The 57,671-nt window shown below is 71.0% G+C and carries 49 protein-coding genes and 1 pseudogene (2 of these 50 cut by a window edge); 26 read left to right on the forward strand and 24 right to left on the reverse strand.

Annotated elements, in window-relative coordinates; translation table 11 throughout:
* From ACFCXS_RS05490 to ACFCXS_RS05510, 5 genes are all read left to right on the forward strand, one after another.
* Positions 1–444: the 3' end of an ABC transporter transmembrane domain-containing protein gene (locus ACFCXS_RS05490; RefSeq protein ID WP_376641764.1), read on the forward strand. It extends 1,314 nt beyond the left edge of the window; 444 of the gene's 1,758 nt are visible here — the last part of the coding sequence; its start codon lies off the left edge, out of view; the stop codon is at positions 442–444.
* Between the two features lie 8 nt (positions 445–452).
* Positions 453–2,225, forward strand: coding sequence for an ABC transporter ATP-binding protein (locus tag ACFCXS_RS05495; RefSeq protein WP_376641765.1), 1,773 nt, complete (start codon positions 453–455; stop codon positions 2,223–2,225).
* Positions 2,226–2,516: 291 nt separating this feature from the next.
* The gene (locus tag ACFCXS_RS05500) at positions 2,517–4,568 is read left to right on the forward strand and encodes a M4 family metallopeptidase (protein WP_376641766.1); all 2,052 of its coding nucleotides are present in this window, start codon (positions 2,517–2,519) and stop codon (positions 4,566–4,568) included.
* Positions 4,569–4,817: 249 nt separating this feature from the next.
* Positions 4,818–6,464, forward strand: a complete 1,647-nt coding sequence (locus ACFCXS_RS05505; RefSeq protein WP_376641767.1) for a M4 family metallopeptidase — start codon at positions 4,818–4,820, stop codon at positions 6,462–6,464.
* Between the two features lie 59 nt (positions 6,465–6,523).
* Positions 6,524–7,063 carry a DUF1990 family protein gene (locus ACFCXS_RS05510; RefSeq protein ID WP_376641768.1) on the forward strand — a complete coding sequence of 180 codons (540 nt, stop codon included), beginning with the start codon at positions 6,524–6,526 and terminating at the stop codon, positions 7,061–7,063.
* A gap of 75 nt (positions 7,064–7,138) precedes the next feature.
* On the opposite strand, the gene ACFCXS_RS05515 is transcribed toward ACFCXS_RS05510, so the two are convergent.
* Entirely contained in the window at positions 7,139–9,757 is a 2,619-nt protein-coding gene (locus ACFCXS_RS05515; protein WP_376641769.1) for a glycosyltransferase family 1 protein, read from the reverse strand.
* A gap of 276 nt (positions 9,758–10,033) precedes the next feature.
* Here ACFCXS_RS05515 and ACFCXS_RS05520 point away from each other — a divergent pair, with 276 nt between their 5' ends.
* The 5 genes from ACFCXS_RS05520 (at position 10,034) to glgB (ending at position 19,840) form a co-directional block, all read left to right on the forward strand.
* On the forward strand, positions 10,034–11,236 hold the full coding sequence (locus ACFCXS_RS05520; RefSeq protein ID WP_376641770.1) for a S8 family peptidase: 1,203 nt from the start codon (positions 10,034–10,036) through the stop codon (positions 11,234–11,236).
* Positions 11,237–11,450: 214 nt separating this feature from the next.
* Positions 11,451–13,574: an alpha-1,4-glucan--maltose-1-phosphate maltosyltransferase gene (locus ACFCXS_RS05525; RefSeq protein WP_376641771.1), complete on the forward strand. Its 2,124-nt coding sequence runs from the start codon at positions 11,451–11,453 to the stop codon at positions 13,572–13,574.
* Positions 13,571–15,289: a maltose alpha-D-glucosyltransferase gene (gene treS, locus ACFCXS_RS05530; protein WP_376641772.1), complete on the forward strand. Its 1,719-nt coding sequence runs from the start codon at positions 13,571–13,573 to the stop codon at positions 15,287–15,289. The genes ACFCXS_RS05525 and treS overlap by 4 nt, the downstream gene beginning before the upstream one ends.
* Positions 15,290–15,480: 191 nt before the next feature.
* Positions 15,481–16,923 carry a maltokinase gene (locus ACFCXS_RS05535; protein ID WP_376641773.1) on the forward strand — a complete coding sequence of 481 codons (1,443 nt, stop codon included), beginning with the start codon at positions 15,481–15,483 and terminating at the stop codon, positions 16,921–16,923.
* Between the two features lie 28 nt (positions 16,924–16,951).
* A complete protein-coding gene (glgB, locus tag ACFCXS_RS05540) occupies positions 16,952–19,840 on the forward strand; it encodes a 1,4-alpha-glucan branching enzyme (RefSeq protein WP_376641774.1) in 2,889 nt (962 codons plus the stop codon).
* Positions 19,841–20,013: 173 nt separating this feature from the next.
* On the opposite strand, the gene ACFCXS_RS05545 is transcribed toward glgB, so the two are convergent.
* On the reverse strand, positions 20,014–20,247 hold the full coding sequence (locus tag ACFCXS_RS05545; RefSeq protein ID WP_376641775.1) for a hypothetical protein: 234 nt from the start codon (positions 20,245–20,247) through the stop codon (positions 20,014–20,016).
* Between ACFCXS_RS05545 and ACFCXS_RS05550 the strand changes: the two genes are divergently transcribed.
* Entirely contained in the window at positions 20,248–20,658 is a 411-nt protein-coding gene (locus tag ACFCXS_RS05550) for a hypothetical protein (RefSeq protein WP_376641776.1), read from the forward strand.
* A 37-nt stretch (positions 20,659–20,695) separates the two neighbouring features.
* On the opposite strand, the gene ACFCXS_RS05555 is transcribed toward ACFCXS_RS05550, so the two are convergent.
* The 4 genes from ACFCXS_RS05555 to ACFCXS_RS05570 all read right to left on the reverse strand — a co-directional run bounded on the left by ACFCXS_RS05555 (position 20,696) and on the right by ACFCXS_RS05570 (position 24,406).
* Complete coding sequence (locus tag ACFCXS_RS05555; protein WP_376641777.1) at positions 20,696–22,927, reverse strand: HelD family protein; 2,232 nt, start codon at positions 22,925–22,927, stop codon at positions 20,696–20,698.
* A 173-nt stretch (positions 22,928–23,100) separates the two neighbouring features.
* On the reverse strand, positions 23,101–23,415 hold the full coding sequence (locus tag ACFCXS_RS05560) for a thioredoxin family protein (protein ID WP_376641992.1): 315 nt from the start codon (positions 23,413–23,415) through the stop codon (positions 23,101–23,103).
* Between the two features lie 23 nt (positions 23,416–23,438).
* The gene (locus ACFCXS_RS05565; protein ID WP_376641778.1) at positions 23,439–23,867 is read right to left on the reverse strand and encodes a MerR family transcriptional regulator; all 429 of its coding nucleotides are present in this window, start codon (positions 23,865–23,867) and stop codon (positions 23,439–23,441) included.
* A gap of 29 nt (positions 23,868–23,896) precedes the next feature.
* Positions 23,897–24,406, reverse strand: a complete 510-nt coding sequence (locus ACFCXS_RS05570; protein ID WP_376641779.1) for an Lrp/AsnC family transcriptional regulator — start codon at positions 24,404–24,406, stop codon at positions 23,897–23,899.
* Between the two features lie 45 nt (positions 24,407–24,451).
* Between ACFCXS_RS05570 and ACFCXS_RS05575 the strand changes: the two genes are divergently transcribed.
* The gene (locus tag ACFCXS_RS05575; protein WP_376641780.1) at positions 24,452–25,363 is read left to right on the forward strand and encodes an NAD-dependent epimerase/dehydratase family protein; all 912 of its coding nucleotides are present in this window, start codon (positions 24,452–24,454) and stop codon (positions 25,361–25,363) included.
* Position 25,364: 1 nt separating this feature from the next.
* Positions 25,365–25,793, forward strand: a pseudogene (locus ACFCXS_RS05580) (aldo/keto reductase); the annotation flags it as partial.
* Between the two features lie 86 nt (positions 25,794–25,879).
* Here the strand turns inward: ACFCXS_RS05580 and ACFCXS_RS05585 are convergent.
* The gene (locus ACFCXS_RS05585) at positions 25,880–27,553 is read right to left on the reverse strand and encodes a DHA2 family efflux MFS transporter permease subunit (RefSeq protein WP_376641781.1); all 1,674 of its coding nucleotides are present in this window, start codon (positions 27,551–27,553) and stop codon (positions 25,880–25,882) included.
* A gap of 111 nt (positions 27,554–27,664) precedes the next feature.
* Here ACFCXS_RS05585 and ACFCXS_RS05590 point away from each other — a divergent pair, with 111 nt between their 5' ends.
* Positions 27,665–28,279 carry a TetR/AcrR family transcriptional regulator gene (locus tag ACFCXS_RS05590; RefSeq protein WP_376641782.1) on the forward strand — a complete coding sequence of 205 codons (615 nt, stop codon included), beginning with the start codon at positions 27,665–27,667 and terminating at the stop codon, positions 28,277–28,279.
* Positions 28,280–28,442: 163 nt separating this feature from the next.
* Here the strand turns inward: ACFCXS_RS05590 and ACFCXS_RS05595 are convergent, their stop codons facing one another.
* Positions 28,443–29,840 (reverse strand): cation:dicarboxylate symporter family transporter, encoded by a 1,398-nt coding sequence (locus ACFCXS_RS05595; RefSeq protein WP_376641783.1) that lies wholly within the window; start codon positions 29,838–29,840, stop codon positions 28,443–28,445.
* A gap of 198 nt (positions 29,841–30,038) precedes the next feature.
* Here ACFCXS_RS05595 and ACFCXS_RS05600 point away from each other — a divergent pair, with 198 nt between their 5' ends.
* Both ACFCXS_RS05600 and ACFCXS_RS05605 read left to right on the forward strand, forming a co-directional pair.
* Positions 30,039–31,712 carry an ATP-binding protein gene (locus ACFCXS_RS05600; RefSeq protein WP_376641784.1) on the forward strand — a complete coding sequence of 558 codons (1,674 nt, stop codon included), beginning with the start codon at positions 30,039–30,041 and terminating at the stop codon, positions 31,710–31,712.
* Entirely contained in the window at positions 31,709–32,398 is a 690-nt protein-coding gene (locus ACFCXS_RS05605; RefSeq protein WP_376641785.1) for a response regulator, read from the forward strand. Before ACFCXS_RS05600 ends, ACFCXS_RS05605 begins: the two co-directional genes overlap by 4 nt.
* 121 nt (positions 32,399–32,519) lie before the next feature.
* Here ACFCXS_RS05605 and ACFCXS_RS05610 read toward each other — a convergent pair whose 3' ends face one another.
* From ACFCXS_RS05610 to ACFCXS_RS05620, 3 genes are all read right to left on the reverse strand, one after another.
* Positions 32,520–33,866, reverse strand: a complete 1,347-nt coding sequence (locus ACFCXS_RS05610; protein WP_376641786.1) for an enolase C-terminal domain-like protein — start codon at positions 33,864–33,866, stop codon at positions 32,520–32,522.
* 57 nt (positions 33,867–33,923) lie between these two features.
* Positions 33,924–35,261 carry a gluconate:H+ symporter gene (locus ACFCXS_RS05615; protein ID WP_376641787.1) on the reverse strand — a complete coding sequence of 446 codons (1,338 nt, stop codon included), beginning with the start codon at positions 35,259–35,261 and terminating at the stop codon, positions 33,924–33,926.
* A gap of 240 nt (positions 35,262–35,501) precedes the next feature.
* Positions 35,502–35,951, reverse strand: a complete 450-nt coding sequence (locus ACFCXS_RS05620; RefSeq protein WP_376641788.1) for a PPOX class F420-dependent oxidoreductase — start codon at positions 35,949–35,951, stop codon at positions 35,502–35,504.
* Between the two features lie 178 nt (positions 35,952–36,129).
* Between ACFCXS_RS05620 and ACFCXS_RS05625 the strand changes: the two genes are divergently transcribed.
* Positions 36,130–36,891 carry a helix-turn-helix domain-containing protein gene (locus ACFCXS_RS05625; RefSeq protein ID WP_376641789.1) on the forward strand — a complete coding sequence of 254 codons (762 nt, stop codon included), beginning with the start codon at positions 36,130–36,132 and terminating at the stop codon, positions 36,889–36,891.
* A gap of 172 nt (positions 36,892–37,063) precedes the next feature.
* On the opposite strand, the gene ACFCXS_RS05630 is transcribed toward ACFCXS_RS05625, so the two are convergent.
* On the reverse strand, positions 37,064–38,089 hold the full coding sequence (locus tag ACFCXS_RS05630) for an ATP-dependent 6-phosphofructokinase (RefSeq protein WP_376641790.1): 1,026 nt from the start codon (positions 38,087–38,089) through the stop codon (positions 37,064–37,066).
* Positions 38,090–38,310: 221 nt separating this feature from the next.
* Here ACFCXS_RS05630 and pta point away from each other — a divergent pair, with 221 nt between their 5' ends.
* The 3 genes from pta (at position 38,311) to pyk (ending at position 43,129) form a co-directional block, all read left to right on the forward strand.
* The gene (gene pta, locus ACFCXS_RS05635; RefSeq protein WP_376641791.1) at positions 38,311–40,413 is read left to right on the forward strand and encodes a phosphate acetyltransferase; all 2,103 of its coding nucleotides are present in this window, start codon (positions 38,311–38,313) and stop codon (positions 40,411–40,413) included.
* Positions 40,410–41,627: an acetate kinase gene (locus tag ACFCXS_RS05640; protein ID WP_376641792.1), complete on the forward strand. Its 1,218-nt coding sequence runs from the start codon at positions 40,410–40,412 to the stop codon at positions 41,625–41,627. Before pta ends, ACFCXS_RS05640 begins: the two co-directional genes overlap by 4 nt.
* A 74-nt stretch (positions 41,628–41,701) precedes the next feature.
* Positions 41,702–43,129, forward strand: a complete 1,428-nt coding sequence (gene pyk / locus ACFCXS_RS05645; RefSeq protein WP_376641793.1) for a pyruvate kinase — start codon at positions 41,702–41,704, stop codon at positions 43,127–43,129.
* 99 nt (positions 43,130–43,228) lie between these two features.
* Here the strand turns inward: pyk and ACFCXS_RS05650 are convergent, their stop codons facing one another.
* From ACFCXS_RS05650 to ACFCXS_RS05670, 5 genes are all read right to left on the reverse strand, one after another.
* Positions 43,229–43,606, reverse strand: coding sequence for a hypothetical protein (locus ACFCXS_RS05650; protein ID WP_376641794.1), 378 nt, complete (start codon positions 43,604–43,606; stop codon positions 43,229–43,231).
* 125 nt (positions 43,607–43,731) lie between these two features.
* Complete coding sequence (locus ACFCXS_RS05655; RefSeq protein ID WP_376641795.1) at positions 43,732–45,108, reverse strand: hypothetical protein; 1,377 nt, start codon at positions 45,106–45,108, stop codon at positions 43,732–43,734.
* A complete protein-coding gene (locus ACFCXS_RS05660) occupies positions 45,098–45,661 on the reverse strand; it encodes a DUF6114 domain-containing protein (RefSeq protein ID WP_376641796.1) in 564 nt (187 codons plus the stop codon). Before ACFCXS_RS05660 ends, ACFCXS_RS05655 begins: the two co-directional genes overlap by 11 nt.
* Positions 45,662–45,779: 118 nt before the next feature.
* A complete protein-coding gene (locus ACFCXS_RS05665; RefSeq protein WP_376641797.1) occupies positions 45,780–46,412 on the reverse strand; it encodes a DUF6230 family protein in 633 nt (210 codons plus the stop codon).
* Positions 46,413–47,033: 621 nt separating this feature from the next.
* Entirely contained in the window at positions 47,034–48,008 is a 975-nt protein-coding gene (locus tag ACFCXS_RS05670; RefSeq protein WP_376641798.1) for a tetratricopeptide repeat protein, read from the reverse strand.
* Positions 48,009–48,244: 236 nt separating this feature from the next.
* Here ACFCXS_RS05670 and ACFCXS_RS05675 point away from each other — a divergent pair, with 236 nt between their 5' ends.
* Positions 48,245–48,856, forward strand: coding sequence for a TetR/AcrR family transcriptional regulator (locus ACFCXS_RS05675; protein ID WP_376641799.1), 612 nt, complete (start codon positions 48,245–48,247; stop codon positions 48,854–48,856).
* A 4-nt stretch (positions 48,857–48,860) separates the two neighbouring features.
* On the opposite strand, the gene ACFCXS_RS05680 is transcribed toward ACFCXS_RS05675, so the two are convergent.
* The 5 genes from ACFCXS_RS05680 to ACFCXS_RS05700 form a co-directional block, all read right to left on the reverse strand.
* Positions 48,861–50,561 carry a methylmalonyl-CoA mutase gene (locus ACFCXS_RS05680; RefSeq protein WP_376641800.1) on the reverse strand — a complete coding sequence of 567 codons (1,701 nt, stop codon included), beginning with the start codon at positions 50,559–50,561 and terminating at the stop codon, positions 48,861–48,863.
* A gap of 115 nt (positions 50,562–50,676) precedes the next feature.
* On the reverse strand, positions 50,677–51,015 hold the full coding sequence (locus ACFCXS_RS05685; protein ID WP_376641801.1) for a DUF3817 domain-containing protein: 339 nt from the start codon (positions 51,013–51,015) through the stop codon (positions 50,677–50,679).
* A 43-nt stretch (positions 51,016–51,058) separates the two neighbouring features.
* A complete protein-coding gene (locus tag ACFCXS_RS05690; protein ID WP_376641802.1) occupies positions 51,059–51,568 on the reverse strand; it encodes a MarR family winged helix-turn-helix transcriptional regulator in 510 nt (169 codons plus the stop codon).
* A gap of 162 nt (positions 51,569–51,730) precedes the next feature.
* The gene (locus ACFCXS_RS05695) at positions 51,731–52,024 is read right to left on the reverse strand and encodes an MTH1187 family thiamine-binding protein (RefSeq protein ID WP_376641803.1); all 294 of its coding nucleotides are present in this window, start codon (positions 52,022–52,024) and stop codon (positions 51,731–51,733) included.
* Entirely contained in the window at positions 52,021–52,365 is a 345-nt protein-coding gene (locus tag ACFCXS_RS05700; RefSeq protein ID WP_376641804.1) for a DUF3817 domain-containing protein, read from the reverse strand. The genes ACFCXS_RS05695 and ACFCXS_RS05700 overlap by 4 nt, the downstream gene beginning before the upstream one ends.
* Positions 52,366–52,595: 230 nt before the next feature.
* On the opposite strand from ACFCXS_RS05700, the gene ACFCXS_RS05705 reads away from it, so the two are divergent.
* The 4 genes from ACFCXS_RS05705 (at position 52,596) to ACFCXS_RS05720 (ending at position 55,271) form a co-directional block, all read left to right on the forward strand.
* Positions 52,596–53,228: an AIM24 family protein gene (locus ACFCXS_RS05705; RefSeq protein WP_102911820.1), complete on the forward strand. Its 633-nt coding sequence runs from the start codon at positions 52,596–52,598 to the stop codon at positions 53,226–53,228.
* A gap of 1 nt (position 53,229) precedes the next feature.
* Positions 53,230–53,880 carry an AIM24 family protein gene (locus ACFCXS_RS05710; protein WP_104788723.1) on the forward strand — a complete coding sequence of 217 codons (651 nt, stop codon included), beginning with the start codon at positions 53,230–53,232 and terminating at the stop codon, positions 53,878–53,880.
* The gene (locus tag ACFCXS_RS05715) at positions 53,877–54,677 is read left to right on the forward strand and encodes an AIM24 family protein (RefSeq protein ID WP_376641805.1); all 801 of its coding nucleotides are present in this window, start codon (positions 53,877–53,879) and stop codon (positions 54,675–54,677) included. Before ACFCXS_RS05710 ends, ACFCXS_RS05715 begins: the two co-directional genes overlap by 4 nt.
* Positions 54,678–54,794: 117 nt before the next feature.
* Entirely contained in the window at positions 54,795–55,271 is a 477-nt protein-coding gene (locus ACFCXS_RS05720; protein WP_376641806.1) for a MarR family winged helix-turn-helix transcriptional regulator, read from the forward strand.
* A 19-nt stretch (positions 55,272–55,290) separates the two neighbouring features.
* Here the strand turns inward: ACFCXS_RS05720 and ACFCXS_RS05725 are convergent, their stop codons facing one another.
* Positions 55,291–56,697: a sensor histidine kinase gene (locus ACFCXS_RS05725; protein WP_376641807.1), complete on the reverse strand. Its 1,407-nt coding sequence runs from the start codon at positions 56,695–56,697 to the stop codon at positions 55,291–55,293.
* A complete protein-coding gene (locus tag ACFCXS_RS05730; RefSeq protein WP_104788713.1) occupies positions 56,694–57,362 on the reverse strand; it encodes a response regulator transcription factor in 669 nt (222 codons plus the stop codon). The genes ACFCXS_RS05725 and ACFCXS_RS05730 overlap by 4 nt, the downstream gene beginning before the upstream one ends.
* A gap of 116 nt (positions 57,363–57,478) precedes the next feature.
* Here ACFCXS_RS05730 and ACFCXS_RS05735 point away from each other — a divergent pair, with 116 nt between their 5' ends.
* A protein-coding gene (locus ACFCXS_RS05735) for a PepSY domain-containing protein (RefSeq protein ID WP_376641808.1) crosses the window boundary here: on the forward strand, positions 57,479–57,671 show its 5' end (the start). 452 nt of this gene lie beyond the right edge of the window; only the first 193 of its 645 coding nucleotides appear in the window; it begins with the start codon at positions 57,479–57,481; its stop codon lies beyond the right edge, outside the window.

Below are 57,671 nucleotides of genomic sequence, written 5' to 3' on the forward strand. Positions count from 1 at the left end.
CCCGCGGACGCCACACCGCGGCACCCGGCAACCCGGAGGGCGCTGCACGCCGCAGCGGCCGAGGACATCGTCCAGGCCCTCCCCGACGGCCTGAACTCCCCGATGACCGCCCAGGCCCGCAACCTCAGCGGCGGCCAGCGCCAGCGCATCCGCCTGGCCAGAGCCCTCCTGGCCGACCCGGAGATCCTCCTCGCCGTCGAGCCCACCTCGGCCCTGGACGCCCACACGGAGGCCACGGTCGCGGACCGGCTCGGCGCGGCACGGCACGGCCGCACCACGGTCGTGACCACCACCTCCCCCCTGGTCCTCGACCACGCGGACACCGTCCTCTTCCTGAAGGACGGCAAGGTCGCAGCCGACGGCGTCCACCACGAACTCCTGGAATCCACCCGCGACTACCGAGCCGTCGTCGCAAGGGACACCGGGACACGGGACACCGAGTAGGCCCTGGGATGACCCGCACACATCTTCCCGTCGCCGCACGGCAGGACGTCCGGCACGCGATGCTGGACCTCGTGCGGGCGGACACCCGGGCCTTCTGCACGGTCCTCGCTCTCAACGCCCTTGCCGCCCTGGCCGGTCTCGCGGGGCCATGGATGCTCGGACGGATGATCGACGACGTACGGGCGGGCCGCGGCGTCGGGGCCGTGGACCGGCTCGCCCTCGCCCTGCTCCTGTGCGCCCTCGTCCAGTTGCTCCTGGCCCGCTGGGCCCGCTACGTGGGCCACCGCTTCGGCGAACGGACCCTGGCCCGCGTGCGGGAGCGGTTCGTGGACCGCGCCCTCGCCCTGCCCGCCTCGGTGGTCGAGCGAGCCGGCACCGGAGACCTCACCGCCCGCGGCACCTCCGACGTCACCACTGTCGGCAACACCCTGCGCGACGCCGGACCGGAGCTGCTCGTCAACCTCGTCCAGTGCCTGTTCCTGGTCGGCGCGATCTTCCTCCTGGACCCCCTGCTCGGCGCCCTCGGGGTGCTCGGGCTCACGCCCATCTGGCTGGCGTTGCGCTGGTACCTGCGCCGGGCCCGGGACGGCTACCTCGCCGAGGGGGCGGCCACCTCGGACGTCGCGGAGATCCTCGCGGCGACCGCCTCCGGCGCCCGTACGGTCGAGGCGTTCCGCCTGGAGAGGCAGCGCACGGCCGCGAGCCGGGACGCCCTGGAGACGTCCCGCCGCACCCGCCTCCACACCCTCTACCTGCGCAGCATGTTCTTCCCGGCGGTGGAGGTGTCGTACGTCCTGCCCGTGGCCGGTGTGCTGGTGGTCGGCGGCGTGCTGCACTCCTCGGGCGCGATGAGTCTCGGGGCGGTGGTGGCGGCGGCCCTGTATCTGCACCAGCTGAGCAACCCGCTGGACGAGATCCTGGTCCGGGTCGAGCAACTGCAGAGCAGCGGCGCCTCGTTCGCCCGGGTGGAAGGGCTCGCCCGGGCACCGCACGCCGGCGGGGAGGGCGACTGCCCGGATCCCGACGGTGACCGGATCGACGTCGCCGGGGTGCGCTACGCCTACGACGGGGGCGTCGAGGTGCTGCGCGGTGTCGATCTGACGGTGCGGCCCGGGGAGCGGCTCGCCATGGTCGGGCCGTCCGGCGCCGGCAAGACCACGCTGAGCCGGCTGATGGCGGGCATCGACGCCCCGACCGCGGGCTCGGTGACGGTCGGCGGTGTGCCCGTCGTCGGGCTGGGGCCGGAGCGGCTGCGCCGCCAGGTCGTCCTGGTCACTCAGGAGCACCACGTGTTCCTCGGCTCGGTCCGCGACAACCTGCGGATCGCCGAACCGTCCGCGGACGACGAGCGGTTGTGGGATGCGCTGGCCGTGGTCGGCGCCGACACGTGGGTGCGGGAGCTGCCGCAGGGGCTGGACACCCCGCTGGGCCAGGGCGGTCGCCGCACCGACGGCTCGCAGGCGCAGCAACTCGCCCTGGCCCGCGTGGTGCTGGCCGACCCGCACACGCTGATCCTCGACGAGGCGACCGCGCTGCTCGACCCGACGACCGCCCGGCACACCGAGCGGGCCCTGGCCGCCGTCCTGGAAGGGCGCACCGTCATCGCCGTCGCGCACCGGCTGCACACCGCGCACGACGCCGACCGGGTGGCGGTGATGGAGGACGGCCGGCTGACCGAACTGGGCACGCACGACGAGCTGGTGGCGGCCGGGGGTGCCTACGCGGCGCTGTGGCACTCCTGGCACGGGGATCTGCCCGGGGCCGGCGCAGCGTCCCCGTAGCGGTTCCGGCCGAGGCCGGCGCAGCGTCCCCGTGGCGGTTCCGGCCGAGGACAGCGCGTCGCCCGCACAGCCGAACCACCTGGGGACGGCTGAGCGTCCGAATAGCGACCTGTCCGTATATCGAACATGAACTTCCGGACAACGAACCGTTTCCGGCCATACTTTTGACGCGGTCCTGACAGAAAGCGCACTCCCCTGCCACGCTTCCCACGACTGCTCCACAGGAACCCCACAGCAACACCTCCACCTCCCCAGGCCGGGCGACCCCCGGTCCCGCAGAAGGAGTCAGTGTTGAGAAGCAGTTCCTCGCGTAGAGGCACCTCCCACAGACGCACTCCCCACACCACCGCGGCCGTTGCCCTCGCCGGCGTCGCCGCGCTGATCGCCGCCGCCGTCCAGAGCGGCACCGCCGTCGCGGCCCCGGAACAGGCACCGGCGGCCGCGAGCAAGGCGACACCCGGCTCGGAGTCGGTCAAGCTCAGCCCCGCCCAGCGCGCCGCGCTGATCCGCAAGGCCGAGGCCCGCAAGGCCCGGACGGCCCGGGAGCTGGGTCTCGGCGCCAAGGAGAAGCTGGTCGTCCGTGACGTCGTGAAGGACGCCGACGGCACGGTCCACACCCGCTACGAGCGCACCTACGACGGCCTGCCCGTGCTCGGCGGCGACCTCGTCGTCAAGGCCGCCGGGTCCGGCGCGACCAAGTCGGTCGTCAAGGCGACTCGCGCCGCCATCAAGCCGGCCACCACCACCGCGGCCGTCCCGACCGCCAAGGCCAAGAAGCAGGCACTGGCCGCCGCGAAGGCGGACGACACCAGGAGCGCCGACGTCGACAAGGCGCCGCGCAAGGTGATCTGGGCGGCGAACGGCAAGCCGGTCCTCGCCTACGAGACCGTCGTCGGCGGCCTCCAGAAGGACGGCACCCCGAACGAGCTGCACGTCGTCACCGACGCGGCCACGGGCGCCAAGCTCTACGAGTACCAGGGCATCGAGACCGGCACCGGCAACACGATGTACAGCGGCACGGTGACGCTCGGCACCACGCAGTCGGGGTCGACGTACAACCTCACCGACGGCGCGCGCGGCGGCCACAAGACGTACAACCTCAACCGCGGCACCTCCGGCACCGGCACGCTGTTCTCCGGCCCCGACGACGTGTGGGGCAACGGCAGCGCGTCCAACGCAGAGACCGCGGGCGCGGACGCGCACTACGGCGCCGCCCTGACGTGGGACTACTACAAGAACGTGCACGGGCGTTCGGGCATCAAGGGCGACGGGGTCGGCGCCTACTCCCGGGTCCACTACGGCAACAACTACGTCAACGCCTTCTGGTCCGACAGCTGCTTCTGCATGACCTACGGCGACGGCTCGGGCAACACGCACCCGCTCACGGCCATCGACGTGGCCGGTCACGAGATGACCCACGGCGTCACCTCCAACACCGCGGGCCTCGTCTACAGCGGTGAGTCCGGCGGCCTCAACGAGGCGACCAGCGACATCTTCGGCTCGACCGTCGAGTTCTACGCCAACAACTCCTCCGACGTGGGTGACTACCTCATCGGCGAGGAGATCGACATCAACGGCGACGGCACCCCGCTGCGCTACATGGACAAGCCCAGCAAGGACGGCGCGTCCAAGGACAGCTGGTACTCGGGCATCGGCTCGGTCGACGTGCACTACTCGTCGGGCCCCGCGAACCACTTCTTCTACCTGCTCTCCGAGGGCAGCGGCACCAAGACCATCAACGGTGTCACGTACAACTCGGCCACCTCGGACGGCCTTCCGGTCACGGGCATCGGCCGGGACAAGGCGGAGAAGATCTGGTTCCGCGCGCTGACCACGAAGTTCACCTCGAACACCAACTACGCGGGGGCCCGCACCGGCACCCTCGCGGCCACCGGTGAGCTCTACGGCGCGGACAGCGCCGAGTACAAGGCGGTCCAGGACGCGTGGGCGGGCGTCAACGTCGGCACCCGCTCCGGCGGCGGCGGGGGCGGCGGCACGTCCTTCGAGAACACCGCCGACGTGGCGATCCCGGACCGGGGCGCGGCGGTCAACTCGCCGGTCACCGTCTCCGGCCGGACCGGCAACGCGCCGTCCAACCTCCAGGTCTCGGTGGACATCGTCCACACCTACATCGGTGACCTCAAGGTGGACCTGGTCGCCCCCGACGGCACGGTCTACGCGCTCAAGGGGTACGGCACCGGCGGAAGCGCCGACAACATCAACACCACCTACACGGTGAACGCCTCCTCCGAGGTGGCCAACGGCGTCTGGAACCTGCGAGTCCAGGACAACGCGGCCATCGACACCGGCTACATCAACAGCTGGAAGCTGACCTTCCCGTAGGTCCGCAGGCCGGCAGGCCCATAGGCCTTGAGGACGCAGGCCCATAGGCCCCCGAAGTCAGGGCGCCGCCCCGGTGGGTTCGAATCCCCCGGGGCGGCGTCCGTTTCACGTGTCCTCGCGTACATCTGGCCGTCGACTTCCGGCCAACATCACACCGACTCCTGACATGTACGCGTCTTGAGTGCCACTCTTCCCCCACCCGCACAGCACCACCGCAGCACAGCACTTCCCCCACATAGAGGAGCTTGTGTGTCCACCCTTTTCTACGCGCGTCAAAAGCGCGCCACGCTCGCCATCGCCACCGCCGTCGCCGCAGGTGCCCTGCTCACCACCGGCCTGAGCTCCGGCAGCAGCGTCGCCGCGGACTCCGCGAGCAAGCCGGCCCTCGCCGCCGCCCCCGTCCTGCTCTCCGCGCAGGCCCGCACCGCGCTCGTCCAGGACCAGCAGGCGGACGCCCCGCGGACCGCCGACGCGATAGGCCTCGGCTCCCAGGAGAAGCTGGTCGTCAGGGACGTCGTGAAGGACGCCGACGGCTCGGTCCACACCCGCTACGAGCGCACCTACGCGGGCCTGCCGGTCCTCGGCGGCGACCTCGTGGTGCACCAGTCGAAGTCCGGCACGACCAAGGGCGTCACCAGAGCCACCGGGGCGACCCTGAAGGTCGCCTCGCTCAAGCCCGCGGTCACCGCCGCCAAGGCCGAGAAGCAGGCCATGACCCTCGCCAAGGCGGCCGGCTCGGAGAAGACCGAGGCGAACTCCGCGCCCCGCAAGGTGATCTGGGCTGCGGACGGCAAGCCCACCCTCGCCTACGAGACCGTCGTCGGCGGCCTCCAGGAGGACGGCACGCCGAACGAGCTGCACGTCATCACCGACGCCGCCACCGGCAAGAAGCTCTACGAGTACCAGGCCATCGAGACCGGCACCGGCAACACGACCTACAGCGGCCAGGTCACCCTGAGCACCACCAAGTCCGGTTCGACGTACAACCTGACGGACAGCACCCGCGGCGGCCACAAGACGTACAACCTCAACCGCGGCACCTCCGGCACCGGCACCCTCTTCTCCGGCTCCGACGACGTCTGGGGCACCGGCAACCCGTCCAACGCCGAGACCGCCGCGGCCGACGCCCACTACGGCGCCCAGGTGACGTGGGACTTCTACAAGAGCGCCTTCGGCCGCAACGGCATCCGGGGCGACGGCAAGGCCGCCTACTCGCGCGTCCACTACGGCAACAGCTACGTCAACGCCTTCTGGTCCGACAGCTGCTTCTGCATGACCTACGGCGACGGCTCGGGCAACAGCAACCCTCTGACCTCGCTGGACGTGGCGGCTCACGAGATGAGCCACGGCCTGACGTCGGTCACGGCGGGCCTGAACTACAGCGGTGAGTCGGGCGGCCTGAACGAGGCCACCAGCGACATCTTCGGCGCGGGCGCCGAGTTCTTCGCCAACAACTCCTCCGACAAGGGTGACTACCTCATCGGCGAGGAGATCGACATCAACGGCGACGGCACCCCGCTGCGCTACATGGACAAGCCCAGCAAGGACGGCGCGTCCAAGGACAGCTGGTCCTCCAGCCTCGGCAGCGTGGACGTCCACTACTCCTCCGGTCCCGCCAACCACTTCTTCTACCTGCTGTCCGAGGGCAGCGGCTCGAAGACGATCAACGGCGTGACCTACAACTCGCCCACCTCCAACGGCTCCACGGTCACCGGCATCGGCCGGGCCAAGGCGCTGCAGATCTGGTACAAGGCGCTGACGACGTACATGACGTCGACGACCAAGTACGCGCAGGCCCGCACCGCGACCCTGAACGCCGCCTCGGCCCTGTACGGCGCGTCCAGCACCGAGTACAAGGCGGTCGCGTCCGCCTGGTCGGCCGTGAACGTCGGCTGACCGAAGCACGGCCACGGGCGGTACCCGGACCCGAAGCGGGTCCGGGTACCGCCCTACTCTTGGGGACCGTGTCTTCTACGGATCCGCAGGACTTCACCTATGCCGATGTCGGCGCCACCCGTGACCAGGGTTTCTGCCCGCCGGGCTTCCGCCCCATGAACGTACGCACCCGTCTCGGAGAGGGCGAGGAGGTCTTCCGCCGGGCCTCGGAGGCCGTCCTCACCTGGGAGATGCACCGGTCGATGGGCGTCGGCCTGGACGCGAGCGCGGACCGGGCCGCCCCCGGCGTCGATGTCACCGTCACCCTCGCCGGCATGATCAAGGCTCCCTGCCGCGTGGTCTGGACGGTCGAGGAACCCCGCCGGGCGGGCTGGGCCTACGGCACGCTGCCCGGCCACCCGGAGACCGGCGAGGAGTCCTTCGTGGTCGACCGCACGGGGGACGGCACGGTGTGGCTGACGGTGAACGCGTTCAGCCGCGCGGCGAAGTGGTACGCAAAGGCGGGCGGCCCGGCGACGAGGGGTTTCCAGCACGCGTACGCCCGCAGGTGCGGCACCGTTCTGCGGAACCTGGCGACGCAGGGGGACGAGTCACCCTGAGGGGCGCGGGGCTGTGTCGATCCGCGGCTCCGCCGCGTGGGCGCGCTCAGCCCCACGCACCCGCGGACGGCAAACTCACCGCATGAGCAGCCCCGCGGCCGCCACCAGCTCCTCCGACGGCCCGGCCACGAGCCCCAACTCCGCGCTGGACGCCAACAGCCGATGCGCGGGCAGGATCCGCACCGTGTACCCGAAAGGCCCGGTGCGATCCAGCGACAAGGGCCCTTCGTACACCCAGCGCCCGTCCTGGTCGGGAGACCCCACCGGTTTCAGGGGAACAACCGTCGCGTCCCCGATCCGGTCCTCCTCGTCCACCCGCCCGGACACGACCTGCACCTCCACGTCGTCCGGCCCGAGTCCACCGAGCCCGGCCCGCACCCGGAGCCCCAGCGTCGTACCGAGCTCCGCCAGCGCCTCCGACGCCGGCGTCTCCACATGGTCGACGGTGACGCCCGGCCACGCCGCCCGCACCCTCGTCTTCCACTCGGCGAGATCACGCGCCGCGTCCGGCCCCACGGCCCGGTGGGAGAGCGCAGCCGGCGCGTAGAGCCGCTCCACGTACTCGCGGACCATCCGCCCCGCCAGCACCTTCGGCCCGAGCAGGCTCAGCGTGTGCCGGACCATCTCGATCCACCGGTCGGGCAGCCCGCTGCGCCCCCGCTCGTAGAAGCGGGGCGTCACCCGCTGCTCCAGCAGGTCGTACAGCGCCGCGGCCTCTATGTCGTCCCGGTGGTCCTGGTCGGTGCCGACGCCGTCCGCCGTGGGGATGGCCCAGCCGAAGTCGGGCTGGAACCACTCGTCCCACCAGCCGTCGAGGACCGACAGATTGAGGCAGCCGTTGAGCGCGGCCTTCATACCGGACGTGCCGCAGGCCTCCAGCGGCCGCAGCGGGTTGTTCAGCCAGATGTCGCAGCCGGGGTACAGCTTCTGCGCCATCGCCATGCCGTAGTCGGGCAGGAAGACGATCCGGTGCCGTACCCGCGGGTCGTCCGAGAACCGCACCAGCTCCTGCACCAGCCGCTTCCCGCCGTCGTCCGCGGGGTGCGCCTTGCCCGCGACGACGATCTGGACCGGCCGCTCGGGGTGCAGCAGCAGATCCATCAGCCGGTCCCGGTCGCGCAGCATCAGCGTCAGGCGCTTGTACGAGGGCACGCGCCGGGCGAAGCCGATCGTCAGGACGTCCGGGTCGAGCACGTCGTCGATCCAGCCCAGCTCGGCCGTATGGGCGCCGCGCTGCCGCCAGGAGGCCCGCAGCCGCTGCCGCACCTCCTCGACGAGCTGCTCGCGCAGCACCCGCCGCAGGTCGAAGATGTCCTGGTCGGGGATGTCGGCGACCGTGTCCCAGCGGTCCGATCCGCCGACGGTCAGCGCGTCCTCGGCACGCTGGGCACCGATCTGCTTCGCCCCGAGCCGGAACACCTCGGGGGCGACCCAGGTGGGGGCGTGCACCCCGTTGGTCACGGACGTGATCGGCACCTCGTCGGCGTCGAAACCGGGCCACAGGCCGGAGAACATCTCGCGGCTGACGTTGCCGTGCAGCAGCGAGACGCCGTTGGCGCGCTGCGCCAGGCGCAGTCCCATCACGGCCATGTTGAAGAGGTTGGGCTCCCCGCCGGGGTAGCTCTCCATGCCGAGCCGCAGGATGCGGTCGACGTCGATGCGGGGCAGCTCGGCGTCGGGGCCGAAGTGGCGGGCCACCAGCTCGCGGTCGAACCGGTCGATGCCGGCCGGGACGGGGGTGTGGGTGGTGAAGACGGTCCCGGCGCGGACCGACTCCAGCGCCGAGTCGAAGTCGAGTCCGTCCGCGCACAGTTCCGCGATGCGCTCCAGGCCGAGGAACCCCGCGTGGCCCTCATTGGTGTGGAAGACCTCCGGCGCGGGGTGGCCGGTCAGCCGGCAGTACGTCCGTACCGCCCGGACCCCTCCTATGCCGAGGAGCATCTCCTGGAGGAGCCGGTGCTCGCTGCCGCCGCCGTAGAGCCGGTCGGTCACGCCGCGCTCGCCGAGGTCGTTCTCCTCGACGTCGGAGTCCAGCATCAGCAGCGGGACCCGGCCGACCTGCGCCAGCCAGATGCGGGCGTGCAGCTGTTTGCCGCCGGGCAGGGCGAGGGCGACCTGGGCGGGGGTGCCGTCGGGCTCCTCGAGCCGGACGACGGGCAGCTCGTTCGGGTCGAGCACGGGGTAGTGCTCCTGCTGCCAGCCGTCCCGGGACAGGGTCTGGCGGAAGTAGCCGTGCCGGTAGAGCAGGCCGACGCCGATCAGCGGGACGCCGAGGTCACTGGCCGCCTTGAGGTGGTCGCCTGCCAGGATGCCGAGGCCTCCGGAGTACTGCGGCAGGGCGGCCGTGATGCCGAACTCGGGTGAGAAGTAGGCGATCGCGGCAGGCAGTTCCTCGGGCTGGGTCTGGTACCAGCGGTCGCCGGTCGTGTAGTCGTGCAGACCGCCGGCGACCGCGGTCAGGCGGCGCAGGAACGGGCCGTCCCCGGCCAGTTCCGCCAGCCGGGCGGGCGGCACGCTGCCGAGCAGCCGGACGGGGTCGCCGCCCGAGGCCGCCCACCGCTCGGGGTCGACGGACCGGAACAGCTCACGGGTCTCCGCGTGCCACGACCAGCGCAGGTTGCGGGCCAGGTCGCTGAGCGGCCGGAGGGGGGCGGGGAGAACGGGTCGGACGGTGAATCGACGGATCGCCTTCACGGGTTCCACCTCGGCGCGTTCGCTGGATTTCGCAGGGCTTCGACGACGTCTCCTACGACAGTACCCACGTCGGCGCCCCCGCCGCCGAGGCTCCGCGACCCGACCCCCGATCGGCCTGAACAGCACCGTCCGCGGATATGGCCGATTCCACCCCCACAGGCGTCCTTGTGGTGCTTCACCCGCCACGAGAGGCTGCCCCTGGCGTACCGGCCCGTGCCCGCCGCACGCGGCACCGCGCGACCGCCGTACGCCGAGTCGAGGAGGGGACATCGGACCATGGCTCGGACGCGCGAGCGGCGTCTGCGCCGGACGGGGGGCCTGGCGGCGGCGATCTGTGCCGCGGCGTTTTCGGCCACCACCCTGCCCGCGCACGCCGTACCGGAGGGGCGGATACTCGGCGCCGGATCACCCGGCTCCGTGCACGGAAGTTACCTGGTGACACTGAAGGAGGGCACGGCGGCCCGCTCGGCGGCCGGAAAGGACCTCGCCGGAGAGTACGGGGTGGAGATCAGCCACACCTACGGCACGGTCCTGAACGGTTACGCGGTCCGCGCGGACGAGAGACAGGCCGGGCGGCTGGCCGCCGACTTTCGTGTCGCCTCGGTCGTCCAGGACACCCGCGTGCGCCTGGACGGCGTGCAGAAGGAACCCCCGTCCTGGGGGCTGGACCGCGTCGACCAGCCGCGGCTGCCTCTGGACCGGAGCTACGCCTGGCCCCGGTCGGCCGGTGCGGGGGTGACGGTGTACGTGATCGACACCGGGGTGCGGACCACCCACGAGGACTTCGCCGGCCGGGCGAGCCACGGCTGGGACTTCGTCGGGAACGACCCGGTCGCCTCGGACACGGGCGGCCACGGCACGCACGTCGCCGGCACGGTCGCGGGGACGACCCACGGCGTCGCCAAGAAGGCCCGGATCGTCTCCGTGCGCGTCCTGGACGCCACGGGCGGGGGCACCACGGCCCGGGTGATCGCCGGGATCGACTGGGTGACCCGGCACGCGAGGAAGCCCGCGGTCGCCAACCTCAGTCTGGGCGGACCGCGCAACGAGCGGCTGGACGCCGCCGTCCGCGCCTCCATCGCCTCCGGCGTCACCTACACGGTCGCCGCGGGCAACGACGGCAGGCCGGCCGGTCTGTACTCCCCGGGGAGCGTGAAGCAGGCCCTCACGGTCGGCGCGACCGACCGCGAGGACAAGAAACCGGCCTTCTCCAACCACGGTCCGGCCCTCGATCTGTTCGCGCCGGGCGTCGGCATCACCTCCGCGTCCGCCGCGGGCGACACCGCATGGGCCACCTTCTCGGGTACCTCGATGGCGTCCCCGCATGCCGCCGGTGCGGCCGCGCTCTATCTGGCCGATCATCCGAAAGCCACTCCGGCGCAGGTCGGGAGGGCTCTGACCGCCGCAGCGGCGACCGGGAAGGTCTCCGGCCGGGGCATCGGTTCGCCGGACAAATTACTGCGGGTGCCCCGCGCGTAGGGCGAAGCAGCAGCCACGTCAGGGGCCGGTCTCGTCCGTCGCGGACGAGGCCGGTCTTGTGTGTCGACATACGCGTGAGTAGTTAACAAAGTGCCGGATTGCCCACCCGAATAGGGTGGGAAGGCTCCTGCGGGTACCCCTCTCAGGAGCACCATGCAGGACCCACCTCCCCACAGACATCCGCCTACCCACGTTGACGCGGACAGGAGCGGTCATGCCCGCCAAGCACCACTCTCCAGCACCCCCCAGCCGCCGCACCACCGGGGCGCGCGCACCGGGCGGCGAAGCACGCCCCGCACGCCCGGCCGAGGCCGGTCCACCGGCCGCGCCACCCCTCGCCGCGAGCGACACGACCGCCGTCGGGCGCATACCCGTCCTGGATGTCCGTCCGGCGGTCCAGCAGGGACGCCGGCCGGCCAAGGCGGTCACCGGCGAGACCTTCGAGATCTCGGCGACCGTGTTCCGGGAGGGGCACGACGCGGTGGCCGCCAATGTCGTCCTGAAGGACCCAGAGGGCCGCCCCGGCCCGTTCACGCCCCTGCGGGAGCTGGCTCCGGGGACGGACCGGTGGGGTGCCACGGTCACCGCGGGAGAGCCGGGACTGTGGACGTTCACGGTCGAGGCATGGGGGGACCCGGTCAGTACCTGGCGCCATCATGCCGAGATCAAGATCCCGGCGGGCATGGACACGGACGTAGTCCTGGAGGAGGGCGCGCGTCTGTACGAGCGGGCAGCGGCCGGTGTGCCCGAGGAGGAGGGACAGCGCGCAGTGATCCTCACCGCCGTCGACGCCCTGCGAGACGAGGACCGCCCCGCGGCGGCTCGTCTGGCGGCGGCGCTGACGCCGGAGGTGGACGCGGTCCTGGCCCGCCATCCCTTGCGGGACCTGGTCACCAGCAGTGAGCCGCTGCCGCTGCTCGTGGAACGGGAGCGGGCCCTGTACGGCTCGTGGTACGAGTTCTTCCCGCGCTCCGAGGGCACCCCCGAGCAGCCCCACGGCACCTTCCGCACCGCCGCGCGCAGACTCCCGGCGATCGCCGCGATGGGCTTCGACGTGGTCTACCTGCCGCCGATCCACCCCATCGGCACCACCTTCCGCAAGGGCAAGAACAACACCCTCTCCCCCGGCCCCGACGACGTCGGCGTGCCCTGGGCGATCGGCTCGCCCGAGGGCGGCCACGACGCCGTCCACCCCGGCCTGGGCACCCTGGAGGACTTCGTCCGGTTCGTCCAGCAGGCCCGGGAGCTGGGCATGGAGGTGGCACTGGACTTCGCGCTGCAGTGCTCCCCGGACCACCCCTGGGTGCACAAGCACCCCGAGTGGTTCCACCACCGCCCCGACGGCACCATCGCCTACGCGGAGAACCCGCCGAAGAAGTACCAGGACATCTACCCGATCGCCTTCGACGCCGACATGGACGGCCTGGTCGCCGAGACGGTGCGGGTGCTGCGGCACTGGATGGACGCCGGGGTGCGGATCTTCCGGGTGGACAACCCCCACACCAAGCCGGTCGTCTTCTGGGAGCGGGTGATCGGGGAGGTCAACCGCACCGACCCCGACGTGATCTTCCTGGCCGAGGCGTTCACCCGGCCGGCGATGATGCACACCCTGGCCCAGATCGGCTTCCAGCAGTCCTACACCTACTTCACCTGGCGCAACTCCAAGCAGGAGCTCACCGAGTACCTCACCGAGCTGTCGGGCGAGGCCGCCTCCTACATGCGGCCCAACTTCTTCCCCAACACCCCCGACATCCTGCACGCCCACCTCCAGCACGGCGGCCGCCCCGCCTTCGAGGTCCGGGCCGTCCTCGCCGCGACCCTCTCACCGTCCTGGGGCATCTACTCCGGCTACGAACTGTGCGAGAACACCCCACTGCGAGAAGGCAGCGAGGAATACCTCGACTCGGAGAAGTACCAGCTCCGCCACCGCGACTGGGAAGCCGCCGCACGCGAGGGCCGCACCATCGCCCCGCTGCTCACCCGCCTCAACACCGTCCGGCGGGAGAACCCGGCCCTTCAGCAGCTGCGCGACCTGCACTTCCACGACGCCGACCAGGAGGCGGTGATCGCCTACTCGAAACGGAAGGGTTCGAACACGGTTCTGGTGGTCGCCAACCTCGACCCCCACCACACCCAGGAGGCCACGGTCTCGTTGGACATGCCGCAACTCGGCCTGGACTGGCACGAGTCGGTTCCGGTGCGCGACGAGCTCACCGGCGAGACCTACCACTGGGGCAGGGCCAACTATGTGCGCCTCGAACCGGGTCACCGGCCCGCGCACGTCTTCACGGTTCTGCGACCGTCCACCCCGGAGATCGGAGGGTCACCCACAACATGATCGTCAACGAACCCGTCCCGGACACCTTCGAGGACACCCCTGCCAGGGACCGTGACCCGGAGTGGTTCAAGCGCGCCGTCTTCTACGAGGTACTCGTCCGCTCGTTCCAGGACAGCAACGGCGACGGCGTCGGCGACCTCAAGGGCCTGACCGCGAAGCTCGACTACCTCCAGTGGCTGGGCGTCGACTGCCTGTGGCTGCCGCCGTTCTTCAAGTCTCCCCTGCGCGACGGCGGCTACGACGTCTCCGACTACACGGCGGTGCTGCCGGAGTTCGGCGACCTCGCGGACTTCGTGGAGTTCGTCGACGCCGCCCACCAGCGCGGCATGCGCGTGATCATCGACTTCGTCATGAACCACACCAGCGACCAGCACCCGTGGTTCCAGGAGTCGCGCAAGGACCCCGACGGACCCTACGGCGACTACTACGTGTGGGCCGACGACGACAAGCAGTACCAGGACGCGCGGATCATCTTCGTCGACACCGAGGCCTCCAACTGGACCTACGACCCGGTCCGCAAGCAGTACTACTGGCACCGCTTCTTCTCCCACCAGCCGGACCTCAACTACGAGAACCCGGCCGTGCAGGAGGAGATGATCTCCGCGCTGAAGTTCTGGCTGGACCTGGGCATCGACGGGTTCCGGCTGGACGCGGTGCCGTACCTGTACCAGCAGGAGGGCACGAACTGCGAGAACCTGCCCGCCACGCACGACTTCCTGAAGCGGGTGCGCAAGGAGATCGACGCGCAGTACCCGGACACCGTGCTGCTGGCGGAGGCCAACCAGTGGCCCGAGGACGTCGTCGACTACTTCGGCGACTACCCCAGCGGCGGCGACGAGTGCCACATGGCCTTCCACTTCCCGGTCATGCCGCGCATCTTCATGGCCGTACGCCGGGAATCGCGCTACCCGGTCTCCGAGATCCTGGCCAAGACCCCGGCGATCCCGTCGAACTGCCAGTGGGGCATCTTCCTGCGCAACCACGACGAGCTGACGCTCGAGATGGTCACCGACGAAGAGCGCGACTACATGTGGGCCGAGTACGCCAAAGACCCCCGCATGCGCGCCAACATCGGCATCCGCCGCCGGCTCGCCCCGCTGCTGGACAACGACCGCAACCAGATCGAGCTGTTCACCGCCCTGCTGCTGTCGCTGCCGGGCTCGCCGATCCTGTACTACGGCGACGAGATCGGCATGGGCGACAACATCTGGCTCGGCGACCGGGACGCGGTGCGCACGCCGATGCAGTGGACGCCCGACCGCAACGCGGGGTTCTCCTCGTGCGACCCGGGACGGCTGTTCCTGCCCACGATCATGGACCCGGTCTACGGCTATCAGGTCACGAGCGTCGAGGCGTCCATGGCCTCGCCGTCCTCGCTGCTGCACTGGACCCGGCGCATGATCGAGATCCGCAAGCAGAACCCGGCCTTCGGGCTCGGCTCGTACACCGAGCTGCCGTCCTCCAACCCGGCCGTGCTGGCGTTCCTGCGGGAGGCCCCCGTTTCCGGGGAAGGAGGGGACGACCTGGTGCTGTGCGTGAACAACTTCTCGCGGTTCGCGCAGCCCACGGAGCTGGACCTGAGCGCCTTCGAGGGGCGGCACCCGGTGGAGCTGTTCGGCGGGGTCCGCTTCCCGGCGATCGGCGAGCTGCCGTACCTGCTGACGCTCGGGGGCCACGGTTTCTACTGGTTCAGGCTCCGCAAGGAGACCATGTGAGGCCTGAAAAGGCCTGTTGAGGCCCGATCCGCGGGACGGGCCGCAAACCCCGGCGGTGGGGCGTTTCCTCCGCCCCGCCCGGGGCACGCATCAGTAACACCCGCCCACCCGCGTGAGCCGGAGGGGCGCCGTCCGGGGCCGGTCGCAGGCACCCGGAGGCGCACCAAGAATGGGTGAAAGGACGCGACGCCATGTCGGAAGCCGTCACACGCACCGTCACCACCCCGCCCGGCCTCCTTGCCTCCCTCGACCCGCTGCTGCGGGAGTGGCTGCCGCGGCAGCGCTGGTTCGCGGGCAAGGGGCGGCCGGTCACCGGGTTCACGCTGGTCGAGGCCACCGAACTGCTTCCGGCCACGTCCAAGCTGGGCCTGTACCACCTGCTCGTCCGCGCCCACCAGCCCGTCGTGCCGTCCCACGGGGCGCCCGGTCACCCCGGTGACTGCTATCAGCTGCTGATAGGCGTGCGCGAGGCGCTGCCGCCTCGGCTGGCGCCCGCGCTCATCGGACACGTGCCGACGGGGCCGCTGGCCGGGCGGACCGTCTACGACGCCCTGCACGACACCCGGCCCGCCGAGCTGCTCCTCGAGGCGCTGCGCACCCGGGCCCGGGTCGGGCGGCTCCGCTTCGAGCGGGACCCCGGCCAGGACATCCGCTCCGGTCTGGTACCGCGCGTGATGACGGCCGAGCAGTCCAACTCGTCGATCGTCTACGGAGATACGTTCATCCTGAAGCTGCTCCGCCGGATCGTGCCCGGGGTCAACCCCGATCTGGAGCTGCCGCTCGCGCTGGCCCGGGAGGACTGCCCCCGGGTGCCCGCGCCGACGGCCTGGATGGTCGCGGACATCGACCCCACCGCGGACCCGGTCGTCGCGGCGGGCCCGGCGGAAATGTCCGACCGGCCCTACGTCCTGGGGGTGCTCCAGCCGTTTCTGCAGGGCGCCTCCGACGGCTGGGAGCTGGCGCTGCGCGAGCTGGCCAAGGGCGAGGACTTCGGCGCCGAGGCGCGGGCACTGGGGCGGGCCACCGCCGAGGTGCACACCGCGCTGGCCCGTGCGTTGCCGACCGTCACGCTCGGTCACGCGCAGCTCGAACTCATGGCCGGCGGCATGATCGAGCGCCTGGACGCGGCCGTCCAGGCGGTGCCCGCGCTGCGGCCCTACGCCCGCGGGCTGCGCTCCGCGTTCACGGCACTGGGCGACCTGGCCGCCGAGGGCCGCACCTGGACCGCGCAGCGGGTGCACGGCGATCTGCATCTCGGGCAGTGCCTGCGCTCGCCGTCCGGCGAGTGGCGGCTGATCGACTTCGAGGGGGAGCCGGCCCGGCCGCTGGCCGAGCGTCGCATGCCGCAGCCCGGGGTGCGCGACGTGGCCGGCATGCTGCGGTCCTTCGACTACGCGGCGCGTTCGGCCGACCCGCCCCAGCCGGACTGGGCCGAGACCTGCCGCTCCGCGTACTGCTCCGGCTACGCGGAGGCCTCCGGCCGCGATCCGCGCACCGACCCGGTGCTGCTGCGTGCCTACGAGACGGACAAGGCGATCTACGAGGTGGTGTACGAGGCCCGGCACCGCCCCGACTGGCTGCCGGTGCCCCTGGCCGCCATAGACCGGCTCGCCTCGACCGGCCACCTGACCTGACCGACCCCTCGCCCTGGAGGCTCCGCCCGTGACCCCCCGCCCTGAGTCCAGCGGTTCGCGTCCCAAGGGGACCGCCGGGGAGAAGATCCCCGAGCAGCCCACGGCCGCCCAGCAGAAGAGCGCCGCGAAGAAGACGGCGGTGCCGAAACAGGCAGCGGCGAAGAAGGGGACGGCGGCCGTGAAGAAGGCCGCCGCCAAGAAGACGCCCGCCGCACCGTCGCCCGCGGCGAAGGCCACCGCCAAGAAGGCGGCCCCGGCGAAGAAGACCGCCGCGAAGAAGACCGCCGAGAAGAAGGCCGTCGCGAAGAAGTCGCCTCCCGCGAAGGCACCCGTGGCGAAGTCCACCGCCAAGAAGGTGGCCGCGACCAAGGCGGCCGCCGGGCAGACAGCCGTCGAGAAGACGGCGGCGAGCAGGACGACCGCGAAGAAGGCCGCCGGGAAGAAGACGGCCGCGACGAAGGCGGCCGGGAAAGCGATCGCGAAGAAGACGGCGGTCACGAAGACCGCCGCCGAGAAGGCCGCCACGGCGACGACGGCGGCCGCCAAGACCGCCGCGAAGGCCACCACGAGGGCCACCACGAAGGCCGCTGCCGCCAAGTCCCCCGCACGGAAGGCTCCGGCGAAGAAGGCGACCGCCGGGAAGGCCGCCCCCCGTGAGACCGCCGCCGGCAAGGCCGCTGCCGGGAAGGCCGCGGCCGCCCAGGTCGTTCCGCCGGAGATGGAGGTCGCCGTCTCGACCGCCGTCGCCGCGGCGGACCGGGAGCGGCTGCTCGGCGGCACGCACCACGACCCGCACTCCGTGCTCGGCGCGCACCCCGTACCCGGCGGCATCGCCTTCCGGGCGTTCCGGCCCTACGCCCTGGCGGTGACCGTCGTCGCCGGGGAGCTGCGGGCCGAGCTGCACGACGACGGGGAGGGGTTCTTCTCCGGGCTGCTGCCGCTGCGCGAGGTCCCGGCGTACCGGCTGGTCGTGGAGTACGAGGGCACGGTCCTGGAGACCGAGGACGCCTACCGCTTCCTGCCCACACTGGGCGACCTCGACCTGCACCTGATCGGCGAGGGCCGGCACGAGGAGCTGTGGACGGCACTGGGTGCCCATCCGACGACCCACGAGGGCGTGACCGGCACCCGCTTCGCGGTCTGGGCACCGAACGCGCGCGGGGTGCGCGTGGCCGGCACCTTCAACTTCTGGGACGGCACCGGGCACGTCATGCGCTCGCTCGGCTCGTCCGGGGTGTGGGAGCTGTTCCTGCCGGACATCGGCGAGGGCGAGCTGTACAAGTTCGAGATCACCCGCCCCGACGGCTCGAAGACGCTGCGCGCCGACCCGCTGGCCCGCCGCACGGAGGTGCCGCCCGCCACCTCGTCGGTGATCACGTCCTCGGAGTACGAGTGGGGCGACGCGGACTGGGTGTCCCGGCGCGCCGAAGTTCCCGCGCACGAGGCGCCGTTCTCGGTGTACGAGGTTCACCTGCCGTCCTGGCGACCGGGTCTGACCTACCGCCAGCTCGCCGAACAGCTTCCCGGGTACGTGAAGAACCTGGGCTTCACGCACGTCGAGCTGATGCCGGTGGCGGAGCATCCGTTCGGCGGATCCTGGGGCTATCAGGTGACGGGCTTCTACGCGCCGACGGCCCGGCTGGGCACGCCGGACGACTTCCGGTACCTGGTCGACAGGCTGCACCAGGCCGGCATCGGCGTGCTCATGGACTGGGTGCCGGCGCACTTCCCGCGGGACGCCTGGGCGCTGGCCGAGTTCGACGGCAAGCCCCTGTACGAGCACGAGGATCCGCTGCGGGCCGCGCACCCCGACTGGGGCACGCTGGAGTTCGACTTCGGGCGCAACGAGGTGCGCAACTTCCTCGTGGCCAACGCCGTGTACTGGTGCGAGGAGTTCCACATCGACGGCCTGCGCGTGGACGCCGTCGCCTCGATGCTCTACCTGGACTACTCGCGCGAGCCGGGCCAGTGGACGTCCAACGAGCACGGCGGGCGGGAGAACCTGGACGCGGTGGCGTTCCTGCAGGAGATGAACGCGACGGTCTACCGCAGGGTGCCGGGCGTGGTCACGATCGCCGAGGAGTCCACCGCCTGGGACGGTGTCACCCGGGCCACCCACCACAAGGGCCCGAGCGGCTTCGGCGGGCTCGGCTTCGGGCTGAAGTGGAACATGGGCTGGATGCACGACTCGCTGGAGTACATGAGCCACGAGCCGGTGCACCGCAAGTACCACCACGGGGAGATGACCTTCTCCATGGTGTACGCCTACAGCGAGAACTACGTGCTGCCGATCTCGCACGACGAGGTCGTGCACGGCAAGCGGTCCCTGGTGTCGAAGATGCCGGGCGACTGGTGGCAGCAGCGTGCCGGGGTGCGGTCCTACCTCGGCTTCATGTGGGCCCACCCCGGCAAGCAACTGCTGTTCATGGGGCAGGAGTTCGCCCAGGGCGCCGAGTGGTCGGAGGCGCACGGCCCCGACTGGTGGCTGCTGGACCCGGGGTACGGGGCGGAGCCCGACCACCGCGGGGTGCGTGACCTGGTCCGCGACCTGAACACCGTCTACCGGGCGACCCCTGCGCTGTGGCGCCTGGACACCGACCCGGCCGGTTTTGAATGGATCGTCGGGGACGCGGCCGACGACAACGTCCTCGCGTTCCTGCGGCTGGACCCGGAGGGCGTCCCGGTGCTGGCGGTGTCCAACTTCGCGCCGGTCACCCGCCAGGACTACCGCCTGGGCGTCCCCGACGACGTCCCCGCCTGGCACGAGGCCGTCAACACCGACGCGGCCCGCTACGGCGGCAGCGACGTCACCAACCCCGACCCGGTCAAACCCGAACCCCTGCCCTGGCACGGCCGCCCGGCCAGCATCCACCTGACCCTGCCCCCGCTGGCGACGGTGTGGTTGCGGCCGGCATAGGAGGCCGGGGAAGCGACAGGGAGCCGAGGGAGCGTTTCCGGAGGCGGCTCGTCCCGCCGCTCCAGCCGGGTCGAGTCGTTCCTCCCGTGACGCGGTTGTGACCGGAGGAGTGGCTTCCGCCACAGCCCGCACGGTGGGGTCCTGGTGGGGTGGTGGCATGGATGCCTCCGTGCTCACTTCGCAGGTCCCGCCGTGCTGATGAGTCCGGTCCCGGTGGGCTGTGCCTTCGGCGCGTTCATCGCCGGGCCGGGTGTCGTCGCGACGGCGTTGCCCGGACGGCCCGGACCATGGCCGGCCCGCTCGATGCGCCGCACAGGGGCGAGGGCCGCGTGCTCGGCGTCGGCCACGTTCTTCATCGGCGCGGGCCACGCGACCGGACTGCGCGCCCGCACGGCCGCGAGGACCACATGACGCTGCTCCCGGTGTTCGTCGTCCTGGTGGTCGGGTGGGTCGCGCTGCGGGGGCTGCTGGCGCATCCGCTGCTGCCGCTGTGGGTGAAGATGTCGGTCTTCTGGGCGATGCCGCTCGGCGCCCTCACCTGGGTGTACATCATGGTGGCGGACGATCCCACGCTGTTCCCGGACACCGCCCCCTGCCCCCGGGAGCCGTACCGGGAGGGCGTCATCGGGAGCGGGAAGGTGACGGGGGTCTCCACCCCGTTCCCGCCGCGGGCGTACTGCCTCTGGGAGGACGGCACCGTCTACGACCTCGCGCCAGGGGCCGAGTTCCTGTTCTGGGTCTTCTTCGCCCTGACGGTCGTACCGCTCGGGGCCGGGCTGTGGCACGCGCTGCGGGATCCGAGGTCGATGCTGCGGTAGGCGGGCCCCGTACCCGGGCGGGTACGGGGCCGCTCCGCTACGCGAACGCCCTCGCCAGGGGCTTCGGCAGTTCCCCGGTGTGCAGGACGCCCAGCCGCTGGGTGGCCCGGGTCAGGGCCACGTACAGGTCGCTGGTGCCGTACCGGCCGGGCTCGACCACGAGGACGGAGTCGAACTCCAGACCCTTGGCCTGGCGCGGGTCGAGCAGGACGACCGACCGGGTGAGATCGGGCTCGGCGCCGGCCGTGACGCCGTCCAGCCGGGCCGCGAGGGAGCGGTGGAGGTCGCGTGGCGCGATCACCGCGAGCCTGCCCTCGGCCGGGGTGAGCTCCCCGACCGCCTTGGCGACGGCGCCCGGAAGGTCGTCGGTGGCACGCGCCCAGGGGCGCACGCCGGTCGAGCGGACCGAGCTGGGCGGCTCGAAGTCCGGCTGCTCGGCTCGCACCACGGCCGCGGCGACGTCCATGATCTCGGCCGGGGTGCGGTAGTTGACGCCCAGGCGGGTGTGCTCCCAGCGGTCCTCGACGTACGGCGAGAGGATGCCGGACCAGGAACCGACCCCGGCCGCCTCCGCGGTCTGGGCCGGGTCGCCGACCAGGGTCATCGAGCGGGTCGGGCTGCGCCGCATCAGCAGCCGCCACGCCATCGGCGACAGCTCCTGCGCCTCGTCGACGATGATGTGGCCGAACGCCCAGGTGCGGTCGGCCGCGGCGCGCTCGGCGGCACTGCGGTGGTCGTCCTCCTCGTGCCGCTCGGCGAACCGCTCGGCGTCGATGATGTCGTGCGCGGACAGCACCTCGGAGCTCTCCGGGTCGTCCTCCTCCTTGTCCTCGAACTCGTAGGTCCGGGACGCGTAGGACACGTCGAGCACGCCTTGGGCGTAGGCGATCTGCCGCTGCCGCTCACGCTCGGCACGGTCGCGGGCGAGCCGGTCGTCGTCGCCGAGGAGTTCGGCGGCCTCGTCGAGCAGCGGCACGTCCGCCACCGTCCAGCGCCGGGTCACCGGACGGCGTACGGCGTCGGCGTCCTCGGCGGGCAGGAACTCCTCGGGCGCGGCGAGGAAGTCGGCGACGAGCCGCTGCGGGGTCAGCAGCGGCCACAGCTGGTCGACGGCCGACCACACTTCGGGGTTCTCGGCGAGGTCGTCGCGGATCTGGGTGACGTCGCTGGGGTCGAGCAGGCTGGACCCGTCGAAGGGGTCGGTGCCGATCCGCTCGGCGTACAGGTCGGTGAGGGCGTTGAGGATGTGGCCCTCGAAGTGCTCGCGGGCGGCGTTGTGCGCCAGCTTGGCGGCGCGGGTGCGTTCACGGGCCATGTTGACCAGGCCGTCGTCGAGCATCAGGACCTCGCGGTCGTGCTCGATGGCGATCACCGGGTCGGGCAGCGCCTGCCGGCTGCGCACGACCTCGGCGAGGACGTCGGCCATGCCGGCGCGGCCCTTCACGGCGGCCGCCCCGGGCGTGTCGGTCGCGGTCGCCTTCACCCCGGGGAACAGCTCGCCCACGGTCGCGAGGAGCACCCCGGTCTCGCCGAGGGAGGGCAGCACCTCTCCGATGTAGCCGAGGAACGCCGGGTTGGGCCCGACGATCAGCACGGCCCGCTTGGCGAGCAGCTCCCGGTGCTCGTACAGCAGATAGGCGGCGCGGTGCAGGGCGACGGCCGTCTTGCCGGTGCCGGGGCCGCCCTCCACCACCATGACGCCGCGGTGCGGGGCCCGGATGATGCGGTCCTGGTCGGCCTGGATGGTCTGCACGATGTCGCCCATGCGGCCGGTGCGCGCCGAGTTGAGGGCGGCGAGCAGCACGGCGTCGCCCGTCGGGTCCTCGTGGCCGGTGCGGGTCTCGTCGCCGAGGTCGAGGATCTCGTCGTGCAGGTGGGTGACCAGGCGGCCGTCGGTGGCGATGTGCCGACGGCGCCTGAGGCCCATCGGCGTGTGCCCGGTGGCCAGGTAGAAGGGGCGGGCTACATCGGCGCGCCAGTCGATGAGCACCGGGGTGCGTTCGGCGTCGTCGGTGCGCAGGCCGATGCGGCCGATGTGGTGGGTGACGCCCGAGGTCAGGTCGATCCGGCCGAAGCACAGGGAGCCGTCCACCGCGTTCAGCGCGGCGAGCAGCCCGGAGCGCTCGGCGACCAGGATGTCCCGCTCGAGTCTGGCCTGCATGGGGGTGTTGCCCTGCGCGAGCGCGTCCGTGACGGATGTCTCGGCGTCGCCGCGCAGCGCGTCCACGCGCGCGTACAACCCGTCGATGAATTCCTGTTCCTGTCGCAATTCATCGTCCGGAAATTCGGTGTTTGACAATTCCGCTCCCGCCCGGATATACTGTGCTCACTGAACTTCACTGTGACTGCAATCGACTTGAAGTCACGAACAGACAAATATACGCAAGGAAATCCCCCGAGCGCAATTGCTCGGGGGATTTCCTGTTCACCGGGCGGGTCGGCTCAGACCACGTCGGACAGCTCCTCCAGCAGCCGCCGCTTGGCTCGCGCCCCCACCATCGACTTCACGGGTTCCCCGCCGCGGAACACCATGAACGTCGGCATGGACAGCACCTTGTAGGCGTTGGTCGTGGCCGGGTTGGAGTCCACGTCGAGCTGCACCACCTTCAGCCGGTCGCCCTCCTCGGCGGCGAGGGCCTTCAGCACCGGGCCCATCTGCCGGCAGGGCGGGCACCAGTCGGCGGTGAACTCCACCAGCACCGGCAGCTCCGCGCCGATCACCTCCGCCTCGAAGCTCGCGTCCGTCACATCGATCACGCCGGCAACGCCGGGCACTCCGGTCACCACGGTTCCCCTCCCAGTTCGCACACAGGCTCCGGGCCGCCCGGAACCTCCGCCTCGGCGGCCAGCTCGGCCCGCGCCTGCTCGGCCCGCTCCAGCTGCCGCGCGACGGTGTCGCGCACGCCGGCCAGCTGTCCGATCAGCGCGTCGAGTTCGTCCAGCTTGCGCCGGTAGACCGCGAGCGACGCCGGGCACGAGTCGCCCTCGGGATGCCCGGCACGCAGGCACTCCACGAAGGGCCGCGTCTCCTCCAGGTCGAACCCGAAGTCCTGGAGCGTCCTGATCTGCCGCAGCAGGCGCAGGTCGCTCTCGTCATAGGTCCGGTATCCGTTGCCGGTGCGCCGCGCGGGCAGCAGTCCGCGCGCCTCGTAGTACCGCAGCGTCCGCGTCGTGGTCCCGGCCCGTGCGGCCAGCTCGCCGATTCGCATGCGGTCGAACGTAATCCTTGACCCCGGCGTCAAGGCAACAGCGGTTTCCGCTCCACCGGGGAGGTCAGCACGATCGACGTCGTGGTGCGGCCCAGCGCGGAGACGGCCTCCAGCACCCCCTCCAGGTGGACGGTGTCGCGCACCGCGACCTTGAGGATCCAGCAGTCCTCCCCGACCACGTGGTGCACCTCGGTGATCTCGGGCCGCTCGATCAGCTCCAGGGTCCTGGGGTGCTTCAGGGTGTAGCCGCCGTGCGGGTCGACCCGGATGAACGCCTGGATGCCGTAGCCGAGCCGGGACGGCACGACATGGGCGCCGTAGCCGCTGATCACGCCCGCCGCCTCCAGCCGTCGCACCCGCTCGGTGACGGCCGCGGGGCTCAGCCTGACCCGCCGGCCCAGCTCGCTGAGCTTGATCCGGCCGTCGGTCTGGAGCAGCTGGAGGATCTGCCGGTCGAGGGCGTCGAAGGCCACCGATGTTTCGTCGGCGGCGGTCCGCAACTGCCGTGGTTCTTTCGGCGCGGCGGCCTGAACTCCCATGGTTCCCCCTTCAGGGCGTGGATGTACGCCGGGAGAATTATGGCCATGGAAAAGGTTCTGGACGTCCTGGTCATCGGCGGCAACCGGTACGTCGGAAAGCGTCTGATCGCACGGCTGCTCGCCGGAGGCCACCGCGTCACCGTCCTCAACCGGGGGTCCTCCCCGCCGCCCGCCGGGGTGGAGCACCTGCGGGCCGACCGGGACGACGAACGGTCGCTGACCGAGGCGCTCGGCTCCCGCGTCTTCGACGTCGTCGTCGACCAGGTCTGCTACACCCCGCGCCAGGCCGCGATCGCCCGCCGGGTCTTCACCGGCCGTACGCGCCGCTATGTGATGACGTCGACGGTCGAGGTGTACGAGTACGAGGATTCCCGCGCTCTCGTGCGCGAGGAGTGTGCCGACCCGTCCACCGTCGCCGTGGACCTCGATCTGCCCTGGGACGACCCCGCGTTCGTCGAGGCCCACTACGGGGAGGGCAAGCGGCAGGCCGAGGCGGTCCTCGCGGCGGGACCGGAGTTCGGGTCGACGATGGTGCGGGTCGCCCATGTGCTGGGCGGGGACGACGACTTCACGGGCAGGCTGGCCCACTACGCCGAGCGGATACGCACCGGCGAGCCGATCGCCGTGCCGGCGGTCAACCGGCCCGCCACCTATGTGTACGTCGAGGAGATCGCCCGGTTCCTGGCGTGGGCGGCGGGCGAGGACTTCACCGGGCCGGTGAACGCCGCCTCCCGCGGGACGCTGAGCACGGAGGAGCTGTGTGTGGCGGTGGCCGCTCATGTGCCCGGCGGCCGGGCCGAGTTCCGGCCCGTGGAGGTCGGCGAGGTCTCACCGTTCTCCTTCCGCCGCTCCTACGGCATGGACAGCACCCGGGCCGCCCGGCTCGGCTTCACCTTCAGCGAGGCCCGGCAGTGGCTGCCGCGTGCCGTCGCCGAGACGCTCGGGAAAGGTGACTGACGTGCGGTACAGGGCACTTGGCGGACTGCGGGTGAGCGCCGTCGGGCTCGGCGCGATGCCGCTGTCCATCGAGGGCCGGCCGGACGAGGAGCGCGCCCTGGCCACCGTGCACGCCGCGCTCGACGCGGGCGTGACCCTCCTGGACACGGCCGACTCGTACCATCTGCCGGGCGCGCAGCCCGGGCACAACGAACGCCTGGTGGCCCGGGCGCTGGCTTCGTACGGCGGTGACACCTCCGGCGTCCTGGTGGCGACGAAGGGCGGACGCGGCCGGCCGGCGGGCGGCGACTGGACGGTGAACGGCTCGCCCGGCCACCTCAAGGCCGCCGCCGAGGCGTCGCGCAAGCGGCTCGGGGTGGAGGCGATCGGCCTCTACCAGCTGCACAAGCCCGATCCCGCGGTGCCCTTCGAGCAGGCTGTACCTTCACTCGCCGCACCGGGCGAAGCCCCGAGGGGCCCATGACGCAGCGTCGCCCGCCCTCTCCAGGGCGGGCGACGGGACCGTGCGGGCACGACCTAGCGGGCCCCTGCCGGCTCCGGTTCCCTGCTCTGCTCGACGGGCTCCTCCACCGCCTTCTCCTTGCCGGGCAGCAGCAGTGCCACCACCACCGTGCCGACGCCCAGGATCACGGCCCCGATCAGGCTGGTGTGGGCGACCGCGTCGGAGAAGGAGGACCCGACCGCGTCGGCCATCTGCCTGGCCCCGCCGCCGAGTTGCTCGGCCTGTGCCCGCAGTCGCTCCGCCTGCTGGGGGTCGCTCGTGTGCGCGGCCTGCTCGGCGAGCTGCCGGGCCTTGTCACCGATGCCGTGGGCGACGGCGTACCCGGCCCCGACGGAGTCCTGGGCCGTGGAGAGGGAGGACGCGGGGAGCTTGCTGCCGGCCGTGGCGTCCGAGAGGTGGCCGGAGTACGAGGTCGCCAGCAGCGAGCCGAGGATGGCGATGCCCAGCGAACCGCCGAGCTCCAGCGACGTGTCGTTCACCGCGCCGCCGACGCCCAGCTTCGACTCCGGGAACGCCCCCATGATCGCGTCCGTGCAGGGCGACAGCGCCAGCCCGATCGACAGACCGAGGACGATCAGCGGCGCGACGAAGTCGCCGTACGACGCACCGGAGTCGACCCGGGTGAGCAGGGCCAGGGCCGCCGTGCCGCCGACCATGCCGGCCGTGACGGTCCACTTCATGCCGACCCGCGGAGTGAGGAAGCCGGTGAGGGCCGCCCCCACGAACACGGCGCCCGCCAGCGGCAGCATGCGCAGGCCCGTGTCCAGGGCGTCGTAGCCGAGGACGAACTGGAGGTGCTGCGTCAGGTAGTAGAAGGCGCCGAAGACCGCCAGGAAGAACAGGGCGACGGCGAGGTTGGAGCCGGCGAAGCCGCGGTCGGTGAAGCGGCGGACGTCCAGCAGCGGGCGCGGGTGGCGCAGCTCCCACAGGACGAAGGCGACGAGCCCGGCTCCGGCGACGACCGCCGCGGTGACGGCCTTGACGCCCCAGCCGAAGTGCGGCCCTTCGATGATCATGTAGACCAGTGCGGCGATCCACACCACCGACAGCAGCCCGCCGCCGTAGTCGATGCGCCCGCGGTCCGCGGCCCTGGACGGCGGTACGAGGACGAAGGCGCCGGCGAGGGCGAGGACGGCGACGGGGACGTTGATGAGGAACGTCGACGACCAGCCGTGGTCCTCCAGCAGCGCTCCGGCGACCAGCGGTCCGGCCGCGATGGCGAGTCCGGCGGTGGCGGTCCACAGGGTGATGGCCTTGGCGCGTTCGGTCCTGGGGAAGGTCGCGGCGAGCAGGGACAGCGTGGCGGGCATGATCATCGCCGCGCCCGCGCCCATCACGGCCCGGGCGGCGATGACCGTCGTGGAGCTGTCGGCGAGGTAGCCGAAGACGGAGCCGCCCGCGAACACGACCAGGCCGAGGACGAGTGCGCCCCGGCGGCTGTACTTGTCGCCGATCGCACCGAGCAGCAGCATCAGCGCGGCGTACGGGACGGTGTAGCCGTCGATCACCCACTGCAGGTCGGCGCTGGACAGGCCGAGGTCCTCGGTCATGGCGGGCGCGGCGACGGTGAGGGCGGTGTTGGCCATCACGATGATCAGCAGGCTGAGGCAGAGCACGAGGAGCGCCCACCAGCGGCGCGGGTAGGGGCGGTCCATCCTCTCGGCCGGTTCGTTCATGACGAGTCGCATGGCAGGGGTTGCCTTCCCAGCTCGAAGTTGCACATGGGTGTGCATTTACACAACGCTGTGCAATCTACGCCGTTGCACAGTGCTGTGCAACTCGATGGGTGAAGGGGCACAATGGCGTCCATGACCACGGGAACCAGCCGCGCCGACGCCAACCGCCGGCGCATCCTCGACGTCGCCCTCGCCGAGCTGCTGCGCGACCCCGACGCGTCCATGGACCAGATCGCACGGGCGGCGGGCGTCGTGCGGCGGACGGTGTACGGCCACTTCCCGAGCCGTGAGGCGCTGATCAGCACGCTGGTCGACGAGGCCGTGGAGGCGCTGTCGGCCGCGCACGCGGCGGGCCGCGAGGACGTGCGGGAACCGGCGGAGGCGGTGGCGCGCTCGGTGCTGGCGGTGTGGGCGATCGCCGACCGCTACCGGCTGCTGGTCGCCCTCGCCCAGCGCACGGTCACCATGCAGGGCATCCGGGAGCGGCTCGCCCCGGTCCGGGAGGTGAGCATCGGGCTGCTGCAGCAGGGGCTGGACGAGAACGTCTTCAGCTCACCGCTGCCGGCTCCGGCCCTGGCGTATGTGCACGAGCAGATGCTGTTCGCCGTGATGGAGGCCGTGAACGACGGACTGCTGGCAGCACAGGAGGCGGGCCGCTGCGCCGCGGTCACCGTACTGACCGCGGCGGGCGTGCCCGCCTCGAAGGCCACCGAGCTGGTGGCGAAGCTGAACGCGTGAACTTCTCGATGTCTCGCGTGAACCTCTCGATGTAACGCGCGACCTTCTAGATGTAGCGCTTGAGCTGCTCGACGAAAAACTTGAGCTGCTCGATGTGTGGACCGGGCGGCTGAGCGACGGGGGGACACCCAGCCGCCCGGATTCTGTGGGGGCGGCGCGGCCGTCAGGCCTTCGCCAGCTCCTTCTCGCCGCCCTGCTCGGGCACCTCGGCCTCGACGTGGTCGTCGGCCGGGCCGCCGTGGGCGTCGTCGAGCAGCGTCTTCTCGTCGAAGGGCAGCTGACCGGCGAGGACCTGGTTCACACGGTCCTTGTCGATCTCCTTGGTCCAGGTGCCGATCAGCACCGTGGCGACGGCGTTGCCCGCGAAGTTGGTCAGGGCGCGGGCCTCGCTCATGAAGCGGTCGATGCCGACGATGAGGCCGATGCCGTCCACCAGGGCCGGCTTGTGCGACTGCAGACCGCCGGCCAGCGTGGCCAGACCCGCACCGGTGACACCGGCGGCGCCCTTGGAGGCGACCAGCAGGAAGAGCAGCAGCGGGATCTGCTCACCGAGCGACATCGGCGTACCCATGGCGTCGGCGATGAACAGCGAGGCCATGGTCATGTAGATCATGGTGCCGTCGAGGTTGAACGAGTAGCCGGTCGGGACGGTGATGCCCACCACCGGCTTGCTGACGCCCAGGTGCTCCATCTTCGCGATGAGCCGCGGCAGCGCGGACTCGGAGGAGGACGTGGACAGGATCAGCAGGAACTCCCGGCCCAGGTACTTGAACAGCGTGAAGACGTTCAGGCCGGCGACCACGCGCAGCAGGGCGCCGAGCACGAGGAAGACGAACAGGAAACAGGTCACGTAGAAGCCGAGCATCAGCACGGCGAGGCTCTTGAGGGCTTCCACGCCCGCGGAGCCGGTGACGGCGGCGATGGCGCCGAAGGCACCGATCGGGGCGGCCCACATGACCATCGCGAGGATGCGGAAGACGAGCCGCTGGATGTGCTCGATGCCGCGCAGGATCGGCTGGCCGGCTGATCCCATGCCCTGCAGCGCGAAGCCCGCGAGGAGGGCGATCAGCAGGGTCTGGAGCACCGACTCGTTGGTGAAGGCCGACACGATGGTGGTCGGGATGATGCCGAGCAGGAACTCCGTGGTGTTCTTGGCCTCGGCGTCGATCTGCGCGTGACCGGCGTCCTTGACCGCGTCGGTCACCGCGAGGCCGGTGCCCGGCTCCAGGATGTTGCCGACGACCAGGCCGATGCCCAGCGCGACGAGCGACATCACCATGAAGTAGCCCAGGGCGATACCGCCGACGGCACCGACCTTGGCGGCCTTCCGTACCGAGCCGATGCCCAGCACGATCGTGCAGAAGATGATCGGCGAGATCATCATCTTGATCAGGGCCACGAACCCCGTGCCGATCGGCTTCAGCTCTTGCGCGAAGTCCGGAGCGGCCAGACCCACCGCGATACCGGCGGCGACCGCGATGATCACCGCGATGTAGAGGTAGTGCGTGCGGTCCCGCTTGGGTTTGCGTGCGGCAGGTGCCGTATCGGCTGCGCTGGTCACGGCGGCCCTCCTTGACGACGTCGTCGGCATCACCGGCGTGCGGCTCACGTCCGGGGAGACTCCGGGAAACTCGGGAGAAAACCGAGCGAAGCTCCCGGAGATGCGTTATAGGGAATGCCGTGACTATGTCGTTGTCTGTGAGCGCGGTCACCCTTCCGTTCATTTAGTTCACAATCAGCCACGAGGCAGACTGACGACATGCGCTTCACCGTCCCCGGTCCCCGCAGTCTGGCGGGCCAGCTGTTCGCCATGCAGGCCGTGCTGATAGCGGTCGTCGTGGCCGGATACGCGCTGTTCTCCTACGTCAGCGACCGCAGCCAGGCGGAGGAGGCCGCGACCCGCCAGGCCAGGGCGGTGGCGCGGTCCGTCGCGGACTCCCCGTCGGTGCTGGCCGCGACCCGCACCCCCGACCCGACCGCCGAGCTCCAGCCGTACGCGCTGAAGGTGATGCGGGACACCGAGGTCGACTTCATCACGATCATGGATCCGCGGGGCATCCGCTGGACGCACCCCGACCCCAGGCAGATCGGCCAGACCTTCCAGGGGCACACCGAGCGGGCCCTGAAGGGCGAGACCTTCACCGAGACCTACACGGGCACGCTCGGCCCGTCGGTCCGCGCGGTGACGCCGATCAAGGACGGCGCCAGGGTGGTCGGCCTGGTCAGCGCGGGGATCCGGGTCGAGCAGATCACCCAGCGGGTCCAGGACCAGCTGACGGCCCTGCTCGGCGTCGCGATCGGCGCGCTGGTGCTGGGCGCGGTCGGCACGTACGTCGTCAACGCACGGCTGCGCCGCCACACCCACGGCATGAACGCGACCGAGCTGAGCCGGATGCACGACTACCATCAGGCCGCCCTGCACGCCGTGCGCGAGGGACTGCTGATGCTGGACGGGCAGTACCGTGTGGCGCTGATCAACGACGGAGGTCGGGAGTTGCTCGGCGTGGCCGGGGACGTGGTGGGCAGGTCGGTGGCGGAGCTGGGGCTGCCGGCCCCGCTGACGGGTGCCCTGCTGGCGTCGGAGCCGCGGGTGGACGAGGTGCATCTGACGGCGGCCCGGGTCCTGGTGATCAACACCTCGCCGGTGTCGGGCGGTGAGCGGCGCGGTACCGTCGTCACCCTGCGCGATGTCACCGAACTCCAGTCGCTCATGGGCGAGTTGGACTCCGAGCGGGGTTTCACACAGGCGCTGCGCTCGCAGGCGCACGAGGCGGCGAACCGGCTGCACACGGTGGTCTCGCTGATCGAGCTGGGCCGGGCGGAGGAAGCGGTGGAGTTCGCGACGGCCGAGCTGGAGCTGGCGCAGGCACTGACCGACCAGGTCGTGGCGGCGGTGAGCGAGCCGGTGCTGGCGGCGCTGCTGCTGGGCAAGACGGCCCAGGCGAACGAGCGGGGCGTGGAGCTGATGGTGTCGGAGGACAGCAGTCTCGACGACGGCCTGCTGCCCGAGTCCCTGCCGGCGCGGGACCTGGTGACCATCCTCGGCAACCTGATCGACAACGCCGTGGACGCGGCGCAGGGCAGCGCGCGGGCCCGGGTGACGGTGGCGGCGTACACCCGCGGCTGCGGCGACGTCCCGGAGCTGGTGCTGCGGGTCTCGGACACGGGGCCGGGCGTGGACCCCGATCACACGGAGGCGGTCTTCCAGCGGGGCTTCTCGACGAAGCCGGCGGGCCCCGGCGGGCGGGGTCTCGGGCTGGCGCTGGTCCGTCAGGCGACACAGCGTCACGAGGGCTCGCTGACGGTCGCGGAGGCCGAGGGGGGCGGCGCGGAGTTCGAGGTACGGCTGCCGCTGCGGGGGCCGGGGACGCCGGCGGACGCCGTGCCCTCCGGGGCCGCCCGGGTGGCCGGAAGCGCTGGGGGCGACGCATGACGAGCAGCGAGAAGGCCATCCGTGTCCTGGTGGTGGAGGACGATCCGGTCGCCGCCGACGCGCACGTCCTGTACGTCGGGCGGGTGCCCGGGTTCGTGGCCGTCGGCAAGGCGCACTCGGGCGCGGAGGCCCGCCGGGCCCTGGAGCGCACCCCGGTGGACCTGCTCCTGCTCGACCTGCACCTGCCGGACGTGCACGGACTGCATCTGGCCCGGTCCCTCAGGGCGGCCGGCCATCACGCCGACGTGATAGCGGTGACGTCGGCCCGCGACCTGGCCGTCGTCCGCGAGGGCGTCTCGCTCGGGGTCGTGCAGTACGTCCTGAAGCCGTTCACCTTCGCGACCCTGCGCGACCGCCTCGTGCGCTACGCCGAGTTCCACGCGGCGGTCGGCGAGGCGAGCGGCCAGGACGAGGTGGACCGGGCGCTCGCGGCCCTGCGCGCGCCGGGCCCGGCCGCGCTGCCCAAGGGGCTGAGCGCGCCGACGCTGGAGCGGGTGACGGTGGCCCTGCGCGACAGCGCGGAGGGCCTGACGGCCGCCGGGGTCGCCGAGACCGTGGGCATCTCCCGCATCACGGCCCGCCGTTACCTGGAGCACCTGGTCGACGCGGGCCGCGCGGCGCGCCGCCCGCAGTACGGCACGGTGGGGCGCCCGGAGCTGCAGTACCGCTGGGTCACGGGCCAGTGACGGTTCGCCGGTCATGGCTCCCCGCCCGGTCGAGGGGAGTGTGCCCGCCGAGGCGCCCAGGGGCTGCCCGGTGACACCTCCGCCCCGGGTGCCGCCCGCTCGGCGCCGCCGTCCGGGGCGGTCACCGCACCAGACACGGCCGCTTCGGGTCGAACCGCCAGTCCGGGACCAGGTACCGCATGGCCGTGGCATCGTCCCGGGCCCCCAGCGCCTTCTCCCGGTACAGCTCGTGCGCCGCCAGCAGCCGGTCCATGTCGAGTTCGACGCCCAGCCCCGGCCCGGCAGGCACGGCGATCTCCCCGTCCACGATCCTGGGCGGCCGGACCGTCAGCCGCTCCAGCCCCTCCTGCCAGATCCAGTGCGTGTCCAGCGCGTTGTACTCCCCCGGCGCGGCCGCCCCGCAGTGGGTCACCATCGCCAGTGAGATGTCGAAGTGGTTGTTGGAGTGGCACCCCCAGGTCAGCCCCATCGCGTTGCACAACTGCGCGACCCGCACCGACCCCTGCATCGTCCAGAAGTGCGGATCGGCCAGCGGGATGGACACCGACTGCAGGGCCAGGGCGTGGGCCAGCTGCCGCCAGTCCGTGGCGATCATGTTGGTCGCGGTGGGCAGCCCCGTGGCCCGCCGGAACTCCGCGAGCACCTCCCGCCCCGAGTAACCGCCCTCCGCCCCGCACGGATCCTCGGCGTAGGCGAGCGTCCCCACCAGCGGCCGGCACAGCTCCACGGCCTCCCGCAGCGACCACGCCCCGTTCGGGTCGAGAGTGATCCGGGCCTCGGGAAAGCGCCGCTTCAGCGCCCGCACCGCCGCGACCTCCTCGCTCCCCTCGCGTACTCCCCCCTTGAGCTTGAAGTCCCGGAACCCGTACAGGTCGTAGGCCGCTTCGGCCTGCCGTACGATCGCCTCCGCCGACAGCGCCTCCTCGTGCCGCAGCCGGTACCACTCCACCGGGGAGCCTGGCTCGCGCACGTACTCCAGGTCGGTCCGGTCCGGGTCGCCCACGTAGAACAGATAGCCCAGCACCCGCACCGAGTCCCGCTGCTGCCCGTCCCCCAGCAGCGCCGCCACGGGCACGTCGAGGTGCTGCCCCAGCAGGTCGAGCAGTGCCGACTCGACCGCGGTGACCGTGTGCACCGTGGTCCGCAGGTCGAAGGTCTGCGCACCTCGACCGCCCGCGTCACGGTCGGCGAACCGCTCACCGATCTCGCGCAGCACCCGCTTGTAGTCGCCCACCTTCGCCCCGACCACGAGGGACTCCGCGTCCCGCAGCGTCCGCGTGATCTTCTCGCCGCCGGGCACCTCCCCCAGCCCGGTCCGCCCCTCGGAGTCGGTGAGCACGACGATGTTGCGGGTGAAGTACGGCCCGTGCGCGCCGGACAGGTTCAGCTCCATGCTGTCCCGTCCGGCGACGGGATGGACGGCGAACGACGTGACGACCGGCTGCCGGCCGATGCTCCCGATGCTCATGGATCGCCCTTTCAAGAAAACCGGTTCACAAACTCAGAACGTCACGGACGCAGAACGTCACGGACTCAGAACGTCGAGCACCCACTCGACCACCAGCACCCCGCCCAGCCCGAGCACGGCGAGCACCGTCGTGTAGGACGTGCGGACCTTGATCGCCTCGATGACCGACAGGTTGAAGTACTCCTTGAACAGCCAGAAACCGGGGTCGTTCACGTGCGAGAACGCGATGGAACCACAGGCGACGGCCAGCACCATCACCTCCGGGTGGACGCCGCTGCCCGCGAGCAGCGGCAGGGCAACGCCGGAGGCCGTGACGACGGCGACCGTGGCCGAGCCCAGCGCGATGCGCAGGATGACGGCGACGAGCCAGGCGAGGACGATCGGGGAGACGGACCAGCCGTCCGTGGTGTCCTTGATGTACTCGGATATCCCGCCCTCGACCAGGACGTTCTTGAACGCCCCGCCGGCGCCGATCACGAGCAGGATCATCGCCATCGCCTGGGCCGCCGACGCGCAGGACGCCCCGACGTCGCTCAGGCTGCGCCCGATGCGCGGCCCGAACGCCCACACGGCCAGGCACAGCGTCAGCAGCAGCGCGATCGGCGCCGAGCCGATGAACGCGACGACGTGCAGCAGGGGACCCTCCCCGGACGTGGCCATCTCGGTCACCGCGGCGGCCACGATCAGCACCACGGGGAACAGCGCCACGAACAGCGACCAGCCGAGCCCGGGCATCTCCTCGTCGGCGAACTCGCGGTCGCTGACCAGGCCCTTGGGGATGGACGGTGTCAGCCGCGCGACGAACGGGAGCCGGGGCCAGGTGAGGGCGACGAGCACACCGGCGGGGACGGCGACGAACAGGCCGTAGAACAGGGTGAGTCCGGCGGAGGCGTGGAAGGTCGCGGCGACGGCGGTGGGCCCGGGGTGCGGGGGCAGGAAGCTGTGCATGGTGGACAGGGCGATGGACATCGGCAGGCCGACCCACAGCAGCTTCGCCCCGGTGACCCTGACCAGGGTGAACGCGATGGGCACGATGATGATGAACGCGACCTCGTAGAACATGGTCACGCCGATGAGCATGGCCGTGACCACCATGGCCACCTGAACCCAGCGCGGGCCGAAGGCGCCGAGAAGACGGCCGGCTATGCGCTGGGCGGCGCCCGAGTCCCCCATCACGCGGCCGACCATGGCGCCGAGCCCGATGGTCAGCATGGTGTCGCCGACCTGGTCACCGATGCCCTCGGAAAGGACGTCCGGGATGGTCGCCACGGGGATGCCCCGCACCAGCGCCACTCCCACGGCCACGAGCAGCAGGGCCGCGAAGCCGTTCAGTCTCAGCCTGGTCATGAGCAGGAGCAGGATCACGACGCTGAGCCCTACGACGAGCAGAGGCAAGGCAGTTCCCCTTTGAACCGGTGTCCCATCCCTGGTGAGGCATCTCGACGCAGCCGTCTCTCTATGCAAATGGCGTCCACGTATGAAGATGGAGGCTAAGTGGGTGAACGGATCAGGGTCAATGGGTCGGACGATCACACCTCGACAGGTCGCCCCACACGGGAGCGCCCGGCGAGACCTGCTCGCCGGGCGCTCCGGTGACCAGCCACCCTCGGGGGCCGGCCGTCCTCGGTGGACCGTTCAGCCCGCTGCCCCCTCCGGCAGCACGCCCGCCCGGAACGGCTCGACGCCGTCCAGCCTCCGCACCCGCGTCGGCTCGATCAGCAGCATCACCCGGCGCTCGCCCGGCAGCAGCCACGGATACCGGTCCTCCCCGAGGTACTTCCGCGCCAGCCGGTCCATCGCCCGCTCCGCCTCCTCGCCCTCCACGAACCGGGCGACCCTCCCCCGGATCTCCGCCCGGTCGTAGGGGTTCGCGGGGTCGTGGTGCGACAGCGAAACGTACGGATTGCGCCGCAGGTTCTCCTCCTTCACCCGCCCCACCGAGGTGTTGACCATGACGTACTCCCCTTCGACGTCCGCCCACATGGGCGACACCTGGGGCGCACCGTCCGCCCCCACCGTCGCGAGATGCCAGAAGTTGGGCGCGAGAAGACGCTCGCGAATATGCCCGTTGAGCTTGCCGTTCACGTGAATCACTGCCTTTCCGGACCCGTGATCATCGGGCCCGGCGTCAATCCTGGCCGTGCCCGCGCCCCCGCCGACAGGCGATCTTCAGCCCCGGTCGAACCCGCCGGTAGCCGTAGGTTCCTACAATCCGTGATCCTGGCCGAACAGACCGTAGCCGACCCCCACGGGCCGCCCTAGCTTGTGGGCCGTGCGCCGACCTTCAGCCCGACCGAACCGTCCGTCTCCCTCTCCCCCGACGCCGACCGTCCCCGCCGCCCGGCCGTTCAACGCCCCCGCCGCCCGCCGGCTGCGCGCGGCGCTCGGCATGGCACCCGAGCACGTCGCCCACGGCATGCGCGTCTCCTACGGGCATCCCCACATCACCCCGGACCACGTGATGGCGTGGGAACGCGGGGCAGCCGCCCCGACCGACTCCGAACTCACCGCGCTCGCGGGCGTGCTGTGGTGCTCGCCCGCCGAACTGATCGGCACACCGCGCACCCTGCGCGAACACCGCATCGCCCGCTGCCTCGCTGCGGAGGACGTGGCCCGGGCCGTGGGGCACGACGTACACGCGTATCTGCGCATGGAGGAGACCGACGGCTGGCGCGGCACGGAACGCCAGGCCGCCGCCCTCGCCGAGCTGCTCGGGCTCGGGCTGCCCGACTTCATGACCGTCACGGGCCGGAACGCCAGACTGGGCGAACTGCTGCGCAGCGCCGCGACCACCCGCTGGCAGGCCTACGTCCGGCCGGTGGCCAAGCTCGTGCCCCTGGACCGGCGATCCCTGGAGCAGGCCCTGCGCAGCCTGCACGAGGACTATCAGGGCCACATGGCCACCACCCTGAGCTGGGGCGGCGGCAGCGGCGAGGCGGGCGACGCCGGCCAGGACTTCCTCGACCGGATCGTGGAGCACTTCTGGACGAAACTCCAAGGAGACGCCGACCCGCAGACCGGCTAGGAGGACGACTGCCGGGGCCCGCCCGCCGGCTGCCCCGACCGGCCACCGGAGAACCGGCGCCCGGGATCAGCCGTCCGAGGCGCCGGGTATCAGCCGCCCGAGACGCCCGGTGTCAGCAAGCGGCCCCGACCGGAGCCGGCCGGCGGAAGCACCGGCTCCCGGAGACCGGCTGCTAGAAGACCGACTCGGCCTCGTCCATCCGGTCCTTCGGCACCGTCTTCAGTTCGGTGACGGCCTCGGCGAGCGGGACCATGACGATGTCCGTCCCGCGCAGGGCGGTCATCCGGCCGAACCGGCCCTGGTGCGCCGCCTCCACCGCGTGCCAGCCGAACCGCGTCGCGAGCACCCGGTCGTAGGCGGTCGGCACGCCGCCGCGCTGGACGTGGCCGAGGATGACCGGCTTGGCCTCCTTGCCGAGGCGCCGCTCCAGCTCGTGCGCGAGGGCCGTGCCGATGCCCTGGAAGCGCTCGTGGCCGAACTTGTCTATGGCGCCCTTGACGTAGTCCATGGACCCCTCGGCGGGGTGGGCGCCCTCGGCGACGCAGACCACCGCGAACTTCTTGCCGCGGGAGAAGCGCTCCTCGACCATCTTCACGAGGTCGGCCGGGTCGAACGGCCGCTCCGGCAGGCAGATGCCGTGCGCACCGGCCGCCATGCCGGACTCCAGGGCGATCCAGCCGGCGTGCCGGCCCATGACCTCCACCACCATGACCCGCTGATGGGACTCGGCGGTGGTCTTCAGCCGGTCCATCGCCTCGGTGGCGACGCCCACCGCGGTGTCGAAACCGAAGGTGCGGTCCGTGGAGGAGATGTCGTTGTCGATCGTCTTCGGGACGCCCACGACGGGCAGGCCCGCGTCGCTCAGCATGCGGGCGGCCGTCAGCGTGCCCTCGCCGCCGATCGGGATCAGCGCGTCGATGCCGAACTGGTGGATCATGTCGGAGGCGTTCTCGCAGGCCTCGCGCAGCCGGTCGCGCTCCAGGCGGGAGGAGCCGAGGATGGTGCCGCCGCGGGCCAGGATGCCGCTGACGGACTCCAGGTCGAGGCTGCGGTAGCGGCCGTCGAGCAGGCCCGCGTAGCCGTCCTCGAAGCCGATGACCTCGTCGCCGTAGTTGTCGACCGCCCGGTGCACGACCGACCGGATCACGGCGTTCAGGCCGGGGCAGTCGCCGCCTGCGGTGAGAACTCCGATACGCATCGTGCTGTGTCTCCTGCTCGCTGTTGACACCGGTGAGCCACTGCCGATTGTTTCACGCCCCCCAGCCCCCTGTGGAACCCCTGCACTGACGGGCGCCTTATCCAGCGACAGAGGTATTGTCAAGAGGGTTCTGCTCACCTCGGTGGGCGATTTTTGTGCCCCTGGCCGGAAAGCAGTGGGGCGAGAGACGTACCCCCATCCGAGACGAACGGAGAGCGCGCGTGACCCGCAGCGTGTACGTGACCGGCATCGACCGCGGCGACGGACGCCAGGTCGTCGAACTGGGGGTCATGGAGCTCCTCACCCGGCAGGTCGACCGGGTCGGCGTGTTCCGTCCCCTGGTCCACGACGGGCCCGACCGCCTCTTCGAGCTGCTGCGCGCCCGCTACCGGCTCACCCAGGACCCGGCGACCGTCTACGGCATGGACTACCAGGAGGCGTCCGCCCTCCAGGCCGAGGCCGGCACCGACGAGCTGGTGTCCACCCTGGTCGACCGTTTCCACCGGGTCGCCCGGGACTACGACGTCGTCCTGGTCCTCGGCACCGACTACGCCGGCACCCAGCTGCCGGACGAGCTGTCGCTCAACGCCCGGCTGGCGAACGAGTTCGGCGCGTCCGTGATCCCGGTCGTCGGCGGCCGCAAGCAGACCGTCGAGTCCGTGCTCGCCGAGACGCGCAACGCCTTCCGCGCCTATGCCACCCTGGGCTGCGACGTCCTGGCGATGGTCACCAACCGGGTGGCCCGCGAGGACCGTGACGAGATCGCCGGCCAGCTCGACTCCCGGCTGCCCGTGCCCTGTTACGTGCTGCCCGACGAGCCCGCCCTGTCCGCGCCGACCGTCTCGCAGATCGGCCACGCCCTGGGCGCCGAGGTGGTGCTCGGCGACGACTCCGGGCTCGCGCGGGACGTACTCGGTTTCGTCTTCGGCGGCGCGATGCTGCCGAACTTCCTGAGCGCCCTGACCCCGGGCTGCCTCGTCGTCACCCCGGGCGACCGCTCCGACCTGGTCGTCGGCTCGCTCGCCGCGCACAGCGCCGGCACCCCGCCGATAGCGGGCATGCTGCTCACCCTGGACGAGGTGCCCGGCGACCACATCCTCACCCTCGCCGACCGCCTCGCCCCCGGCACCCCGGTGCTGTCGGTGGCCGGCACCAGCTTCCCCACCGCCGAGCAGCTGTTCTCCCTGGAGGGCAAGCTGAACGCGGCCACCCCGCGCAAGGCCGAGCGTGCCCTCGGCCTGTTCGAGCGGTACGCCGACACCGCCGACCTCGCCCGCCGGGTCTCCGCGCCGAGCAGCGACCGCGTCACCCCGATGATGTTCGAGCACAAGCTGCTGGAACAGGCCCGCTCCGACCTGCGCCGGGTCGTCCTGCCCGAGGGCACCGAGGAGCGGGTGCTGCACGCCGCCGAGGTGCTGCTGCGCCGGGGCGTGTGCGAGCTGACGCTGCTCGGGCCGGTCGACCGGATCCGCAAGAAGGCCGCCGACCTCGGTATCGACCTCGGCGAGTCCCAGCTGATCGACCCGGCGACCTCCGAGCTGCGGGACACCTTCGCCGAGCAGTACGCGACGCTTCGCGCGCATCGGGGCGTCACCGTGGAGCTGGCCTACGACGTCGTCTCCGACGTGAACTACTTCGGCACGCTGATGGTCCAGGAGGGCCTCGCCGACGGCATGGTGTCGGGTTCGGTGCACTCCACGGCCGCGACCATCCGCCCGGCCTTCGAGATCATCAAGACAAAGCCGGACGCCGACATCGTCTCGTCCGTCTTCTTCATGTGCCTGGCCGACAAGGTCCTCGTCTACGGCGACTGCGCGGTCAACCCGGACCCGAACGCCCAGCAGCTCGCCGACATCGCCATCCAGTCGGCGACCACGGCCGAGCAGTTCGGCGTGGAGCCGCGCATCGCGATGCTGTCGTACTCCACCGGCACCTCCGGCTCCGGCGCCGACGTCGACAAGGTCCGCGAGGCCACCGAGCTCGTGCGGGCGCGCCGGCCCGACCTGAAGATCGAGGGCCCGATCCAGTACGACGCCGCCGTGGAGCCGTCGGTCGCGGCGACCAAGCTGCCCGGTTCCGAGGTGGCCGGGCAGGCGAGCGTGCTGATCTTCCCCGACCTGAACACCGGCAACAACACCTACAAGGCCGTGCAGCGCTCGGCCGGCGCGATCGCCGTCGGCCCGGTGCTGCAGGGTCTGCGCAAGCCGGTCAACGACCTGTCCCGGGGCGCCCTGGTCCAGGACATCGTCAACACCGTCGCCATCACGGCGATCCAGGCCCAGTCCGCCGCCCCGTCCCCGAGCCAGAAGGCGACCGCCCAGTGAGCAGCCCGACCCGTGTCCTCGTCCTCAACTCCGGCTCCTCGTCGCTGAAGTACCAGCTGCTCGACATGCGCGACAGCAGCCGGCTGGCGGTGGGCCTGGTGGAGCGCATCGGCGAGCAGACCTCCCGTCTGAAGCACAGCCCGGCCGGCGGCGGGAGCCGGGAGCGCGGCGGGGCCATCGCCGACCACGACGCCGCTCTGAAGGCCGTGGCCGAGGAGCTCGCGAAGGACGGTCTCGGCCTGGACTCTCCCGAACTGGCCGCGATCGGGCACCGGGTGGTGCACGGCGGGAAGCACTTCACCGAGCCGACCGTCGTCGACGACGCCGTGCTCGCCGAGATCGAGCGGCTCATCCCGGTGGCGCCGCTGCACAACCCGGCCAACCTCACCGGGATCCGCACGGCACAGGCACTGCGGCCCGACCTGCCGCAGGTCGCCGTCTTCGACACCGCGTTCCACACCACGATGCCGGAGTCGGCGGCCCGTTACGCGATCGACGTGCAGACCGCCGACGCACACCGCATCCGCCGCTACGGGTTCCACGGCACCTCCCACGCCTACGTCTCCCGGGCCACCGCCGAGCTGCTGGGCAAGGACCCCGCCGAGACGAACGTCATCGTGCTGCACCTGGGCAACGGGGCGTCCGCCTCGGCCGTGCGGGGCGGTCGCTGCGTGGACACCTCCATGGGCCTCACGCCTTTGGAGGGGCTCGTGATGGGTACGCGTTCCGGAGACCTGGACCCGGCCGTCATCTTCCATTTGATGCGTGTTGGTGGAATGTCCGCCGACGAGATCGACACTCTTCTCAACAAGAAGAGCGGCCTGATCGGCCTGTGCGGCGACAACGACATGCGGGAGATCCGCCGTCGCGTCGACGAGGGCGACGAGCGGGCGGAGCTGGCGTTCGACATCTACATTCACCGCCTGAAGAAGTACATCGGCGCCTATTACGCCGTACTGGGACGGGTGGACGCGGTCGCCTTCACCGCCGGTGTGGGCGAGAACGCGGCTCCGGTGCGGGCCGCCGCCCTGGCGGGCCTGGAGGAGCTGGGGCTGGCCGTGGACGGCGAGCGCAACGCCGTGCGCGGCGACGAGGCGCGGCTGATCTCGCCCGAGGGGGCCCGGGTCGCGGTGGCGGTGGTGCCCACTGACGAGGAATTGGAGATCGCGACACAGACCTACGCGCTGGTAATTGGTTCGGGGAATCACACCTGAGCGGCATCCCGCCCTTTTGTATTTTCCGCCAGACGGAATATTCCCTTGCGAAACAAACCGATAGGATCGCCCCCATGCGCCGTTCGAAAATCGTCTGTACTCTCGGCCCCGCGGTCGACTCCCACGATCAGCTTGTCGCGTTGATCGAAGCCGGCATGAACGTGGCCCGCTTCAACTTCAGCCACGGCAGCCACGCCGAGCACCAGGGCCGGTACGACCGGGTCCGTGCCGCCGCCAAGGAGACCGGCCGGGCCATCGGTGTCCTCGCCGACCTCCAGGGCCCGAAGATCCGTCTGGAGACCTTCGCCGAGGGTCCCGTGGAGCTGGTGCGCGGTGACGAGTTCACCATCACCACCGAGGACGTCCCGGGCGACAAGACGATCTGCGGGACGACCTACAAGGGTCTGCCCGGCGATGTCACCAAGGGCGACCAGGTCCTCATCAACGACGGCAACGTCGAGCTGAAGGTCACCGAGGTCGAGGGCCCCAAGGTCAAGACGATCGTCATCGAGGGCGGCGTCATCTCCGACCACAAGGGCATCAACCTGCCCGGCGCGGCCGTCAACGTGCCCGCGCTGTCCGAGAAGGACGTCGAGGACCTCCGTTTCGCTCTCCGCATGGGCTGCGACCTGGTCGCGCTGTCGTTCGTCCGGGACGCCAAGGACGTCCAGGACGTGCACCGCGTCATGGACGAGGAGGGGCGCCGGGTCCCCGTCATCGCCAAGGTGGAGAAGCCGCAGGCGGTGCAGAACATGGAGGACGTCGTGATGGCGTTCGACGGTGTCATGGTCGCCCGTGGTGACCTGGCCGTCGAGTACCCGCTCGAGAAGGTCCCCATGGTGCAGAAGCGCCTGATCGAGCTGTGCCGGCGCAACGCCAAGCCGGTGATCGTGGCGACCCAGATGATGGAGTCGATGATCACCAACTCGCGTCCGACCCGCGCCGAGGCCTCCGACGTGGCCAACGCGATCCTGGACGGCGCCGACGCGGTCATGCTGTCCGCCGAGTCGAGCGTGGGCGCGTACCCGATCGAGACCGTGAAGACGATGTCGAAGATCGTCGCCGCGGCCGAGCAGGAGCTGCTCTCCAAGGGCCTGCAGCCGCTCGTCCCGGGCAAGAAGCCGCGCACGCAGGGCGGTTCGGTGGCCCGGGCCGCGTGCGAGATCGCCGACTTCCTCGGCGGCCGGGGCCTGGTGGCCTTCACCCAGTCCGGCGACACCGCCCGCCGTCTGTCCCGCTACCGCGCGCAGCAGCCGATCATCGCCTTCACCACCGACGAGGGCACCCGCAACCAGATGGCGCTGAGCTGGGGCGTGGAGCCGTACGTGGTGCCGTTCGTGAACAGCACCGACGAGATGGTCGACCTGGTGGAGCAGGAGCTGGTCAAGCTCAACCGCTTCAACGACGGCGACATCGTGGTCATCACCGCCGGTTCGCCCCCCGGCGTGCCCGGCACCACCAACATGGTGCGGGTCCACCACCTGGGCGAGGCCAAGGGCTGATCCGCACAGGGCCGTGCAGGCCCGCGCACACCGCCGAGGGCGCCCCCGGGATCCGGGGGCGCCCTCGGCTTGACGCACTCAGTGGTTTCGGCCGGGGCGTCACGCCTCCGCGGCCGCCCATAACAGCGCATGGGCCAGGGCGTCGAAGTTCTCCCTGTAGAACCCCAGGCGGATGTGGAACGGCTCCTCCGCGAAGACGCCGCCCTGTACCAGGAACATGGTGGGCGCGGCGTGCACCGTGTGGAGTTCCTCCGTGGCGAGACGGAAGTCGCGTGACTGCGTGTGCGGTCCGGCCAGGCGTTCCAGGAGGGCGTCGACCTCGTCCCGGCCCGCGCCGACCAGGAGGGTCAGCTCCGTGTCACCGGCGTAGTGCCCGCGCAGATGGCTCAGCGCCTCGTGCATGGCCGCCACCTGGGAAGGCGCGAGCCGCGCGATGAACACGTCGCCGTCGCGGGTCAGTTTCAGCTGAGTTCTCACCCGCCTCCTCTCTCCGAAGCAGTACGAGGGGGCCGTGAAGGCCCGTACACGGCACCGAGGGCGCCTCCTGGGATCCAGGGGGCGCCCTCTGTGTGTGCGGCTCCCGAAAGGGCTCTGAGGGGCGCTCAGCCGGTGGTGAAGTTGTGCAGCCCCGGCACGTGCAGGGTTCCGCCGAACTGTCCGGCCTGCTGCACCTTCACGTTGGTGAAGTAGATCAGCGGGATGTTCAGCGGCGGCGGGTGCTCCGGGTCGAACGTGATCGGGATCAGCCCGAGCAGGTTGCCCGAGATGCTCTCGGTGTACATCACGGTGTCGCCGTCGCGGATCGTGGACGTCGAGCCCTTGGCCGCCTGCACGTGGTAGGTCTTGCCGGACTGCTTGTCCTGGACGGTCTGGTGCAGGTCGCCGATGTCGGTGCCGCCGGATATGACGTACTTCAGCACCTTCTTGACGGTGCCGTCGGCGGTCCGCACCTCGACGACGCCCTTGTAGTCGGCGCCCTTCAGCGTCAGCGAGCTGGCGTTGAGGAACCACGGGTCGTCGGGCAGCGGCACCTTGTTGTCGACGCCGCCCTCGGCGTCGGTGGCGGCCGGGCAGTCGTCGGCGTCCGTGCTCGGGGAGGGGCTGGGCGAGGCGGTGGCCTCCTTCGCCTTCTCCGCCGCGTCCTGGGCCGCCTTCTCGACGGCCTTGGTGGTGTCCTCGACCGTCTTGCCGGTGTCCTTCACCGTGTCGGACGCCTTGCCGGCGGTGTCCTTGACGGTGTCCTCGACCGTGCCGGTGGCCTTCTCCGCGGTGTCCTCGGCGCCGGAGGCGTCCTCGGCCGGCTTCTCGGTGCTCTGCGAGGCCGAGGAGGACGGGGCCGGGCTGGGGCTCGCCCCGTCCGCGCTGTCGTCCTTGCCGCCGTTGAAGATGCCGCCGATCGCGTCGCCGATGTCCTCCAGGATGTTGCCGCCGCTCTTCGACGGCGAGGGGGACGGGGTGGCCGCCCCGTCGTCGCCGCCCGCGGCGGGGGCGCTCGTGGACGGGCTCGGCTCGGGCTCGGCCTTGTCGCCGGAACCTGAATCCGACGAAGAGGAACCGCCGTTGTTCGCCTCCGTGCCGCCCGAGGGGGACGGCTTCGGGGCGGTGTCGCCCTGCTCGTCCTTCTCGTCCGTCGCACCGTCGCTCGCCGAGGGGGACGGCGTGGGCGAGGCGGAGTCGTCGCCCTTGGAGTCCCCGGCCTTGCCGGCGTCCTCGAGGGCCGCCACACAGTCCTTGTACTCGTCGGCCGTCAGGCTCTTGGAGGTCGGCGCCGCCGGGGTGTCGCTGTCGGCTATGGCGAGCGTCGACGTGAAGCCCATGCCCATGAGCACCGCCGTCGGCATCGCCGCCATGGCTATCGCCTTGCCGGCCGGCCTGTTGAACCTGGTGAACAGCGGCTTCTTGGGTGCCGCGTGGCGCGGCCCGGTTCTCACACGGGACGCCTCCACATCAGTCCCGTGGGTCACCTCGTCAGCCGGCACTGTGCCTCCCGTTCGCCCCGTTGGCCGGGTTCGTTCCTGAAAGATCGTTCGGCTCGTCCACCCCGCCCACGGGGCGCAGCACCGTGGTGTCGGGGTCCGTGGCCCCGGGAGCCCCGTCCACGCCCGTGCTGGCCATGGCGGCGGGCTGTCCCGCGGCCGGTGCGCCCGGCGCCCACGCCACGGCCATCGCCCCGCCCACGAGGGCGAGGAGGAAGCCGACGAGGAAGCCGCCGAGGTTGGACACGGGGATGGACACCAGCGCCAGCAGGATCGCCGCGACTCCCGCGAAGACGCGGACGTGCTTCTGGAACCAGAGGCTGACGCCCAGTACGACGAGCAGCACGCCGATGATCAGGGACCCGGCACCCGCGGTGGTCGCCATCGCCAGCGTCAGGTGACCGATCTGGAGGTTCGCGTACGGGAAGTAGGCGATGGGCAGTCCGCTGAGGAGGACCAACAGCCCGGCCCAGAACGGCCGCTCACCCCGCCAGGCGCGGAACTGCTGCCTCCGGACGGTGAACTGGCCGGTGGCGGCAGGAGTCTCGGCGCTCATGGAAAAACAGCTCCCTGGTACAGCGTTGCTGTGGTGGTGATGTGGGCCCCGCGTGAAGGCGCGGCCGGAAGGTGGACGGGCGGGGGCGCCACCGGCTCCCCCGCCCGTCATCGAGTGCTTAGTAGCACTCCTTGACACCCGTCGACAGCGACATCTTCAGGCCGCTGAGCTTGAAGGTTCCGGCAGTGGTCGCCCACGCCGTCTGCTTCACGTCGGTCAGGGTCGCCCTGTCCGCCTGCTGGGCGAAGCCGTACGGGTTGGACGTCTCGCCCTTCCGCATGGCCGGACCCTTGTTGGCGTCCTTGGCGGCCACACCGATGTCGATGTTCTCGAACGTCGCATCGGCGCTGAGGTCGGCGACGTCGATGTAGAGGTTCTGGGCCTCCACCGGCTTCGCACCCTGCCCCGCACGCAGGATCAGGCTGACGTTCCCGAGCACCGGAATGTTCGGGGTGACGACCGACTGGCACAGGTTCTTGATCGTCGCCGACTTGAACGACGAGACCGCGACCGGGTGGACGGCCTTCTTGCCGTCCATCGTGTATCCCTCGTCGAGGGCGCCGTACTGCGAGAAGCCCTCACCGACGAGCTGGTCTGTCGTGACCTTGAACGACTGGCCGGAGACGCTGAACGACGCGGCGAGAGCGCCCTGCGCGAGGGCGACACCTATCGCAGCCGTGGCGGCGACGCTGGGCACCATGACCACAGCGAACCGCTTCCATCTGGTCCCGCCACGCACCTGGGACTCCATATTTCCTCCTTCTCGGACGTACATCTCCTGTCCTGGCTCGCCCCGATTGGCGGCTCAGCCGGGCAGGGATGGGAGAAGTGCTACGTCCTCGGGAAGGAGAGCGCCTGCACTCGGCGGCGCAAACGCGCCCGAATCACCGGCGATCACCCCCGAGCGACAACCACTGGTCGCGCCTGACACGCATCACGCACAACCCTGCTGGACAGGCTTCGCCGGAAGGGCGAAGACCCCCCTGTCCAAGAGCCGGCGCCACTGCCGCCGGCTCTGCTCGGTGGGGACCCAGGTTGTCCCGCGACCCAACCGGCTGCCGGGGTACGGGAATGGACCGAGCGTGGCCGATCGTGGTGCATTCTCGCCGCGCGCACAAGGGGGATCGTTACTCGCTAGTAACGGCCGGATAACCGAACAACGACCCATCGGTCTCGGACGACGACTCAGGGTGGCACCGGGTGGCGGCACAAAGCTGTTGATCGATGGACAGAATCCGACAGATCAACGCCCGGGACTTACTCCTAGTAACAGCGGCCGCGATTACCAAGTTTTGGTAAAACGCGGCCGCGGTGACCCGCTGTAGGCAAATTTTTCACGCGGGCACCACATGCCCGCGTGTTTAACGACTGGTCAGAACAGGGCGCGCGCCAGGGCCCTGCGGGCCGCGATCACCCGGGGATCGTCGGGCCCGACGACCTCGAACAGCTCCAGCAACCGCATCCGCACGGTGTCCCGGTCGTCACCCACCGTACGCTGCACGGTCTCGATGAGCCGGCCGAACGCGTCCTCGACATGGCCGCCCACCAGATCCAGGTCGGCGGCGGCGATCTGCGCCTGCACGTCGGCCGGCTTGTCGGCCGCGTCCCGGCGCACCTGCTGCGGGTCGACGCCCTGCACCCGCTGGAGCAACTCGGCCTGCGCGAGACCCAGTTTGGCCTCCTCGTTGCCCGGGTCCTCGTTCAGCACGTTCTTGTACGCCTGGACGGCACCGGACAGATCGCCCGAGTCCAGCGCCTGTACGGCGGCTTCGAGGAGCCCGTCGTGCGGACCGGCCGGCCGCTCGGGAGCCGCCGGGGCACCGCCCGGCACGGCGTCGGGGTCGACGGTGAGACCGGTCAGGCCGAAGCGCTGCTCGCCGACCTGTACCAACTGGTCGAGGGTCTGCCGGATCTGGGCCTCGCCCGCCGCGCCCTGGAAGAGCGGCAGCGCCTGCCCCGCGACGACCGCGAACACCGCGGGGATTCCCTGGATGCCGAACTGCTGCATCAGCATCTGGTTGGCGTCGACATCGACCTTGGCGAGGAGGAAGCGGCCGTTGTACTCGACGGCCAGCCGCTCCAGGACCGGGCTGAGCTGCTTGCAGGGCTCGCACCACTCGGCCCAGAAGTCGATGACGACGGGGACCTCGGCGGAACGCTGCAGGACGTCGCTCTCGAACCCCGCCTCGTCGACGTCGATGACGAGATCGGCCGGGGAGATCGCCCCCGTCCCGCCCTCCCGGGCTGCTTGCGCGCGCGTCTGCTCCGCCTTCGCCTTGGCCTCCTGGGCCGCCTTCACCGCGGCGAGGTCGACGACTCCGCTCATGGACATGTTCCGTGGCTGCATGCGTCTATCCTCCCCCGTCCTGCGCGCGTGTGTGAAAAACGGTGTGAAAGCAAGGCCGGTCCGTGCCTTCCGGCGCCGGGTCCCCACCCCACGCCGGGTGTACCGAGGCCCGCGTACGTCCCTCACAGGCTTTCGCTACGAGTCGTAGCGTAATGCCACACCGCACCGCCGGGACACCACCCCCCGGTGATCTCCCTCACGACGCCCCACGGGAACCGCAGGCTTATGGTCGGGAGATGCAGAGTCGCAGCCCAGCACCCCGCACCGGGCGACCGCGCAGCGCCACGGCGGACGCCGCGATCCTGGCCGCGACGCGCGAGGCGCTCGTGGAACTGGGCTGGTCCAAGCTCACCCTCGGAGACGTCGCGACGCGCGCCGGGGTTGCGAAAACCACGCTCTACCGCCGCTGGGCGGGCAAGAACGAACTGGTCGTCGACGCGGTCGCGGAACTCTTCGACGAGCTGGAACTCCCCGACCGCGGCTCCCTGGCCGCCGACATCGAGGGTGTGGTCCTGCAGTTCGCCGCGATCCTGGCGCTGCCGGAGGCGAGGAGCGGTCTGATGGCGGTGGTGGCGGAAGCCACCCGCGACGAGGCACTGCGCGAACGCATCCGGGCCTCGGTGGTCGACCGCCAAAAACGCCTGGTCCTGGAGGGCCGCGCCCGGGCCCAGGCCCGGGGCGAACTCCCCCCGGAGCCGGACCCCGCCTCGGCCGACCGCACGGCGGACCTGATCTTCGACATGGTGGCGGGAGCGGTGGTCCACCGCACCCTGGTGAGCGCGGAACCGGCGGACGAGGAATGGGTCCGCAGCTTCACCAGGGTGCTGTTGCACGGGCTGGGGGCATAGCCCCTCAGAAGCCGGCCGGCTCCGTGTAAACCCCCCACTCGTCGCGCAGCACGCCGCAGATCTCCCCGAGCGTGGCCTCCGCGCGTACCGCGTCCAGCATCGGCCCGATCATGTTGGCGCCGCTGCGGGCGGCGGCCAGCATCGCGTCGAGCGCGGTGCGCACCGCGGCGTCGTCACGGGCCGCCTTGCGCGCGCCCAGCGCCCGGACCTGCTCGCGCTCCACCTCGTGGCTGACCCGCAGGATCTCCAGGTCTCCGGTGACCGACCCGTCGTGGCAGTTCACGCCGACGACCCTCTTGTCGCCCTTCTCCAGGGCCTGCTGGTACCGGAACGCCGACTCGGCGATCTCCCCGGTGAACCAGCCGTCCTCGATCCCGCGCAGGATCCCGGAGGTGATCGGGCCGATGGGGTGCTGCCCGTCGGGGTGCGCCCGCAGCCCGCGCTCCTTGATCTGCTCGAAGATCTTCTCCGCGTCCGCCTCGATCCGGTCGGTCAGCTGCTCGACGTACCAGGAACCGCCCAGCGGGTCGGCCACGTTGGCGACGCCGGTCTCCTCCATCAGCACCTGCTGGGTGCGCAGCGCGATCTCCGCGGCCTGCTCGCTGGGCAGCGCGAGGGTCTCGTCGAGGGCGTTGGTGTGCAGCGAGTTCGTCCCGCCGAGCACGGCGGCCAGTGCCTCCACGGCCGTGCGCACGACGTTGTTGTAGGGCTGCTGCGCGGTGAGGGAGACGCCCGCGGTCTGCGTGTGGAAGCGGAGCCACTGCGCCTTCTCGGACTCGGCGCCGTAGACGTCGCGCATCCAGCGGGCCCAGATGCGGCGCGCCGCACGGAACTTGGCGATCTCCTCGAAGAAGTCGACGTGCGCGTCGAAGAAGAAGGACAGGCCGGGGGCGAAGACGTCCACGTCCAGGCCGCGCGAGAGGCCCAGCTCGACGTACCCGAAGCCGTCCGCCAGGGTGTACGCCAGCTCCTGCGCGGCCGTCGAGCCGGCCTCGCGGATGTGGTAGCCGGAGACGGACAGTGGCTTGTAGGCGGGGATGCCGGCCGCGCAGTGCTCCATCAGGTCGCCGATGAGCCGCAGATGCGGCTCGGGCTGGAAGAGCCACTCCTTCTGGGCGATGTACTCCTTGAAGATGTCCGTCTGAAGCGTGCCGTTGAGGACGGACGGGTCGACGCCCTGCCGTTCGGCGGCGACCAGGTACATGCAGAAGACGGGGACGGCCGGGCCGCTGATGGTCATCGACGTCGTGACGTCACCGAGCGGGATGTCCTTGAACAGGACCTCCATGTCGGCCGCCGAGTCGATGGCGACCCCGCAGTGCCCGACCTCGCCCAGCGAGCGCGGGTCGTCGGAGTCGCGGCCCATGAGCGTCGGCATGTCGAAGGCGACCGAGAGCCCGCCCCCGCCGTTGCGGAGGATCATCTTGTAGCGCTCGTTGGTCTGCTCGGCGTTGCCGAACCCGGCGAACTGCCGGATGGTCCACGTCCGCCCCCGGTAGCCGGTCGCGTACAGGCCGCGGGTGAAGGGGTACTCCCCCGGCCAGCCGATCCGGTCGAACCCGTCGTAGGTGTCACCGGGCCGGGGCCCGTACACCGGCTCCACGGGGTCGCCGGAGAGCGTGGTGAAGTCGGCCTCGCGCTTGCGCGCGGCGTCGTACCTGGCCTGCCAGCGGCGGCGGCCCTCGTCGATGGCGTCAGCGTCCATACCCTCGAATTTACTTGGACGTCCTAGTAAATGTCGATGGCTGACGGGAGTGACCTGGCGAACGGGTGAGAACGACCGCCGCACGCGTGCGTGCGGCGGTGGCGCCGGCGTGCGGCTACGCCTTGGCGGGCGTCGGCGCGTCCTCGGCGGTCCGGGCCTCCAGCTCGTGGCTGATCCGGCGCTCCACGAAGAACGCGGCCGTCGGAACGGTCCCGGCGAGCAGCACCCACAGCTGCTTGCCGACCGGCCACTTCGCCTTGGAGCCCAGGTCGAAGGCGAAGATCAGGTACAGGACGTACAGCCAGCCGTGCGCGATGCCGACGACGCGCGTGAAGTCATCGGCGCCGTCCATCTTCAGCAGGTACTTGGCGATGACGCCGATGGTCAGCAGGACCAGCAGGACACCGGTGACGTAGGCCATCACGCGGTAGCGGGTCAGCACGCTCTTCTTCATGCCGTCGAGCGTAACGACCCGTTCCGGGAGATCTTGCCCCGGGTCACTCCTCCTCGAAGTCGCCCGCCGAGACGCGCAGCGGCCGCAGCATCGCGAAGATCTCCGCGCATTCCTCGGCGTCGTACGTCCCGAGCCCGAAGTCCATCGCCATCAGGTCGCGGGTGGCCGACTCGACGACCTCGCGGCCCTTGCCGGTGATGCTGGCGAGGGTGCCCCGGCCGTCGTTCGGGTTGGGCCGTTTGGCGACCAGACCCGACTTCACCAGCCGGTCCACGGTGTTCGTCACGGAGGTGGGGTGCACCATGAGCCGCTCGCCGATCTTGGACATCGGCAGCTCGCCGGACTTGGAGAAGGTGAGCAGCACCAGCGCCTCGTAGCGCGCGAACGTCAGCCCGTACGGCCTGACCACCGCGTCCACCTCGGCGAGGAGGATCTGCTGGGCCCGCATGATCGAGGTGATCGCGGCCATGGACGGCACGTTCCCCCAGCGCTGCTTCCAGCGTTCGTCGGCACGCGCGATCGGATCGAAGGAGAGACTGAGCGGCTTCGGCACGAACCCGACCTTACCGGCCGGTCACATGGTGGTCAGCACCGTCTCGCCCTTCGGGCGCGGGCATCGGCTGCGGTGCGCGGACCGCTGTCCACGACGAGGCAGACGAAGAGAAACCCCGGCCACGACGGGCCGGGGTTCCCGGAACAGCTCGGGGCGGAACCGCTACTCGGAGAGGTGCCGCTCCACGGTCTCCACCTTGGACGTGAGACCGTCCGTCACACCGGGGCGGATGTCCGCCTTGAGAACGAGGGAGACCCGGGGTGCGCGGCGCTCGACCGCGGCGACCGCGCGCTTGACGACGTCCATGACCTCGTCCCACTCCCCTTCGACTGAGGTGAACATCGCGTCGGTGCGGTTCGGCAGTCCGGACTCGCGCACCACCCGCACGGCGTCGGCGACGTACTCCCCCACGTCCTCGCCGACCCCGAGCGGCGTCACGGAGAAGGCGACGATCATGCGCCCACCACTCCTTCCTTGCGCGCGCGGGAGGCGATGACCGCGTCCTCGGTCTCACGCCGGAGCCTGCGCTCGGCGAAGAACCCGCCGGTGGGGAGCACCGAGAGGACGAAGTACAGCGCGGCGGTCCTCAGCGACCACTTCGCACGGTTCCACGCGTCGGCCCAGAAGATCACGTAGAGGACGAACAGCACGCCGTGCACCATGCCCATCACCGGCACGGCGTTGAAGTCCGTGGTCCGCTTCAGCACCGAGCAGACCAGCAGGAGGAGGAAGGAGGTCGCCTCGGGGGCCGAGACCAGGCGGAGGCGGCGGATGGCGGTGGCGGTCTTGAGGTCCACGGGTCACCTTCGGTGGGAGTTACGCGACGGCGGTCTGGTCGGTAGGGACGGCAGGCACGGGCCCACGGTTTGTGAACGCGCGCACAAGCGCCCCGCCCATTGTGGCAAACCTCCGCGGGCCCTCCGGCCCGGGGTCCGTCCCCGAGCCCCCAGGGGTGTGGTCAGGGTCGTTCTCCACCTACGGGCCCTGTCCGTGGGGCCCGGCCTGCCGATACCTTCCAGTCGTGGCGATGTTCCGACTTCAGAGCAGCAAGGTGCTCGCCGTCGACATGACCGGAGACGCCGTCAAGGCGAAGAACGGCTCGATGGTCGCGTACGACGGCGAGATGGCCTTCAAGAAGCTCAGCGGCGGCGGCGAGGGGATCCGGGGAATGGTGACCCGGCGGCTGACCGGTGAGCAGATGACGTTGATGGAGGTGAAGGGGCGCGGGACCTGCTGGTTCGCGGACCGTGCCTCCGAGATAAACCTGGTCAGCGTCCAGGGCGACAAGCTCTACGTCGAGTCGAGCAACCTGCTCGCGACCGACGGCGGGCTGCGCACGGGCACGGAGTTCACCGGCCTGCGCGGCGCCTCGCAGGGCAACGGGCTGTTCACGACGACCGTCGAGGGCCACGGCCAGGCGGCGATCATGTCGGACGGCCCGGCGGTGGTGCTGCGGGTGAGCGCGCAGTACCCGCTGACCGTCGACCCGGGGGCGTACGTGGCGCACCAGGGGAATCTGCGGCAGTCCTTCCAGTCCGGTGTGACGTTCCGCACGCTGCTCGGGGAGGGCGGCGGCGAGGCGTTCCAGATGCGGTTCGAGGGGGACGGGCTGGTGTACGTGCAGCCGAGCGAGCGGAACACGATCGCGGGAGACGTGTGAGATGGCCTTCCGGGAGATCAACGGGAAGATGGTCGAGGCGACGGTCGCTCCGGGGCAGCGGCTGTTCAGTCAGCGCGGGGCGATGCTCGCGTACAAGGGCGAGGTGTCGTTCACGCCCAACATGGCGGGTGGCCAGGGCGGGATCATGTCGATGATCGGCCGTCGCGTGGCGAACGAGGACACGCCCCTGATGTCCGTCGAGGGCAGCGGCACGGTCCTGTTCGGGCACGGCGGGCACCACGTCCAGGTGATCCGGCTCTCGGGCGACACGCTCTGCGTCGAGGCGGACCGCCTGCTGGCCTTCGAGGGCACGCTCCAGCAGGGCACGATGTTCCTGGGCTCGCAGGGCGGCGTCATGGGCATGGTGCGCGGCCAGGTCAGCGGCCAGGGGCTGTTCACGACGACGCTGAAGGGGCACGGGGCCGTCGCGGTCATGGCCCACGGCGGCGTCATCGAGATCCCGATCAGCCCCCAGCGGCCGGTCCATGTGGACCCGCAGGCCTACGTCGCCCACCACGGCGACGTCCGCAACAAGCTGTCCACCGCGCTGGGCTGGCGGGACATGGTGGGCCGCGGCTCGGGCGAGGCGTTCCAGCTGGAGCTCAGCGGCAGCGGTGCGGTGTACGTCCAGGCGTCGGAGGAGAAGCTGTGAGCACCTACGGAACCCCGGGCACCGGCCCCGTGGTCTTCGACCCGGCGACCCTGCCCGCGGACGACAACGTCAATCCCTACACCTTCTGCGTGGAGCTCAAGGGGAGCCAGTGGTTCCTGCAGAAGGGGAAGATGATCGCCTACTACGGCTCGATGGACTTCAACGGCGTCGGACACGGCCGGCTGGACCGTCTCGTGCGCACCTCGTTCCATTCGCCACTGCACGCCAGCGACTGGGTCGTGGCGGAGGGCTCGGGCAAGATGCTCCTCGCCGACCGGGCCTTCGACGTCAATTCGTACGACCTCGAAGACGGCAATCTGACCATTCGCTCGGGCAACCTGCTCGCTTTTCAGCCAACTCTGGCACTGAAGCAATCAATCGTGCCGGGTTTTCTGACCCTCATCGGAACCGGAAAGTTCGTGGCCGCGTCCAACGGACCGGTGGTGTTCATGGAACCCCCGATCCGGGTCGACCCGCAGGCCCTGGTCGGCTGGGCCGACTGCCCCTCTCCGTGCCACCACTACGACCACGGGTACATGACCGGCGTCATGGGCGGTCTACGTGCACTGACGGGCCTCGGAGGCGCCTCCGGCGAGGAGCACCAGTTCGAGTTCGTCGGCGCCGGGACGGTGCTGCTCCAGTCCTCCGAGACCCTGATGGCCGAGCAGGCCACGGGGGCCGTTCCGCACCAGGCCGGCGTGCCCGGCGGCGGGGCGCACAGCCCCCAGGCGGGACAGTCGGGCGTACCGCGTCTTCCCGGACAGCTGGGCGACCTCCAGCGTCGCTTCGGGCTGTGAGCGGTAGTCTGCGGAGTGTGACATCGAACGCCCTACGCACCCGTGTTCGGCAGGTGTGCGCTGTCACACGAAAACCCTCACTAGTTCGCCTTTCAACTTTTTAGGTAGACTTCATTCATGGAGACCGAGACGGCCACCCGCTGGCTGACCGATGCGGAGCAGTGCGCCTGGCGCACCCACCTGGAGGTCAACAGGCTGTTGACGTACCAGCTCGAGAAGGACCTGCAGCCGTTCGGCCTGACAATGAACGACTACGAGATCCTGGTGAATCTCTCCGAGTCCCCCGACCAGAGGATGCGGATGAGCGACCTCGCCTCCGCCACCCTCCAGTCCAAGAGCCGCCTCTCGCACCAGATCACGCGCATGGAGAACGCGAACCTGGTCCGGCGGGAGAACTGCGAGTCGGACCGCCGGGGCCTCTACGCGGTCCTGACCGACCACGGCATGGCGACGATGCAGAAGGTGGCGCCCCACCACGTGGCGTCCGTGCGCAGGCACTTCATCGACCTGCTGTCCCCCGAGGCCCTGACCGAGCTCGACAAGGGCCTCAAGCCCATCGCGCAGCACCTGCGCGGCCAGCGCGGGCGCCCGTAACCGCCGAAGCCGGCGCCGGCTAGGCGAGCGGCAGGCGGAGTTCGAACAGGGCTCCGCCTGCGGGTCCCCGCCCGGCCGTGAGGGTGCCACCGTGCCGGACGGCGACGTCCCGGGCGATGGCGAGCCCCAGACCGGCCCCGCCGTCGTCGCGGCTGCGGGCGGCGTCCAGCCGGACGAACCGTTCGAAGATCTGCTCCCGGTCGTCCTCGGGCACCCCGTCGCCGTCGTCGGCCACCCCGACCACGGCCCGGGCGCCCTCACTGCGCACGGTCACGGTCACGGCCGAGCGGGCATGCCGCTGGGCGTTGTCGAGCAGATTGGCGAGCACCCTCCCCAGCTGCCCCCGCGATCCGGCCACTTCCACCGGCTCCGCGTCCACGGTCACACCCGTCCGCCCTTCGACCGCCTCCCGGGCCAGCCCGGCGAGGTCGACCTTCGCGTCGTTGGGCCGCTCCCCCGCGTCCAGCCGGGCGAGCAGCAGCAGGTCGGCGGCCAGCCGCTGCAGCCGGACGGTGTCCTCCACGGCCCCGTCGAGGTCCAGCAGCTCGGGGTGGGCGGCGGCCACCTCCAGTTGCGTCCGCAGCGAGGCGATCGGACTGCGCAGCTCGTGGGAGGCGTCGGCGACGAACCGCCGCTGCCGCTCCACGGACGTCTCCAGCGCCGCGAGCGTCTCGTTGGTGGTGCTGGCGAGCCGGGCGATCTCGTCGTGCGTGTCCGGCTCCGGAACGCGCCGCGCGAGGTCCTCGGAGTGGGTGATCGCGGCCATCTCGCGCCGGATCCCCTCCACGGGCCGCAGGGCCCGCCGGGTGACCAGCCAGGTCACGGCCGCGACGACGCCGAGCAGCAGCGGAAATCCGATCAGCATCACCGTCAGCGCGGTCCGCACGGCCCCGTGCTCGGCTGCCAGCGGTGAACCGGCGTAGACCCTGAGGTGGCCCCGGTCCTGGGTCTCCACCTCGACGGCGGCGAAGCGGTAGTCCTCCGCGTCGCCGTCGATCGTCGCGGAGCCGTTGCTGAAGACGCTCTCCCCGGAGATCTCACCGGGTTCGAGGGCCTCGCCCACGTCATCGGCGTCGTCGTCATCCCCGGTGGGCTTCACCGCCGGCTGCGGCTTCACCTGCCCGCTGCCGGTCCCGCTGATCTTCTCCAGATCCTCGCTGGCCGCGACCAGCCGCCCGTGCTCGTCCAGGACCTGCACCGGCCCGTCGTCGCCGTCGAGCCCCGAGAGCTTGCCGTACGGCGTTCCCGCCGCGACCTCGGAGGCGACCGCCCGCGCGGAGCGCTCCGCCTGCGTACCGGCCTCGCCGATCAGGTTGGACCGCAGGGACAGCAGCACCGCGGCCCCGGCGGCGACGAGCGCCACCGCGACCACGAGGGTCGCGCCCAGCGTGGCCCGCGCCCGGACGGACCCGAACAACCGCCTCACGGTGACGTCTCCAGCCGGTATCCGGCCCCGCGCACGGTCCGGATCAGCCCCGCCCGCAGCTTCCGCCGCAGCGTGCTGACGTACACCTCGACGATGTTCGGATCACCCTCGTACGCGAAGTCCCAGACGTGCTCCAGGATCTCGGACTTGGAGACCACCTCGCCGGCCCGCAGCACGAGCTGCTCCAGCACGGAGAACTCCTTGGCGGTGAGGGCGATCTCGTCCTCACCGAGGAACACCCGGCGCGCCGCGGTGTCCACCTTCAGGTCCCCGTGCACATGCACGGGTGAGGCCCCGGCCCCCTGCCCCCGCCGCCGCAGCAGCGCCTTGACCCGGGCGACGAGCACGACGTACGAGAACGGCTTGGTCAGGTAGTCGTCGGCACCGGTGTCGAGCCCCTCGGCCTCGTCGTACTCGCCGTCCTTGGCGGTGAGCATCAGGATCGGCACGTCGTGCCCGGCGGCCCGCAGGGCGGCGCAGACCCGGTAGCCGTTGAGGCCGGGCAGCATGATGTCGAGGATGACCAGGTCGTACGTGCCCTCCGAGGCCTGGTAGAGCCCTTCCCGGCCGTCGTGGACGACGTCCACGGCGTACCCCTCGGCCGTCAGGCCCCTGGCGAGCGACAGGGCCAGCCGCTTCTCGTCCTCCACGATCAACAGGCGCATGCGTAAAGAGTGGCAAAGGCAACCTGAAGATCCCTTCAGGGGGCTTCAGGTTCCTCTCAGCCTCCGTCGGCCAGAGTCGAAGACGTCGAAAACCAAACGACTCGGGAGGAATCCGCATGAAGCGCAACATCGTGATCGCCGCAGTGACCGCCGCCGCTCTGATCGGAGGCGGTACGGCGACGGCCCTCGCGACCACGGGAGACGACGGGGGCGCGGCGCGGCAGGCGGCCGGCACCCGGCTGCCGAACGACGACGCCCGGGACGACGACGGCGGCAAGGACGACGACGCCGAGAAGACGGTGCCGGCGG

Origin of the sequence: Streptomyces sp. NPDC056373 (genome assembly GCF_042262425.1) — a bacterium.
Classification (GTDB): Bacteria; Actinomycetota; Actinomycetes; order Streptomycetales; family Streptomycetaceae; genus Streptomyces.

What these genes read in the sequence shown, in the direction of transcription:
- ACFCXS_RS05495 (WP_376641765.1), top strand. Translation starts at nt 453, where the DNA reads ATGACCCGCACACATCTTCCCGTCGCCGCACGGCAGGACGTCCGGCAC.
- ACFCXS_RS05520 (WP_376641770.1), top strand. Translation starts at nt 10,034, where the DNA reads ATGGCTCGGACGCGCGAGCGGCGTCTGCGCCGGACGGGGGGCCTGGCG.
- ACFCXS_RS05525 (WP_376641771.1), top strand. Translation starts at nt 11,451, where the DNA reads ATGCCCGCCAAGCACCACTCTCCAGCACCCCCCAGCCGCCGCACCACC.
- treS (WP_376641772.1), top strand. Translation starts at nt 13,571, where the DNA reads ATGATCGTCAACGAACCCGTCCCGGACACCTTCGAGGACACCCCTGCC.
- ACFCXS_RS05535 (WP_376641773.1), top strand. Translation starts at nt 15,481, where the DNA reads ATGTCGGAAGCCGTCACACGCACCGTCACCACCCCGCCCGGCCTCCTT.
- ACFCXS_RS05550 (WP_376641776.1), top strand. Translation starts at nt 20,248, where the DNA reads ATGACGCTGCTCCCGGTGTTCGTCGTCCTGGTGGTCGGGTGGGTCGCG.
- ACFCXS_RS05565 (WP_376641778.1), bottom strand. Translation starts at nt 23,867, where the DNA reads ATGCGAATCGGCGAGCTGGCCGCACGGGCCGGGACCACGACGCGGACG.
- ACFCXS_RS05570 (WP_376641779.1), bottom strand. Translation starts at nt 24,406, where the DNA reads ATGGGAGTTCAGGCCGCCGCGCCGAAAGAACCACGGCAGTTGCGGACC.
- ACFCXS_RS05575 (WP_376641780.1), top strand. Translation starts at nt 24,452, where the DNA reads ATGGAAAAGGTTCTGGACGTCCTGGTCATCGGCGGCAACCGGTACGTC.
- ACFCXS_RS05585 (WP_376641781.1), bottom strand. Translation starts at nt 27,553, where the DNA reads ATGCGACTCGTCATGAACGAACCGGCCGAGAGGATGGACCGCCCCTAC.
- ACFCXS_RS05590 (WP_376641782.1), top strand. Translation starts at nt 27,665, where the DNA reads ATGGCGTCCATGACCACGGGAACCAGCCGCGCCGACGCCAACCGCCGG.
- ACFCXS_RS05600 (WP_376641784.1), top strand. Translation starts at nt 30,039, where the DNA reads ATGCGCTTCACCGTCCCCGGTCCCCGCAGTCTGGCGGGCCAGCTGTTC.
- ACFCXS_RS05605 (WP_376641785.1), top strand. Translation starts at nt 31,709, where the DNA reads ATGACGAGCAGCGAGAAGGCCATCCGTGTCCTGGTGGTGGAGGACGAT.
- ACFCXS_RS05610 (WP_376641786.1), bottom strand. Translation starts at nt 33,866, where the DNA reads ATGAGCATCGGGAGCATCGGCCGGCAGCCGGTCGTCACGTCGTTCGCC.
- ACFCXS_RS05630 (WP_376641790.1), bottom strand. Translation starts at nt 38,089, where the DNA reads ATGCGTATCGGAGTTCTCACCGCAGGCGGCGACTGCCCCGGCCTGAAC.
- pyk (WP_376641793.1), top strand. Translation starts at nt 41,702, where the DNA reads ATGCGCCGTTCGAAAATCGTCTGTACTCTCGGCCCCGCGGTCGACTCC.
- ACFCXS_RS05660 (WP_376641796.1), bottom strand. Translation starts at nt 45,661, where the DNA reads ATGAGCGCCGAGACTCCTGCCGCCACCGGCCAGTTCACCGTCCGGAGG.
- ACFCXS_RS05665 (WP_376641797.1), bottom strand. Translation starts at nt 46,412, where the DNA reads ATGGAGTCCCAGGTGCGTGGCGGGACCAGATGGAAGCGGTTCGCTGTG.
- ACFCXS_RS05670 (WP_376641798.1), bottom strand. Translation starts at nt 48,008, where the DNA reads ATGCAGCCACGGAACATGTCCATGAGCGGAGTCGTCGACCTCGCCGCG.
- ACFCXS_RS05675 (WP_376641799.1), top strand. Translation starts at nt 48,245, where the DNA reads ATGCAGAGTCGCAGCCCAGCACCCCGCACCGGGCGACCGCGCAGCGCC.
- ACFCXS_RS05680 (WP_376641800.1), bottom strand. Translation starts at nt 50,561, where the DNA reads ATGGACGCTGACGCCATCGACGAGGGCCGCCGCCGCTGGCAGGCCAGG.
- ACFCXS_RS05685 (WP_376641801.1), bottom strand. Translation starts at nt 51,015, where the DNA reads ATGAAGAAGAGCGTGCTGACCCGCTACCGCGTGATGGCCTACGTCACC.
- ACFCXS_RS05695 (WP_376641803.1), bottom strand. Translation starts at nt 52,024, where the DNA reads ATGATCGTCGCCTTCTCCGTGACGCCGCTCGGGGTCGGCGAGGACGTG.
- ACFCXS_RS05705 (WP_102911820.1), top strand. Translation starts at nt 52,596, where the DNA reads ATGTTCCGACTTCAGAGCAGCAAGGTGCTCGCCGTCGACATGACCGGA.
- ACFCXS_RS05710 (WP_104788723.1), top strand. Translation starts at nt 53,230, where the DNA reads ATGGCCTTCCGGGAGATCAACGGGAAGATGGTCGAGGCGACGGTCGCT.
- ACFCXS_RS05720 (WP_376641806.1), top strand. Translation starts at nt 54,795, where the DNA reads ATGGAGACCGAGACGGCCACCCGCTGGCTGACCGATGCGGAGCAGTGC.
- ACFCXS_RS05730 (WP_104788713.1), bottom strand. Translation starts at nt 57,362, where the DNA reads ATGCGCCTGTTGATCGTGGAGGACGAGAAGCGGCTGGCCCTGTCGCTC.